The organism is Streptomyces sp. NPDC094147, from assembly GCF_044764265.1.
In the GTDB taxonomy this organism is placed as follows: domain Bacteria; phylum Actinomycetota; class Actinomycetes; order Streptomycetales; family Streptomycetaceae; genus Streptomyces.
Genome location: NZ_JBIWHT010000025.1, coordinates 57,672 through 99,821 on the forward strand (window position 1 = coordinate 57,672; position 42,150 = coordinate 99,821).

Below are 42,150 nucleotides of genomic sequence, written 5' to 3' on the forward strand. Positions count from 1 at the left end.
ACCGGGCGCACCCGTGCAAGACGACCCGAGCTGCTGACCTGCCAAGAATGAACAACTCGGCCGAATTCAGCCGCCGTTGGTGAGGCTGGCGTGCGGCGCGTGCGCGAAAAAAGGCGGGTACGGCAGCCATCTGCTGTCGTACCCGCCTTCCCTGTGGGGGGTGGTCAGCCGATGTGGTACGGGTCGCCGTACACCTTCCAGTCGAGCGGGGTGTCGAGGTTCAGGTTGCCCTTCTTCAGGAAGACCCGCTGCTCGGTGTCGACGCGGCTGGTGTCGCTGTGTGCCTCCTCCTGCTTCATCGCCCACACGCGGGCGTCGAGGAAGGCGTTCAGCCAGGTGGTTTCGTCGCCGCCCTGCGACGGCGGCTCGGCCTTGCGCAGGGCGCGCTTGCGGATCGAGCTGAAGGTGGTCGGGTCGCTTCCGTCACCGTGCATCACGATGGCGTCGTAGTAGATGAACTGCCCGAGCGTGCCGACCCCGTCGGACTTGCCCTGGCTGACGGCCGGGTCGAAGTACACCCGGTCCCGCTCGTCGTTCTGGGCCTCCTTGAAGGCCGTCTCGGAGGCGGCGGTCTTCCAGTCCTTGGTGAAGGTGGGGTCGAGCCCCTTGTGCGAGTCGCTCCCGTTGACCTTCTTCAGGGCCGGCAGGTACTTCTCAAGTACGTTGCCGGGCACGCGGGCCGAGTAGAGCTTGACCAGGTCGAGCATGTCGCCGGTACCGGAACAGAATCCGATGATCCCGGCGGTGTAACCGCGCCCGTCCTTGATGTCCTCGATGTACTTGTACTGCGCCTTCCAGTTCAGCGAGGAGTTCTCCGCACTGGAGACGAGCTGCATGGCTATGTCCTTCTTCGCCGGGTCGTCGAGCCCGGTCGCAGCGGCATTGATCACCGTTGCATTGTGCGCTGTCGCGGTGGCGGGGTTCTCGGCGGCGTACGCCGTGACCGGGACCGCGAGCAGTGCGGTGCCGAGCAGGGCGCGTACGGCGATCTTGGTACGACGTTCGGTGGTCTTGCGGTGGGGGGTGTGCACCTGGACCTCCAGAAGGAAGTTCGTCGCTCCAGTGTTCTGTTAGGAAACTTTCCTACCATTGTCGGGAAGTGCCCGACACCCCTGCGGCACAAGGAAGTTGAAGAACCCGGGCGCCGGGTCAACCCGTTCCCGTACCGAACGCGTCGTACAGGACGGGGGGTTGTTCTCCCGCACAGAACGGCGCGACAGCCGCCGTCAACCGGACGCATGGCCGCCCCGCCGGACCTGGTCAGGCGGGGTACACGGGGGACAGAACGGGGCACTTCATGCAGCGGCACCACCGCGACAGCTACTACGTCGTCAACGACGGACGGATCCTGGAGAGCGACGGCACCGGCCGTGCCGTCGCCCGGATCCCCACCGCCGAGGAACACCAACGGGCCTTCCGCTTCTCGCGGTTGAGCAAGGAGAGGGGCGTACAGATCAGCCCGGAGCTACGCGTCAAGCTCGCGCTGGCCATGACCGAGGCCGCGACGCCCGACCCGGAATCACAGGTGCCGGTGCCGGCCGGATTCACCTATCTCGGTCAGTTCGTGGACCACGACCTGACGCTGGACAACACCCAGGTCGCCCTCGGCGACCCGGTCTCCGTGGAAGACCTGGCGCAGGGCCGCTCGCCCGCGCTCGACCTCGACTCGGTGTACGGACTCGGCCCGCACCACGAAAGCAGCGCCCGCTTCTACGAACCCGACGGGCACCTGAAGACCGGCACCACCGCGGGCGTGCCCGTCCCGCCCGGATTCCCGCCCGCGAACACCGACCACAAGGGCTTCGACCTGCCGCGCGCGGGCGATGCGGCCGGCGGTACGAAGGCGGACCGGCGGGCGGCGCTCATCCCGGACGCCCGCAACGACGAGAACCTCGCCGTCGCCTCCGTGCACCGCGCCTTCATCGCCTTCCACAACCGGGTGCACGACCACTTCGCCGCGCGCGGCCTGCCCCAGCCGAGGCTCTTCCACACCGCCCGCGACACCGTCGTCAGGCACTACCAGTGGATGCTGCGCACCGACTTCCTGCCGCGGATCGTCGACCCGGAGATCGTCGAGCGCGTCTTCACCCACGGGCGACGGCACTTCGAAGTGCCGGGCGTGCCCCGCGACGACCGTCCGACCATGCCCATCGAGTTCTCGGTGGCCGCCTACCGGTTCGGCCACTCCATGGTCCGCGACTTCTACCAGTGGAACCGTGTCTTCAGGTTCTCCGGGCCGGGCGGCCTCGCCACCACCGGCCTGCTCTTCCGCTTCTCCGGTACGTCCGGAAACCTCAGCCCCGCGCCGGGATCCGACCCGAACGACCTGTCCGACCTGGACGATCCGAACGCGGGCGACGGCCTCAGGCTGCCCAGCAACTGGATCGCCGACTACCGCAGGCTCTTCGACTTCGCCGAGGCGGGCCGGCCCGATCTCGCCGTGCCCGCAACGGAGTTCAACCCGGCCAAGCGCATCGACACCCTCCTGGTCGACCCGCTGGCCACCCTGCCCGAAGGCTCCTTCGCCGGGCGCGGCCGCCCCGCGCCGCCCGCGATCCAGCGCAACCTCGCCTTCCGCAACCTCACCCGGGCCGCCATGGTGGAGCTCGCCACCGGACCCCAGCTGGCCGCCCAGCTCGGCATCACGCCGCTCACCGCCGACCAGATCCTGCACGGCGGCAACGGCGCCTCGCTCGACACCCTCACCGACGACGAGCGCATGGAACTGGTGGAGCACACCCCGCTCTGGTTCTACGTGCTGCGCGAGGCCGAGGTGAACCAGAACCGGCCGGGACGGCTCACCGGCGTCGGCGGCACGCTGGTCGCCGAGGTTTTCCACCGGGCGATGGAGGGCAGTCGCAGCTCCATCGTGCAACACCCCGGCTGGCGCCCCAGCCTGCCCGCCCACCGCCCCGGCACCTTCACCATGGCCGACCTGCTGCTCTTCGCCTTCGACGGCGACGCGGACCGGATCAACCCGCTCGGCGACGGGCCGTTCCCGACGTCCTGAGAGCCCGTGTCACATGCTCTGAGGGAAGGGCACGACACGACCCCACGACCGCCCTTGCAGCCGGGGCGGTTGTGGGGTTCATTGCCCGGGTGACTGAAACCAGCCGTTCCGAGTCGAGCCGCGTGGAGGCGTTCAGCGACGGCGTCTTCGCCATCGCGATCACCCTCCTGATCCTGGAGATCAAGGTGCCGCCGCACGCGGGCAACCACCTGTGGCGGGAGCTGGGCCACATGTGGCCCTCCTACGCGGCCTATGTGGTGAGCTTCCTGATCATTGGGATCATGTGGGTGAACCACCACACGCTCTTCAGCTACGTGGTCCGCATCGACCGCACCCTGATGTTCCTCAACCTGCTGCTCCTGATGACGGTCGTCGCGATTCCCTGGCCGGCCGCGCTGATGGCGGAGTACCTCCGCGAGCCCGGCGCCTCGCATGTCGCGGCCGCCGTCTACAGCGGCCTGATGGTCGTGATGGCGCTCAACTACCAGGCCCTGTGGTGGCACTTGACCCGTACCGGGCACCTCTTCGACGACCGGGTGGACAACGCGGCCGCCCGCGCCACCCGCCCCCGGTTCGCCATCGGCTCCCTCGCCTACCCCGCCACGGTGGCCCTGGCCTTCGTCTCGGCTCCCGCGACCCTGGCCGCGCACGGCGTGCTCGCGGTGTACTACGGCTTCAACCAGCTGAAGGTGCCGATGCGGGAGGCTGCGGAGTCCGGGTCTGCGGGCGACTGATCCGCGGCGCGGGGATGATCAGGGCCCTGCCGCCGCTCAGCACCGCCCGGGGGCCGAAGCGGGTGCCGAGCCGCGTCGAGACGGTCGGCATCAGCACCCCGATGACGAGCGGCACCGGGTCACGATCGCCGAGTCGCGGGCCGCCTACGATGAGGCCCGGGAGCCGGTCGGCGTCTAGACTGCCAGGCTGCCGTCACCGCATGTCAGAGGAGCCCCGCACGTTGTCCGAGAACCCTGGAGCAGCCGCCCCGTCCCCGGGCGCGACCCGCCTCACCCTCGTCTCCGACTGCGGCGACTGCTTCGGCCTGTGCTGCGTCGCCCTCGCCTACTCGGCGTCCGCGGACTTCGCGATCAATAAACCCGCCGGGAAGCCCTGCCCCAACCTCCAGCAGGACTTCCGCTGCGGAATCCACCGGGACCTGCGCAAGAGCGGCTTCCAGGGCTGCACGGTGTACGACTGCTTCGGCGCGGGGCAGAAGGTCTCCCAGCAGACCTTCGAGGGCCGCGACTGGCGCACCGCGCCGGAGACCGCCGCCTCGATGTTCGAGGTCTTCCCGGTGATGCGCCAGCTCCACGAGCTCCTCTGGTACATCACCGAAGCGCTCGACCTGCCGAGGGCGCGCCCCGTCCACGCCGAGCTGAGCGCCGCGCTGGAGGAGACCGAGGCGTTCACCGCCCTGGCCCCCGAGGCTCTGCGGGACGTGGACGTGGCGGCCCACCGAGCCAAGGTCAACCAGCTGCTCCTGAAGGCGAGCGAGCTGGTTCGGGCCGACTTCAAGGGCAAGAAGAAGGACCGCCGGGGCGCCGACCTGATGGGCGCGCAGCTCAAGGGCGCCGACCTGCGCGGCGCGAACCTGCGCGGGGCGTTCCTCATCGCCGCGGACCTGCGCGGCGCGGATCTGCGCCTCGCCGACCTGATCGGCGCGGACTTCCGCGACGCGCGGCTGTCCGGCGCCGATCTGACCGAGGCGTTCTTCCTCACCCAGGCCCAGCTCAACGCGGCGAAGGGCGACGCGACGACGAAGATCCCGCAGTCGCTGACGCGCCCCGCGCACTGGTAGCCGCCCCTCGGCCCTACGGCGTCCAGCCCGGGTCCCGGCCGCTCAGCCCGATCACACGGTCGAGGAACGGCGCCCCTTCCGGTACGTCGACGGCCGGGCCGAAGGCCGTGCCGCGAGAGCCCGGGTCGTCCTTCGCCGGAGCGAGGAGCGCGTAGGACACCTCCAGGTCGGCCGGCGCGGGCCGGTACGCCTGGCCGGTGGCCCTCGCCAGGTCCCAGCCGTGGACGACCAGCTCGTCGAGGGCGACGCGGCCCATGATCGCAGCGGGGAGGGTGACGCCGCCCGCCTGGGTGTCGCCCGCCCAGGCCGCCGGGTCCCGCCAGGCCTCGGCCATGGCGGCGAGCCGCTCGGGCAGCGAGCCGCGCCAGTCCGCGGGCAGCTCGGGCGGCGGGACGCTGCCGGGAGGAGTGCTGGTCGAGGGCCCGAGGTCCTTGCGCGCGGCATCCTGGAAGGCACCGCTCAGCCCCCAGACGTGGGCGAGGAGGTCACGTACCGGGTACTTGGCGCACGGCGTCGGGCCCTCCAGCTGATCGTCGCGAATGCCGTCCAGGAGGCGGGCCACTTCGGCCGCCGCCGCGCCGAGGTCGGGAAGGGGGCCATGGGAATGCGGATCGCTGCTCATACAGGGGAGACCGCGCGGGAACCGAAAACTCATCGATCCGCGACGATCCGATCCGGATGGCCCCCGGACCGTCGGGACGCCGCCCTGCGTCCCGCCTCGTACCCCTACGCCGTCACCGATCCGCCCCGCCTCGTCGCGGCGCGCGGTTCATGCCAGCCTGCGTCCGCCGAACGCGCCTGATCCGTCGGCCTGTTGCCACCACTTCTCCAGACCCGGCTGATCCATCGTGCGCCACTCGGGGGTCTCCTGTACGAGGCCGAGGCCGAGGCGGCGCCCCAGGTCGACCATGCTGCGGCCGACCGGGGACCGCACGGCGTCGTACGCGGCCAGCGCCTCGGGCCAGCTCGCCGCCGAAGTCAGCGCGCTCTGCAGGGCGGTCGCGTCCTGGAGAGCCTTCACGGCGCCTCCGCCGGTGTGCGGCCTGGCCACCGTGGCCGCGTCCCCGGCGAGCGCGAGCCGGCCGGTCGCGTACCGCGGTGCGGTGAAGTCGTACATGGGCTGGATGAAGGTGTCCTCGGGAGCGGTCAGGTGCATCAACTGACCCCAGTACGGCGCCAGTTGAGTGTCGGCCACCTCGATGGCACAGCCGCGCAGAGCATCGGAGAGGGTGCCGGGCGGCAGGCTGGTGAGGGAGTCGAGGGGCAGTCCGTGGTCGGGCGGCGGCGTCGTGTAGAGGACCCAGTTGACGCGCTGACCGCCCCGGCCGTCCGGTATCCGGTAGATGATCGCGTGGCCGCCCGGGAAGACGGCGTACACGCAGTCCTCCTCCGGCCACAGCCCGGGATCCGGGAGCCGCTCGGCGGGGAAGGTGCCGCGCCAGGCGAGGTAGCCCGCATAGCCCGGACGGACCTCGGGGCAGGCGGCCGTGCGGACCGCCGAGCGGTAGCCGTCGGCGCCGATGACGAAGTCGAACCGGTCGGAACGGCCGTCGGACGTGCTCAACTCGACTGATTCGCCGGTGACTTGGAGCTCGTCAATCGCCGTGCCCGGCCGGAAGTCCACCGACTCCGGTACGCGGCCCCGCAGTTCGCGCCAGAGCGGCCCCCAGTTGTACGTCCGGAACGGGAACGGCAGCACCCCGATCAGCCGGCCCAGCGGGGCCGAGCCGTCGCGAACGTACCAACTGCGCCTGCTGAGTTGGATCCACGGCATCCCGGCGTCCATGTATCCGGCCGCCTCCAGTTCGCCGTAGCGGTCGTTGTGCATCGCGAGACCCACCCCGCGGTCGGCCAACTGCCCGGCGGCCCGCTCGTACACTGTGATCCCCTCGGCGCCACCGCGGTGCGCGGCCAGTGCCGCGGCACATCCCGCGACGCTTCCGCCCACGATGGCAACTCGCCCTCCACGCATCCCCAACGTCCTCGCAGTCCTCGTCAGACGGGGTGCCGGGCACGGGCCCGACGGACGCCCCCCGCGGGATTCTCGCAGCAACGGGCGGCGGGCGCAGGGGTGGGCGGCGGGATGGGGTTGCGGCGGGCGGCGGTTACGTGACGGGGGAGCGTCCGCGCCCCTTCTGCATCCGTGCGCCCTGCGAGGCATGCCCGGTTGTCCGAAATCAGCGTTGGTGAGTGTCCAACGCACGGATACAACTGACTAGTTGCAGGCTCGGGGGACGTTCGGGGGACGGGGGAGCGGTGCTGCTCATTGTGGGCGTGCTCGTGATCGGCGGACTGGTACTGATATCGAGGTGCGGAGGGCCGACGCACAGGCACCGGCCGTGCCGCCGCACGCGCAAAGGCTTGTTCCACCGGTGTCACCACCACACCTTCGCGCTCGTCACCGTGACGGATGTCGCCGGACTGGCTCTCTTTGCCGCGGCCTACGGCATCTGGTCGCTCTTCAGCGCCGCCGGATGACACGGCGGCCGAGACGCCGGCGCAGCACGGGCGGCTGGGCGGCACTGCCCTGGTGGGTGTGGGGGCTGCTGGGCCTCGCCGGGGCGGTCGCACTGGGCCGGGCGACGGTGCTCTGGCCGTGGCAGAGCGCGGCCATCGCGGGCATGGCCACGGCGGGGCTCGGGGCGCGCCCCGGTCAACGTGCCCTCCGGCGGTGGCAGGCCCGACGACCGTTGCCGGTGGGGACTCTCCGGTACTCGCTGGCGCAGCTCGACCGGCTCGGCGACCGGGAGTTCGAGCATGCGGTCTGCGCCCTGCTGCGGAGGGACGGGCTTTCGGCGAGGCACACGGGCGGAGCCGGTGACAAAGGAGCCGATGTCATCGCCCGGGACGGGGCGGGGCGCAAAGTGGTCGTCCAGTGCAAGCGCTGGCGAGCGGATCGCAGGGTCGGCGACCAGGACATTCAACGGATCAACGGCACCTACCGGCATGACCACGGTGCGGCATTCGCGATCGTGGTGACGACGGGCGGCTTCACGGCGCCCGCCCGCACCGGCGCACTGCGCTACGGGATCCACCTCGTGGACCGGCCGCTCCTGGAGCGGTGGTCGTACAACGGCGAGCCGTTGTACGGGGTCCTCGGGATCATCAGCCACAAGGGCAGTTGACACAGAGGCCCACCGGCCGGCCGACGGGATCGGCTCAGGGACAGGCGCAAACAGTGGCACACCAGGGAGGCACGTCATGAGCACTGAGGTCTTACGCGTCCAAGTCTTCGGCGCCGATCCAGGACACGCGGAACGCGAAGCCCGGGAGTTGCGCGATGAGCTGCGCGGCCTTGGCGGCGTGGAGGCGAGGCTGGCGGCTTCCCCGAGCGGGCCATCGGCTGCCGGCGAAGGGGCGAAGGGGCAGCCTCTGCTGACTCCTGAAGTGGTGCTCATCATCACCGGAGGTTCCTTCGCCGTCGTACGAGCGGCGATCAGGGGCTGGGTCGACGTACGCAAGAGCCGCCGGGCCCGCATCGAGTACCCGGACGGCGGCTCGGTCGAACTGCACGGCGGCATGTCCGCCCGAGAGCTGAGGGAGCTCCAGGGGCGGCCGGAGTCCGAGCAGTGAGCCGCAACCACGCGCTGCTCATCGGCACTGCCGTCTATCAGGACCCGGCGTATGCCGCGCTCCCTTCCGTGCGGGCGGACGTCCACTACCTGAGCCAGGTACTGGAACTGCCGGCAGTCGGACGCTACGAGCCGTGCGTCCGGGTCGAGGACTCGACGAAATCGGCCGTCAAGCAAACCATGGAAGCGTTCCTGCGCGACCGTGAGCCGGACGAGCTGGTGGTGGTGTACCTCAGCGGCCACGGTTCCTACGACCCCGAAGACGGCCAGCTGTACTACATCGCCGCCGACAGCCGGGCCGATCAGCTCCAGCAGACAGCCATCGAGGCTTCCTACCTCACCCGCCTTCTGGAGAGCTGCGCCGCGCGGCGCAAGATTCTGCTGCTCGACTGCTGTTTCAGTGGGCGCGCGGTCCAGGGGTTCCGTAGCAAGGGCGCCGTACAGCAGCGGTCGGTTCCGGCTGTAGAAGCCAGCGGGGTCTACGTGATCACTGCCTCGCAGCAGTGGGAAGCCGCGTATGTCACCACGGCCGACGAGCCCTCCCTGTTCACCAAGGCCATGGTCGACGGTCTGCACTCCAGCCAGGCGGATCTCGACGGGGGCGGCAGGATCTCCGCCGACGATCTGTTCAAGTACGTCAGCCGGGAACTGCGGCGGGCCCCGGACGGAAGGGCGCAGACGCCGACGAAGTCCAGCCTCCAGGTGACGGGGGACATCTTCCTCGCCAAGGCGCCCACCGGTAAGCAGGTGCCGGCGCTCAAACCACTGCCCCACACGTCCGCCGCAGGAGGCGGACCTGCCGGGACCGCCCCGCACGCGGTGCGGCTCCCGCCGGTCAAGGCGGCCGATGCGCCCTACGACGACTCGGCGTTCACCGGGGCGGACTGGTCGCGCCTCTTCACGTACTACACCGCCTGTCTGCACGAGGAGAACGCCACCGGGGAACTCTTTCCGGTCATGGGGAGCGATCCGCCCCGCGTGGTGTGGCAGCGTGCCGAAGAGGTGCTGCTCGCCGGCGTCGAGGGCGGCGTCCCGGCGCCCGACGCCGTGGTCGATCTCGCGGACCGGGCGAGCAAGGACGGGGCTGAACTCTGGTACGGCTACCCGCTCGCCGTGGTCTTCGAGGGCAAGCAGCAGATGTGTGCGCCCCTGGTCATGCAGCAGATCGAAGTGACCCAGAACGAGCAGGGCCGCAGCTTCGCCGTGCCCAGCGGACCGGTGCTCCCGCATCCCGGCCTGATACTCAGCCGCCTGGGCAAAGACGAGGGCATGGAACTGCTCGCCGCCTACCAGCCGAACTGGCGGCCCGGGTTCCGCGACGACATGGTGCGCGACGTACGCAGCCTGCTCGGCCAACTGGGGCTCGCGGACACCGAGCACATCGACCCGGCCGCTCTCGGGGACGGTTCCTCCCTGTCCGCCACCCATGAAGGCGCGCGGAACGTCGCCATGGTCTTCGCCCTGCGCGGCGACTCCCCGGCGACCGGTCAGCTAGTCAAGGACTACAAAACGCTCCAGGAGAGCATCGACCTGATCCCGGACACTTCGCTCGGAGCACTGGCAGAGCCCCCGCCGGTGGCCGATCCGGACGCGGAGCAGGCTGTTCGGATCGTCGCCCCGCTGGCTCTGAACGAAGGACAGGCGGCGGTCATCCGCGCGGCCATGACCCGCAAGTTGACGGTGGCAACCGGCCCACCCGGTACGGGAAAGAGCCAGCTCATCGTCAACGCGATCGCCACGGCGCGGGCCGCCGGCCAGACCGTCCTCGTCGCGTCGACGAACAACACAGCCGTGGACGGGGTCTGGAAAAGCTGCGAAGAACTGGCGCCCGGGCTCCTGGTACGGACGGGGAACCGCAGCTACGTCGAGCAGGAAATGAGCAGCCTCCAGCGGCTCGCCCATGCGGCGCGTCCCAGCCGCTCGTCGGCTGTCCTCGGAGGAGAACTGCGCAACGCCGTACAGGACCAGGCGACGGTACGACGGCTCCTGGCAGAGGTGGCTCAACGGGAGCGGGAACTATCGGAGTTGGGGCGGCATAGACATGCCTATGCCGAACGACATCACTGCGAGGTGCGGTCCATCGTGGCCGCGCTCGGCGAAACGGCGGAGCTGATCCGCTGGCTCGGCAGAGGGCGGAGGGCCGCTCGCGCTCGCGTCCTCCGCTCGTGGCGCCGCAAGCGTGCGCTGCGGGGAATCGGTCACATCCCCGTGGACATCAGAGGGGATGAGGACTTCGTCGCGCTGGTGGACTTCGTCCAGCAGGAAGTCGCCTGGCGGCGCCGTTCGGCCGAAGCGGATGCAACGGAGTCCGACGCGCACCTGCTGTCCGGTCTGCGAGCGGTGGACGAGGCGGCCGAGGCCGCCGCCACCTCGCTGCTCGCCGCGTTGGTGCCGGAACGTGCCGTGCAGGCCCGGGACGCGATCTTCGACCGGATGGAGGCGGAGCGGACGCGCTCACCCCGCGCGTGGGCCACGCTCGACAGACTGCTGCCTCATGTGTCCGGATGGGCCGTGACGACCAGGTCCGCCCGACGGTTCCGGGACCGGGCCGGACTCTTCGACCTGGTGATCATCGACGAAGCCAGTCAGTGCTCCACGCCCGATGTGCTGCCGCTCCTGTTCCGCGCCCGGCGCGCGCTCGTCATCGGCGACCCGATGCAACTGACGCACATCACCACCCTGCAGCCCAAGCAGGAGGCCGCGGCGCACGGAGCCGTGGGGTTGAGGGCCAGTTGGCTGGACGAACACCGTCTCGGCTACAGCCGCTTCTCATCGTTCCACGCCGCGTCCCGGGCGGCCGGCGGCACCATGCTGCTCGACGAGCACTACCGCTGCCACCCGGACATCGCCGAGATCTCCAATCAGCACTGCTATTCCGGTCGGCTCACGGTGCTGACGGACCCGTCGAAACTGTTGCGCCTCGATGGCGTCGAGGCGCTGCAGTGGCTGGATGTCACCGGTCGCGCGGTGCGCGGAAGGAACGGGTCCTGGATCAATCATGAGGAGGCCCAGCGGGTTCACATCGCCGTCGAGCGGCTGCTGAAACGGCTGCCCGAAGAGGCGACCGTAGGGGTGGTGACGCCCTTCCGGCCGCAAATGGAGCTGATCGCGGGGCGGTGGGAACATGAGCCCCGGGTGAGGGTGGGAACGGTCCACACGTTTCAGGGCGGGCAGCAGGACGTCATGATCCTTTCTCTCGTGGCGGGGCCGCAGATGAGCCCCCGCTCGGTGAGCTGGTTGTGCCGTGAGGTGAATCTGTGGAACGTGGCGATCACCCGCGCCCGGGCTCACCTCATCGTCCTGGGTGATGCGCCGTTCTGGTCGACCAAGCCAGGACTGCCACGGGTGCTGCTCGACGCGGCGACCAAGGGCGGCCCCGGTCCGATGGGAACGGTCGAGAGCGCCCCCGACCGCGAGCTCGCAGGGGACCGCTTCCAGCGCATGCTGGCGGAGGCCGTGCCCGATGTGCTGCTCGACCGCGACGGGGTGGCGGACGGGTACCGCTACGACTTCGATGTGCGGCGGCACGATGTGCGGGTGCCCGTACTTCTGGACCACGGCGCCGACGAAGGCAGCGACTCCGCACGTCACTTGCGGCTGCAGCTCCTCCGCGCCCAGCTGCTTCGGGACGGTGTGCGGGTACCGGTCTGGCACGTGTGGGCGGAGCAGGTCCGCCGGGTGGTCGACCGGCTCAGTGCCCCGTGAGGCCGAAGCGAAGGTAGCGGGCCGTGGACAGGACCCTTGATGCCTGTTTGGCGGCGGCGAGTTCCAGCTCGACCGCCGCCAGCTGGGCATGCGGATTGCCGAAGCTCTGGGCGCGCGCGGCGAATGCCCATCGCTGCTGATGAGCGTTGTGATCGGCCTGCCCCCGCTCGGCTGCCACTCGACCGAGGCCCGCCTCCAGCTGGTGCTTGGCGTGGTCGCGCGCGAGCAGAGCCGTATGGGCCGCCTGGGCTCGGCGGCGGTGGAGTTCGGTGCGCTGCCGGTCGAAATCGGCCCTGATCGCTTGAGCTCGCGCAGCGGGGAGCTGCGAGGGGGCGCGCCGCGAGGCCGCGCTGTAATGGTTCTGCCGCCACGCGTCGAGTGTCCTGGCCCGCTTCTCTCCGACACCGACGACGTCGACCTGGCGGCCGGAGGCGGTGACGATCAGGGCCCGGGTGCTGAAGCGGCCACCCTGCGCAATGAGCTTGATGCCCGAGAAGTCGGCCGCCGTACGAATTCCCTTCATGGCCAGTTGCTGGACCAGGCCTCTGCCGAATCCGGTGAGTTCCTGTTCGCGGATACGGGTCCTGCGGAGCTCGTCAGCGATGAACTCCTGCCGGTACACCTGCAGAGTCTGCTGCAGAGCGGCGCGCATGCCACCGTCAAGAGAGGTGAGGTGGCGGTCGGCTTCGGACTGATCGCGGAGCCTCTCCTTCTCGGCCTTGTCGACCGACTTGGCGAACGCCCGGTTCAGCTTCTTCTCGGCTGCGCTGTGCTGATCCTTGCGCCGTCGCTCGACGTCCTCGAAGTTCCTTCTCTCCTGCTCCAGTTGCTCGACCTCCTTCGCCGGTATGCGTAACTGGCCACGACGGGCGTTGAGTTCGGCCATATGCCGGCGTGCGTCCATGACTTCCGGGCGTGAGAGGCGGGCCGCCCGCACGGTGAACATCGACAGGCTCAGCGCGCCCGCGTAGGAAGCGGCGGTGAGCAGGGGGACGAGGAGAGAGGCGAAGGCCAGCAGTCCGGGGACGAGCACGGAGAGCGTCAGCAGGGCCGCGGCCAGGACGTCCGTGAAGCGGCGGACGGCGAACCGGGCGGGAGCGGGCACGGCTTGAGCCGGTCCCGTGGAGGGAGGCAGATGGCTGTCCAGCCAGCTCGGCCTGGACGCCGAACCGGATGACGAGGGTGGGGCCGCCGCCGGAGCAGCAGCCGCGGACGGGTCAGCCGATCTCGCCTCGACAGCCAACGGCGGTACCAGTGACAGGGGTTGCCAGGCGAGCGACTGGACCTGTTCGGCGAGTCCGCGTACCAGCTTGTCACCGTGGCCGAGCAGCGCGGGAAACCGGGCTGAAGCGGCGGGCTGCCTGAAGTCGTCCTCCGCGAGCAGCAGGTACTCGCCGTCCTGCTCATGCAGCCGTGGCCACAGCGTGTGGTCGGTGGCGATGGCCGTGAGCGAAAGATAGATGACCCAGTTCGAGAAGTTGTCGAGTGCGGCGTCGAAGTCGTCGCTGCCGCGAGCAGGTGACTGAAAGTTGCGGTGACCGAGCTCCGTGCTGTGCCGGCCGGCCAGGGCCGGTACGTACATCCCGTCGTAGTCGACCAGCCTGAACGTGTGGTCGGGCGCGACGAGCAGGTTCCCGTGCTGAAGGTCGCCGTGTGCGACGTCGTGCGTGGCGAGATCGTCCGCCAGAGCCGCGAAGCGGTCGGCCAGCCGACGCACGGACAGCGGGTCGGTGTAGTGGGTGTCGAGCCAGTTGGAGAGCGAGATCGCCTCGACCCAGTCCATTTTGAGTACGGGGTACCACCTGCCGTCCACGAGAATTCCATGGGGGAGGTATTCGAACCCGATGCGCCATGGCTGGGACAGCTCGTCTGTCGCGATACCGGACAGGTGGCTGCTGATTGCCTCGTATCGATCCTGCTGGTCCCGTACCTCAGTGGTGAAGCACTTCACGGCGAAGCGCCGGCCCGACGGCGAGGTCAGGGAGAAGACGCTGGCGAACTGGCCGGAGATGGGCCGGGGAAGTCCCAGTTTCGTGACTTCCGGCCGGGCGCCTTTGAGTTCATGATGCGTGAAGCACACCGTGGTGTTCTGCAGAGCCTCCTGATATTTCCGGCCGGAGGGGAAGGGGAGGGCGTTACCTGCTGCCGTCACGGGTCACTGCCCTTCGATGTCGATGCGCACCAGCGCCACGTCGTCATTGCGCAACTCCCCCTCGGCGCGCAGCTGGTTGAGCCACGCTTCGAAGGGCCGCGCGTCGTGCGGGCCGCCGAATTCCAGGAGCTGAGCCATGGCCGCGGAGTGATCGTCCGTGGCCAGGAACCAGGCGGCCAGGGCATCCGTCATCATCAGCAGCCGGTCTCCCGACTCGCACACACCACGGGTGTAGCGCGTGCGGGAGGAGAGCAGTGCGCTGTCGTGATTGCGGCTGGAGAAGAGATCCGGAGTCACTCCGAACTCCTCGGGCTTCTGGAGAGGGAAGGAGCGCAGCAGAACATCGCCACGGAGGTGAAACACGCAGCTGTCACCCAATGCGGCGCAACGCCATGCCCATGCTCCGTCATGACGGGGTGTCAGCCGCAGGGCGAGCAGGGTGGCGGATGCTCCGGACGCCAGCTTGGTGTGCTCGTACCACTTCAGCGGATTTCCCTCAGCCACCCGATGCGCTGTGTACGAGTCGAGCCACGGGGCCCAGCGGCCCACCGTCTTGCGGGTGAACTCCTCGAAGTGCGAGCTTCCTTCGAAGAACCGCTCGTCCAGGGCCGCGTGGTGTGCGGCGGACTCGGCGAGCAGTGCTGCCCAGTCCTTGGCCAGCATGCTTTCCGTCACGCCGTCGCACATGCCCACCGCGACCGTCTCACCCATCAGCTCGTCGTATTCCGGCATCGGGACGATGTGGACGGCGTCCTCGCACTCGGCAGCCGAAGCACCCTTCTTGGGTGCGACAAGTCGCGTGAGATAGAAGCCGCCTGGAGTCACCGCAGCTCGGAGGCGCGGGTGCCGATGTCGAGGAACTGGACCACCGAAGTGACATCGGCGTTGTAGACGAAGCCACGGGTGCTTTCGCTGACGCGCTGCCCCTGGGAGGCCGCGTAGGACCGCATGTGGGTCGGCAGGGGGCTGGACATGGCGAACAGCGCTCGGGCGTAGTCGTCGGGCAGTGCGTCGTCAGAATCGGGGAACGCGGTGGGACTGCCGCCTGCTGCCGATACATGGAGGTTGAACAGGAGAACCTGGCCATCGGCGGTGCCGAGACCGGTCACTCCGGCGGCGGAAGCGGCGGGGTCGCCGTCGGTCGACTCGCCGTCGGTCAGGTTCAGCACAATGGGCGGGAAGCCCCCGGGATAGTGCTCGGTCCAGCCGGCCGCAAGTGTTTCGGCGTATTTGAGCGCCCTGTTCATGGGGGTGCCGCCATGCGCAACAGGGTTCATCCACAAGGGGAATTGGACGCTGGTCTCCACCAGACCGCCGGCGCCGTCCGGGACCTTCTTCACGCGCGTATCGATGCGGGCCGGGTTGTCCGCGACTTCACTGAGAGGCACCAGGTCGCGACCGGAAAGGGCGCCGGTGAACGCCGAGCCGACCGTGGCCCCGTAACCGATCACCGCCACATGGAAGTAGTCGCGCACCCCCTCCTCCTTGGCGCACTTCACCGAGAGTTCCGTCAGGAGCCGGTTGATGGCATCGGCGACGACATCGGCCTTCTTCTGCGGGACCTCGCCGCCGATGTCATCGGTCATCGAGGTGGACTGGTCCACCAGAAAGATGAAGCATGTGGGATTGGTGCGACTGATTTCGGCCATGTACGGCATGAGAGCGGTCCCCCCGGATCGCGGCGAACGGCATCCTGACGGCTGGGAAAGGCCAGCGTCACTCGGCGCGGTGAGGTGATCAGCCTAGCGGCAAGAACCTCAACTCGCCGTGCAGAAAGCTGAATTGGCGAAACAGCCTCGCTCCGGTGCTGTGCGGTACCGGGGGCGGGCGGCGGGGGACTCGGTGGGCTAGAGCCTGTCCGATGAGTCACCTGTGGCAGCACAACCGCAAGGCTCCGCCCGCTCTTGGACGGTAGGGGCCCTGCGTACAGCTTTTGTGCGGGCCTGCTGCATGACGATTGCTGCCCGCCGGGTCTGCCTGCGGCACGTCCGCAGGGCAGCGCGGGCCCGCGGTTGACGTCACAGGCAGCCGACCACCGGCAGGCAGACGTTGGCGTCGTCGGGTTCCGGAAGGTTCTCCGACGTGCCGGGCAGCACGTCGTTCAGCGCGTCGACGCGAGGGTGCGCGCAGGTGCGGCCGTCGACCTGAATGATCTCGGAGGTCTGGTTGGTGACCGACCTGATGACGGTGCCCTGTTCGACGTTCTCACGGGGGACGGCGAGGGAGAGCGCCGGGGCCGTGAACTGGGTTCCGGTTTCGTTGAGTCCGCTGTACAGGCATATTTCGCCCGAGGGGCAGGCGGCGGCGTGCGCGGCGGGAGCCATGACGAACACCCCACCCGCGATCAAGGTGGCGGTTCCGGCTGCGGCGGCCAGCCGACGGATTGCGTGCATGACAGGGTCCATCCACTGCAAGCAAGGCGGTCACGCGATCCGTCGGACAGGCCCTAGCCCCAATGCCAGTGACTTTGCGGCTGCCGAGTCCTCCGAAGGACAGCGTTTCCGCAGGTTAGGCGGTCGAACTGGTCTCTATGTCAGTGGTATTGGCCCTAGCCCACCAGCTGCTCGTACGCCGGCAGCGTCAGGAAGTCCGCGTAGTCCGTGTCGAGCGAGACCTTCAGGAGGAGGTCGTGGGCCTGCTGCCACTTGCCGGACGCGAAGGCCTCCTCGCCGATCTCCGCCCGGATCGCGGCGAGTTCCTCGGCCGCCACCTTGCGGGTGAGCTCGGCGGTGGCCTTCACGGCCTTGCCGTCGTGCTCGAAGACGACCCCCGCGTTGATCCACTGCCAGATCTGCGAGCGCGAGATCTCGGCGGTGGCCGCGTCCTCCATCAGGTTGAAGATGGCGACCGCGCCGAGACCGCGCAGCCACGCCTCGATGTAGCGGGTGCCGACCTGCACCGCGGAGACCAGGCCCGCGTACGTGGGCCTGGCGTCGAGCGAGTCGATGGCGATCAGGTCGCCGGGGGCGACGGACACGTCCTCGCGCAGGCGGTCCTTCTGGTTCGGCTTGTCGCCGAGCACCGCGTCGAACGAGGCCATCGCGATCGGGACCAGATCGGGGTGGGCGACCCAGGAGCCGTCGAAGCCGTCGCCCGCCTCGCGGTCCTTGTCGGCCTTGACCTTCTCGAAGGCGACCTTGTTCACCTCGGCGTCCCGGCGCGAGGGGATGAAGGCCGCCATGCCGCCGATCGCGTGCGCGCCGCGCTTGTGGCAGGTGCGGACCAGGAGTTCGGTGTACGCGCGCATGAAGGGCGCCGTCATGGTGACCGCGTTGCGGTCCGGGAGCACGAACTTCTCGCCGCCGTCGCGGAAGTTCTTCACGATGGAGAAGAGGTAGTCCCAGCGGCCCGCGTTCAGCCCGGCCGCGTGGTCCTTCAGCTCGTACAGGATCTCTTCCATCTCGTACGCGGCCGTGATCGTCTCGATCAGGACGGTCGCGCGGACCGTGCCCTGCGCGATGCCGACGTAGTCCTGCGCGAAGACGAAGATGTCGTTCCAGAGGCGGGCCTCCAGGTACGACTCCGTCTTCGGGAGGTAGAAGTACGGGCCCTTGCCGAGGTCGATCAGGCGCTGCGCGTTGTGGAAGAAGTAGAGGCCGAAGTCGACCAGCGCGCCGGGCACGGGGCGGCCGTCGAACTGGAGGTGGCGCTCCTCCAGGTGCCAGCCGCGCGGGCGCATCACGACGGTCGCGAGCTCCGAGGCGTCCTTCAGGGCGTACGACTTGCCCGACTTCGGGTCCGTGAAGTCGATGCGGCGCTCGTACGCGTCGATCAGGTTGAGCTGGCCGAGGACCACGTTCTCCCAGGTGGGGGCCGAGGCGTCCTCGAAGTCGGCGAGCCAGACCTTCGCGCCCGAGTTCAGGGCGTTGATGGTCATCTTGCGGTCGGTCGGACCGGTGATCTCGACGCGGCGGTCGTTCAGCGCGGCCGGGGCCGGCGCGACCTTCCAGTCGGCGGCGCGGATCTCGGCGGTCTCGGGGCGGAAGTCCAGCGTGGAGGTGCGGGCGATCTCGGTGCGGCGTTCCTGGCGGCGGGCGAGGAGCTCGTCACGGCGGGCCGTGAAGTTCCGGTGCAGCTCGGCCACGAAGGCGAGGGCCGCATCGGTGAGTACCTCTTCCTGCCGGGGCAGGGGCTCGGCATCGACGATGGCCAGCGGGGACGGCGCTGGTGCGGACATGAGCTGTCACTCCTTCGCGGGCGGTGCCCTGACGGCCGCCGGGTCGCCAAAGCTGGCACTCAGTGCCAGGGCTCCGAGATACGACTGCGGGCGCCGTGTGATCTGTCGGGCGCTTCTGAACAGTGGATACTAGTTTCCTCATGGTGGAAGTTCAATGGTTTGTTGATATCGAGATTCTCCGGGTCGACAGACCATGGCGCTGGGTGCCACCCCGTTCACTCCACGTTTCTGCGTTTCTGCGTTTCTGTGTTTCCGCGTGTACTCCAGATCTACTCCAGCCGGGCCAGGTCCGCCTCCGTGTCGATGTCGTACGGTTCGGCCACATCCCCGCACTCGACCAGCGTGATCTCCGCCTCGTGGGCCTTCAGATAGGCGCGGGCCCCCCGGTCGCCCGTCGCGCTCGCCGCGATGTCGGCCCAGCGGTCCGCTCCGAACAGCACCGGATGGCCCCGCTCGCCGTCGTACGAAGCCGCCGCCAGCGCATCGCCCGAACGGTGGGCGGCGAGCACCCGCGCCACGGCCTCGGCGCCGATGCCCGGCTGGTCCACCAGTGAGACCAGCGCGGCGTCCGCCCCGCCGCTCGACCCGGTCAGGGCCTCCAGGCCCGCCCGCAGCGAGGAGCCCATGCCCTCGGACCAGTCCGGATTGTCGATCAGTACGCAGCCCGACAGGTCGGCGCGGGCCCGTACCTCGTCGGCCGCCGCGCCGAGGACCACGTACACCTGCCGGCAGCCGCCCTCGCGCAGCACCCGGACCGCGTGCTCCACGAGGGGGCGGCCGCGGTGCGGGAGCAGGGCCTTCGGCCGGCCGCCGAGCCGTCTGCCGCCGCCCGCCGCGAGCAGCAGTCCCGTCACTGGCGCCTCATTTGTCATCGGTCGCGTCATGGCCCCAGATATACCCAATGCTTCTGCCGAATTCCGTCCGCGCAGTGGCGCACGACACACCGGATGGCGTTAACTGGCCCGCGCATCCCGGCAGTTGACCTGCGCTGTACGGGCTCTGAACACCTGCACAAGGACGTGCGTGGGGGAGGACTTTTGTTGCGAGGCGTGGAGCAGAGGCCCGTGACCGGCAGCGGTGAGGACCCGAGAGTGAGCGAGCTGCGGGCGGCCGTCGCCCGGCTGCGCCGGGAGCTGGCCGGCCATCCGGCGGAGTTTCCCGACCGGGCCGTGGCCGAGGACGAGCTGGCGGCGCTGGACGCGATGGCCGTCAGCGGTGTCCCGGAAGTTCCGCGGCTGCGCCGCTCGCTGCTGCTGATCGCGGGCTCGATCGGCTCGGTCAGCGCGCTGGCGGGCGCGGTGACGGACGTACGCAAGGCGGTCGAGTTATTCGGCGAGCCGCCGGGCCGGTACTGACCGGCGGCTCGCCGCCCGACCCTTGGGTTCACGCCACCCAGTGCGGCCGGTTCTGCTCGCCGGTGAACGCGGGCAGGCCGGCGTCCAGGGTCGCGGCCAGGCGGCGGACCGCCTCGTCCGTCGTCTCCGGATCGTGCACGAACGGCACGCGCAGACGGTGTTCGTGGGTGCCCGGGTCGGCGGCGAAGCGGGAACCCGGCTGGATGTTCACGCCGTGGGCCGGCGCAGCCTGGGCCAGCGCGCCCGCGATGGGGCGGCCCAGGTCGACCCAGAGGCAGAGCCCGCCGGCCGGCAACTGCCAACGCCATTCCGGCAGATGGCGGGCCAGCGACGCGGCCAGCGCGTCGCGCCGCTCGCGCATCTGCGGCAGCCGCTCACTCAGTACGTCGTCCATGCCGGGCAGCAGGTTCTTGGCGAGCACCTGGTCGATGAGGGAGGGCGCGAGGTCCACGTGGATGCGCAGCGCGGCCAGTTCGTTGATGAGCCGGGAGCCCGCCCGCACCCAGCCGGTGCGCAGCCCGCCCCAGTGGGTCTTGCTGAGTGAGCCGACCGTGATGATCTGCTCGGACTCGCCCTGGTGGGCCAGTGAGGCGAACGGCGCCGGGGCGGGCGCCGCCAGCGCCATCTCGGCCATGGTCTCGTCGATGAGCAGCCAGGTGCCGGTGGCCCGCGCCGCGCGCAGCAGCCGGGTCCGCTGCTCGGTGCTCATCAGCGCGCCGGTCGGATTCTGGAAGTCCGGGATCAGATAGGCGAGCCGGGGCGCGGTCTGGCGCAGGGTGCATTCGAGGAGCTCGATGTCCCAGCCGTCCTCGGTCACCGGTACGGGGGTGATCCGCAGCCCGGCATGGCGTACCGCGTCGAGGGCGTTGGGGTACGAAGGGCTCTCGACCAGCGCCCGGTCGCCCGGCCTGCCCAGGAGGTTGACCACGAGCGACACCGCGGACTGGGCCCCGGTGGTGATCAGGATCTGCTCGGGCAGGGTGGGCAGACCGCGCCGCGTGTAACGCTCGGCGACGGCCGCGCGCAGGTCGGGCAGGCCGAGCGGGTGGTAGCCGTTGGTGGCGGCGTGGCAGGCCAGTTCGGGCCCGGCCAGCTCGAACGCGGCGGCCAGCTCCGCCGCGGGGGCGCCGGGCGAGGCCATCGCCAGGTCGATGACGCCGTCGGCGGCCTGGTAGCGGGCCACATTGGCCGGTGCCTCGCCCTCGGGAAGTGCGGTCCAGGTGCCCGCGCCGCGCCTGCTGAGCGCGTATCCGCCCTCGCGCAGCAGGTCGTACGCGGCCGTGATGGTGGCCCGGCTGACCTCCAGGGCGGTGGCGAGCTCGCGCTCGGCGGGCAGCCGCGTGTGCAGCGGGATCCGGCCGTCGAGCAGCAGGGTGCGCACCCCCTGGGCGAGGGCGCGGTAGCCGGGGTGCGGGGCGGTGATGGCGGTGACCTGTGCGGCGAGCTGACGGCTGCCGAGCGTCCGAGCGGTGCTGCTCACGGTGTCCACGGACCGGACCACCCGCATGTCTGCCATACCAACCTCCGTGAATTGGCCATGCCTTCCAGGCCAATCAGCGTACAGACTTCTGTCCTGTCGGCATATTGGCCTGGATGAAGTGGTCGGGAAGGGTGAGTTGTCATGGAACGCGATGTGGCGGTCACGGACCGGTTCGAGCGGGAGATGCAGCGGCGCCGCGAGGAGCTGCCGCGCGGGATCTCGCTGCACTGGCTGCGCGGACTGCGGCAGCGCAAGGAGCGTGCGAAGTGACCGGGGGGCGCGTGGTGGTGGGGGTCGGCGGCTCGCTGGGCAGCCTCGCCGCGCTGCGGGCGGCGGTCGACGAGGCCCGCGACAGCGGCCGCGTGCTGGTGGCCGTGACCGCGTGGGAGCCCCCGGAGGGCGAAGTGCTGTACGCCCGCAACCCGGACAGCGCCTGGGCCGCGTACCAGGAGGGCATGGCGCGCGATGCGCTCGACCGGGCCGTCGAGGAGGCCCTCGGCGGGCTGCCGTCGGACATCGCGGTGCGGAAACTGGTCGTACGCGGCAAGGCGGGGCGGGTGCTGTGCGCGCTCGCCGACCGGCCGGGGGACCTGCTGGTCGTCGGCGCGCGTCCGGACGCCCGCCGGGCTCCGGTACGCCGCTACGTCCACCGGCACGCGCGGTGCGCCGTCCTGACGGCCCCGGCGCCGCGCCTGCCGAAGCACACCGCGCGGGCCCTGCGGCACGCCACAGCCGAGGACTTCGCGCTGCGAGGGTGACCAGAGCCGGGGGCCGGGCCGAACAGGGGCGGTCGCGGCCCCCCCCACCGCGCGTGCGGACGCGCTCAGCCGGGCTGGCGGATCAGGCGGCGCGCGCTCGCGGCCGCGACCGCCGATGTGCGCGAGTCCACGCCCAACTTGGCGTAGATATGGACCAGATGGGACTTGACGGTCGCCTGGCTGAGGAACAGCTGCTTGCTGATCTGCTGGTTGGAGAGCCCGTCGCCGACCAGTTGCAGCACCTCCAGCTCGCGCCGGGTCAGCGCCTCCGCGGGTGTCCGCATCCGGTCCATCAGCCGGTGCGCCACCGCGGGTGCCAGCGCCGACTGGCCCGAGGCCGCGGTGCGGACCGCCGCCGCCAGCTCCTCCGGCGGCGCGTCCTTGAGCAGGTAGCCCGCCGCGCCCGCCTCCACCGCCGCCAGGATGTCCGCGTCCGTGTCGTACGTCGTGAGGACCAGGACGCGCGGGGCGCCCGGTCGCGCCGTGATCGCGGCGGTCGCCTCGGCGCCGTGCATCCCGGCCCCGAACTGGAGGTCCATCAGGACCACGTCGTAGGCGCCGGACGCGGCCAGCTCCACCGCGCGCTCGGCGGTGGCGGCCTCCCCGGTCACCGCGAAGCCGGGCTCGGTGTCGAGGACCGCGCGCAGCCCGGCCCGCACGATGGGGTGGTCGTCGGCGAGCAGCAGCCGGATCGGTGCCGCGCTCACCGGGCACCCGCCACGGGCAGCGGCAGCGTGATCGCGACGGCCGTGCCCTGGCCCGGGGCCGACTCCACGCTCAGCGTGCCGCCGAGCGACTGGGCGCGCGAGCGCATCGCGGGCAGCCCGAAGCCGCTGGTGTCCTTCGGCCGCCGGTCCGCCGGGTCGAAGCCGCGCCCGTCGTCGACGACGTCCAGGGCCACCGAGGTGTCCATGAAGCTGAGGGTGATCTCGGCGCGGTCCGCCGCCGCGTGCTGCACGGTGTTGGCGAGCGCCGACTGCGCGATGCGCAGCAGGGCCACCTCGTACGGCGTCGGCAGCTCGACCGGGGTGCCGCTCACCCCGAACTGCACGGCGGGGCCCGGCGCGGCCGCGCACAGACGCTCCAGGGCGCCGGAGAGCGAGCCGTGCTCCAGGTCGGGAGGCGTGAGCGCGCGGACGAAACGGCGGGCCTCGGCCAGGTTGTCCTGGGCGGCCCGGCGGGCCTGCTCGACGTGTTCGCGGGCCGGGTCGCCGACGGGCAGCGCGCGCTCGGCGGCGCGAAGGAGCAGCTGGATCGAGGAGAGGCCCTGGGCGAGCGTGTCGTGGATCTCGCGGGCGAGCCGCTCGCGCTCGGCGAGGGTGCCCGCCGTGCGCTCGGCGTCGGCGAGCTCGGCCCGCGTCGCGACCAGCTCGTCGATCAGCTCGCGGCGCCGCTCGCTCTCCCGGTACAGCGCGTCGTACCCGAGCACGGTCGCCACGGCGACCGCCGCCCCGAGCAGCGGCCCTATGAAGGTGCCCGGCGTGACCTGCTGCCCGTGCAGCAGGAAGCTCGCGATGGCCGCGCCCGCCGTGACCAGGACGGCCGGCAGCGCCCAGCGCATCGGCAGCAGGTGCAGCAGCAGGAAGTAGAGCGGGAAGGCGGCCCACAGCGCGTCGGGGGAGAAGACCAGCAGCGCGAGCCAGGACGCGCCGAGCGCCGCCAGCCACACCGCGGCCGCGGTGGTCTGCGGCCGCACCGCGTCGATGGCCACGCCCGCCGCGTACACCGCCGCCATCAGGACCACCGCCGCCAGGACGGCCGCCGTGTGCGGCGCCCCGTCGCTCACCGCCCGCACCGCGGCGAGCGCGAGCAGCCCGCCGAGCAGCGTGTGCAGACACAGGCGCAGCAGGGCGGCGACGGGGGTGTGGGGGCGTACGGAATCCATAGGCCTTCCAGCGTACGGGCGAGGCGGGCCCTGCCGGTCAACCGAAAGTTTGATGTGCGGATGCATCCTTCGATACCCGCCGGACATGCCGCGGCGCGATGCGGCGGCGGGCTCCGCCCGGAAGGCTTGGCGCCATGTTCGTCGCATGGAGAGACCTCCGGTTCGCCAAGGGCCGGTTCGCGCTGATGGGTACGGTCGTGGTGCTCATCACCCTGCTGGTGGGGCTGCTGTCCGGGCTCACCGCCGGGCTGGCCAGGGACAACACCTCGGCCGTCAGCGCGCCGCCCGCCGACCGGCTCGCCTTCGCCGCCCCGCCGTCCGGGCAGTCGGTGTCCTTCACCAACTCCGTTGTACAGAGCGGCACTTGGCACAAGTGGCGGCAGGCGCCGGGGGTGCGGGACGCCCAGCCGATCGGCATCTCCACACTGAACGCGAAGGCGGGCGACCGCACGGCCGCGGTGTCGTCCTTCGCGGTCCCGCCCGGATCACACCTCGCGCCCTCGGCGGTACGCGGCGGCTCCGTCGTCCTCTCCCAGGGCGCGGCCAAGGACCTGGAGGCGAAGGCGGGAGACACCGTCACGCTGGGCGGCCGGCCGCTGACCGTGACGGCGGTGGCGGGCGAGGACTCCTACAGCCACACCCCCGTGGTGTGGACCGCGCTCGCGGACGAGGCCCCGGCGACCGTCGTCGCGCTCACCCTCGGCGCCGGCGCGGACCTCGCCGCCACCGACAAGGACCTCGCCGCCAAGAGCCTGACGCTCTCCGACGCGCTCTCGGCACTGCCCTCCTACCAGGCCGAGAACGGCTCGCTCCAGCTGATGCGCGGCTTCCTCTTCGTCATCTCGGCACTGGTCGTCGGCGCGTTCTTCACCGTGTGGACGATCCAGCGCAGCGGTGACATCGCCGTACTGAAGGCGCTCGGCGCCTCGACTCCGTACCTCCTCAAGGACGCGCTCGGTCAGGCCGTGCTGATGCTCGTCGTGGGCACGCTCGCCGGCACCGGGCTCGCCTCGCTGGCCGGAGGGCTGGTCGGCGGCGCGGTGCCCTTCGTGCTCGACCTCGCGACCACGCTGGTACCCGCCGGCGTGCTGATCGTCCTCGGCGTGATCGGCGCCGCCCTGTCCATCCGGCGCATCACCGCCGTCGACCCGCTGACCGCGCTCGGGAGTGCCCGATGACCCCCTCGACCATTTTCCTCGACTCCGTCACCCTGACCTACCCCGACGGCGAAGGCCGCCTCACCGCCCTCGACGCGGTCTCGGTGTCCGTCGACGCGGGGACGGTGACGGCCTGCGTCGGCCCCTCCGGATCGGGCAAGTCCAGCCTGCTCGCGGTCGCCGCGACCCTCGTCACCCCGGACAGCGGACGGGTCGTCGTGGCCGGCACCGAGACCGGCGCGCTCGGCCCCGCCGAGAAGGCGGCGCTGCGCCGCGACTCCATCGGCATCGTCTTCCAGCAGCCGAACCTGCTGCCCTCGCTCACCGCCGCCGAACAGCTCCAGGCGATGGCCCACCTCGCGGGCCGCAGGCCGCGCGAGGCGCGCGCCCGCGCCCTGGAACTCCTGGCCGCCGTCGGCCTCACCGCCCAGGCCGACCGCCGCCCCCACCAGCTCTCCGGCGGCCAGCGCCAGCGCGTCAACATCGCCCGCGCCCTCATGAACGAGCCCGCCGTGCTCCTGGTCGACGAGCCCACCAGCGCCCTCGACCACGAGCGCGGCGCCGCGATACTCGACCTGCTCGTCACGCTCACCCGCGAACGCGGCACGGCCACCGTCCTGGTGACCCACGACCGCGCCCACCTGGAGCGGATGGACGCCGTGGTGACCATGGCCGACGGCCGCCTGAGCGCCGCGCGGGCGGTCGCGGGCTGAGCCTGTGTCCGGCTCCCGGGATCCGCCCGGCACAACATTGGCCGGTGCATGGGGCGCTCCATACCGCCCGTGCGCCGGACGTTCACCCCTCGGGCGCCGGTGGTACACGGGCCGCCACTACTCATGAGCGCACACCCCCCAAACCCCGGTTCCATCTACGTCAGGGGATACCTGTGAACCGCCCGCTCCTGAGGCTGGCCGCCACGTTCGGCGCGGCCGGCGCGCTCGCCGGAACGACCGTGCTGCACGCCGACGCCACCCCGGCGCGCCAGCACCGAGCCGCCGCCCAGCACGTCCTGCTCATCTCCGTGGACGGACTGCACCAGGCAGATCTCGACCGCTACACCGCCCAGCACCCGCAGTCCGCGCTCGCCCGCCTCGCGCACGGCGGCGTGCAGTACACGCACGCGAGCACCACCACGCCCTCGGACTCCTTCCCCGGCATGACCGCCCAGGTCACCGGCGGCGGCCCCGGCACCACGGGGGTCTACTACGACGACGCCTACGACCGCACGCTGCTCCCGGCGGGCACCTCCGACTGCACCCACGCCAAGCCGGGCGCCGAGCTCGACCTCACCGAGGACCTCGACAAGAACAAGGCGGCCCTCGACGCCGGCCAGGGCCTGACCGGGTTGCCCGGCAGCATCCTGGCGATGACCGGGCGCCCGCAGACGCTCCTCAACCCGGCCGCAATGCCGGTGGACCCCAAGACCTGCAAGCCGGTCGCCCCGCACTCCGTCCTGCGCGTCAACACCGTCTTCGACGTGGCCCGCCAGGCAGGTCTGCGTACCGCCTGGTCGGACAAGCACGCCGCGTACGACATCCTCAACGGGCCGTCGGGGAACGGCATCCAGGACCTGTTCACGCCCGAGATCAACTCCGACGCCATCGGCTACGCCAAGGGCGCCGACTGGACCACGGACAACAAGGCGACGCAGCAGTACGACCACTACAAGGTCCAGGCCGTCCGCAACGAGATCGACGGATACGACCACAGCCGCGCCCACCGCACCGGCACCCCGGCGGTGTTCGGCCTGAACTTCCAGTCGGTGTCGACCGCGCAGAAGCTGCCCGCGTCCGACGGCCTCAAGGGCGGCTACGCGGCCAAGGGCGTACCCGGACCGCTGGTCGAGCGGAGCATCGGCTTCGTGGACGCCGAAGTCGGCTCGCTGGTCGCCGAGTTGAAGGCCCGCCACCTCGACGGCAGCACGACCGTCGTGCTGTCCGCCAAGCACGGCCAGTCGCCCACCGACCCGGCCGCGCTGACCCGCATCGACGACGCACCGCTGCTCGCCGGTCTCAACGCGGCGTGGAAGAAGGCCCACCCGGGCGCCGGCGACCTCGTCGCGCACTCCGCGGACGACGACGGCGTGGTGCTGTGGCTGAACGACCACTCGCAGGCCGCCGCCGACTTCGCGAAGGCGTACCTGCTGGCGCAGAACGGCACCGGCACCGACATGAACGCCAAGCCGAAGCCCTTCACCACCGGCGGTCTGACCAAGGTGTACGCGGGCAAGGAAGCGGCCCGGTACTTCGGCGTGCCGGCCGGTGACGCGCGGGTCCCCGACCTGTTCGGCATCGCCCGCAACGGCGTCGTCTACACCGGCGGCACCAAGAAGATCGCCGAGCACGGCGGCGCCAACGCCGACGACCTGGACGTCCCGCTGGTCGTCTCCGGCGCGGGCACCCCGGCCGGAGTGCGCGACGCGCGCCGCGTCCACACCACGCAGATCGCGCCCACCATCCTGGCCCTGCTCGGCCTGAACCCGCAGGACCTCCAGGCCGTACGCCACGAGCACACCCGCGTGCTGCCGGTCCGCTGACCCGGGCCCCGGCACACCGAACCCCCGGCGGTGTTCAGCACCGCCGGGGGTTTCGGGTATCCGGTCTCAGGCCTGGGCGTTCGTGTTCGCGAGCGCCGTCGACAGTTCCTGGGCGATGCCCTGGAGGATGGGGACGATCTTCTCGGTGGCCGCCTCGGTGACCCGGCCGGCCGGGCCCGAGATCGAAATGGCCGCCGCGGTGGGGGAGTTGGGCACCGACACCGCGAGGCAGCGGACCCCTATTTCCTGCTCGTTGTCGTCCACCGCGTACCCCGCGCGCCGCACCTGCTCCAGCGCGTCGAGGAAGCCGTCCGCCGTGGTGATCGTCTTCTCGGTCGCGGCCGGCATGCCGGTGCGGGCGAGCAGTGCGCGGACCTCCTCCGGCGGGGTGTGCGCGAGCAGCGCCTTGCCCACGCCCGTGGAGTGCGGAAGGACCCGGCGGCCGACCTCGGTGAACATCCGCATGGAGTGCTTCGAGGGCACCTGCGCCACGTACACGATCTCGTCGCCGTCGAGCAGCGCCATGTTCGCGGTCTCGCCGGTCTCCTCCACGAGCCGGGCCAGATACGGCCGCGCCCAGGTGCCGAGCAGCCGGGCCGCCGATTCGCCGAGGCGGATGAGCCGGGGGCCGAGCGCGTAGCGCCGGTTGGCCTGCTGACGGACGTAGCCGCAGGCCACGAGCGTACGCATCAGTCGGTGAATGGTCGGCAGGGGAAGGCCGCTGCTCGCGGAGAGCTCGCTGAGGCCGACCTCGCCCCCGGCGTCGGCCATCCGCTCAAGAAGATCGAAGGCGCGCTCAAGGGACTGGACGCCTCCGCCGGCGGCGGGTGGCTTGGAGGCGTCGGTGGTGCTGGCGCTTGACGTCGGCACGGCGCGTTCCTTTCGGTACTGGCAGGCGAGGGAGCAGCCTATCGGGCGGTTGTCCGTCCTACCCTGGACAGGTCGGGTGTCCTGGCTGTTCGCAGCGGGTTTGTCCGTTCGCGCACCGCACCCCGTGGCGGTATCTACATTCTGCTTGGCGAAATTCTAATTCCATTCTGTGGAAACCTCCAAGACTCGCCCCCGTGTCCGCGGTCACTCCCCGGTCGCTCTTGACGGCCTCGGCGGCGAGCGCGCAGACTCCTTCAACAGATCGTTGAATTCCGGTGTACGGAAGTGAGGGGCTCGGGTGTCCGACGTCAACCTGGTACTGCGCTCGACGCGCGTCATCACCCCCGAGGGGACGCGCCCGGCGACGGTCGCCGTCGCCGACGGGAAGATCGCGGACGTACTGCCGTACGAGGCCGAGGTCCCGGCCGGCGCACGCCTGGAGGACTTCGGTGACGACGTGCTGCTGCCCGGCATCGTCGACACTCATGTGCACGTGAACGACCCCGGCCGCACCGAGTGGGAGGGCTTCTGGACGGCCACCCGCGCGGCGGCAGCCGGAGGCATCACCACCCTCGTGGACATGCCGCTCAACTCGCTGCCGCCGACCACCACGGTCGACAACCTGCGGATCAAGCGGGAGGTCGCCGCGAGCAAGGCGCACATCGACACCGGTTTCTGGGGCGGCGCGCTGCCCGACAACGTCAAGCACCTCAAGCCCCTGCACGAGGCCGGCGTCTTCGGCTTCAAGGCGTTCCTCTCGCCGTCCGGCGTGGAGGAGTTCCCCGAGCTGGACCAGGAGCAGCTCGACCGGGCGCTGGCCGAGATCGCCGGATTCGGCGGCCTGCTGATCGTGCACGCCGAGGACCCGCACGAGCTGGCCGCGGCGCCGCAGAAGCCCGGCCCGCACTACGCGGACTTCCTCGCCTCCCGCCCCCGGGTCTCGGAGAACCTCGCGATCGAGGGCCTGATCGCCGCCGCCAAGCGGATCGGCGCCCGCGTCCACATCCTGCACCTGTCGTCCTCGGACGCGCTGCCGCTGATCGCGGCGGCCAAGCGCGAGGGCGTCAAGCTTACCGTCGAGACCTGCCCGCACTACCTCACCCTCACGGCCGAGGAAGTCCCGGACGGCGCAAGCGAGTTCAAGTGCTGCCCGCCCATCCGTGAGGCCGCCAACCAGGACCTGCTGTGGGCGGCGCTGGCCGACGGCACCATCGACTGCGTCGTCACCGACCACTCGCCGTCCACCGCCGACCTCAAGACCGCCGACTTCGCGACGGCCTGGGGCGGCATCTCCGGACTCCAGCTCAGCCTGCCCGCGATCTGGACCGAGGCCAGGAAGCGCGGCCACACCCTGGAGGACGTGGTCCGCTGGATGTCGACCGCGACCGCGAACCTCGTCGGGCTGACCCAGAAGGGCGCCATCGAGGCCGGCCGCGACGCCGACTTCGCGGTGCTCGCCCCCGACGAGACCTTCACCGTGGACCCGGCCGAGCTCCAGCACCGCAACCGCGTCACCGCCTACGCGGGCAAGACGCTGCACGGTGTCGTCAAGTCGACCTGGCTGCGCGGCGAGCGCATCCAGCACGACGGCGTCATCGCCGAGCCCACCGGCCGCCTGCTCGAAAGGAACAACTGACACCGTGAGCGCGTTGAATTCATCTCCTGCGGCTTCCTTCACCGGCGACGCCAGCCCGTACGGCGGCGGCGACCCGTACGCCGACTACCGCACGGCGGACTTCGGCTTCACCCAGTACGCCGACCTCGCCGACCGGCGCCTCGGCGCGGGCGTGATCGCGGCCAACGACGAGTTCTTCGCCGAGCGCGAGAACCTGCTCAAGCCCGAGGCCGCCGAGTTCGACCCCGAGCACTTCGGGCACAAGGGCAAGATCATGGACGGCTGGGAGACCCGGCGCCGCCGCGGTATCTCCGCCGCCCAGCCGCACCCCACCGACGAGGACCACGACTGGGCCCTCATCCGCCTCGGCGCGCCGGGTGTCATCCGCGGCATCGTCGTGGACACCGCGCACTTCCGCGGCAACTACCCGCAGGCGGTGTCGGTCGAGGCGGCCTCGGTGCCGGGCTCCCCGTCCCCCGAGGACCTCCTCGCGGGCGATGTGAAGTGGGTAACTCTCGTACCCCGTACGGCAGTTGGCGGCCACGCGGCCAACGGCTTCGCGGTGGACGTGGAGCAGCGCTTCACGCACCTGCGGCTCAACCAGCACCCGGACGGCGGTGTGGCCCGTCTGCGGGTCTACGGCGAGGTGGCGCCCGACCCGCAGTGGCTGGCCGTCCTCGGCACCTTCGACCTCGTGGCCCTGGAGAACGGCGGCCAGGTCGAGGACGCCTCCGACCGCTTCTACTCGCCCGCCACCAACACCATCCAGCCGGGCCGCTCCCGCAAGATGGACGACGGCTGGGAGACCCGGCGCCGCCGCGACAAGGGCAACGACTGGATCCGGTACCAGCTGGTGGGCCAGTCGGAGATCCGCGCGATCGAGATCGACACGGCGTACCTCAAGGGGAACTCGGCGGGCTGGGCGGCGCTTTCGGTCTCCGACGGGTCGGGCGACTGGACCGAGGTGCTGCCCCGTACCCGGCTCCAGCCCGACACGAACCACCGCTTCGTGCTGGACGCGCCCGCCGTGGGCGGCCACGTCCGGATCGACATCTTCCCCGACGGCGGCATCTCGCGCCTGCGGCTCTTCGGCTCGCTCACGGCCGAGGGCGCGGCGCGGCTGACCGCCCGCCACCAGGAACTGGGCGGCTGAGCCTCCCGATTCCCCTCAAGACAGGGCGGCACGACACCCGCCCGCCAACGCGAGGCACCCCGACCCGACAGCACCGGGGTGCCTCGCGTTCTGTTGTCTTCCCCACCCCCGCCCCGCCCCTTCCCGAGACCCTCCGGGGTGGGGGGCAAGAACAAGCCCCCTCCGGCGTTCGAGGAGCGGGGTCCGGGGCGGAGCCCCAGGTCCAGCGGGGCGCGGGCGCTATGCCGCGTACCCTCCGTCCACCGCCAGCTCCGCCCCCGTCACATACGACGCCTCCGCCCCCGCGAGGTACGCCACCATCGACGCGACCTCCTGCGCCACCCCGAACCGCCCGACCGAGGTCATCGCGCTCTGGGCCGGCGCGGACGGCCCGTCCGCCGGGTTCATGTCGGTGTCGATGGGGCCCGGGTGCACCAGGGTGGCGTTGATGCCGCGCCCCCCGAGCTCCCGCGCCAGCGCCTTCGTGAGCCCGGTGAGCGCCGACTTGCTCATCGCGTACAGCGTGCCGCCGGGCCCCGGCACCCGCTGGGCCATGCAGCTGCCGATGGTGACGATCCGGCCGCCGTGCGGCATGCGGGCCGCCGCGGCCTGGGAGGCGAGGAAGACGGCGCGTACGTTCACCGCGAGCACCCGGTCGACATCGGTGACCGAGATGTCGCCGAGCGGGCCGAGCACCCCGACCCCCGCGTTGTTGACGAGGACGTCGAGACCGCCGAGGGCCTGTGCCGCACGCTCGACCGAGGCCACGGCCTCGGCCGCCTGCGCCAGGTCCGCGCGCAGCGCGACGCCGCGCCGCCCCATCGATTCGATCTTCGCGACGACCTCCCGGGCCGCTTCCTCGCCCTGGACGTACGTGATGGCGACATCGGCGCCCTCCTGGGCGAGCCGCAGCGCGGTGGCCGCCCCGATGCCCCGGCTGCCGCCGGTGACCAGGGCCTTCTTGCCGTTGAGCGTGTTCATGGTGGGTCCTTCCCCGTGGGCCGGTAGTGGTTGCGGGTTCAAGCAAAGCTGTCGCCGCACCCCCGCGCTGGCGGGGATCGGACACCGAGGCCGGGTGGCGGAAGAAGGCGCAGGGCAGCCGATGAGTTCGAGGAGAGCGCCGGGTCTCAGTAGGTGAAACCGGCGCGGTGTGACCACGCCGGATCCGGACCCGGCGAAAGGATCAGGCCATGAAACTCACCTTCACCTCGTTCCTCACCCTCGACGGAGTCGTCCAGGCACCCGGCGGCCCCTCCGAGGACCGCAGCGGCGTCTTCGAGCACGGCGGCTGGCTGGTCCCGTTCGCGGACGAGAACCTGGGGCGGTACGTCACCGAGTGGATCTCCCTCGCGGACGCCTTCCTGCTCGGCCGGCGCACGTACGACATCTTCTCGGGGCACTGGCCGCGCATCACCGACCCGGACGACCCGGTCGCGAGCGCGCTGAACGGGCTTCCCAAGTACGTCGTCTCCAACACCCTCAAGGACCCCGAGTGGCAGCACACCACCGTCATCGGCGGCGACGAGGACGGCGTGGCCAGGGAGATCCGGGCGCTCAAGGACCGGCCGGGCGGCGAGCTCCAGGTGCACGGCAGCGGCGCCCTCGCCCAGTTCCTGATGCGGCACGAGCTCATCGACGTGTACCGGCTGTGGACCTTCCCCGTCGTCCTCGGCCAAGGGCGGCGGCTGTTCGCCGAAGGCGGTCTGCCCACCTCCTTCGAGCTGGCCGACTCCCGCACGACCAGCACCGGGGTCAGCGTCAACAGCTACCGCCCGGCCGGCCGGCCCCGGCACGGGAGCTTCGAACTGGACCAGTGAGCCGCCCCCCGCCCGACCGGTGAAACAGCCCTTCCCGGCCCGGTCCCGTCCCGGTACGGTGATCGTTCCCCGTGCGAGCCGCCGAAGTCTCCACACCGCCACGCCACTTGGAGACCGGGCCCGTGTCGTCGATCGCCGTACCCTCCGCAGGACTCGCCCCGCGCCGCGCCTGGCTCACCGATCTGCCGGTCCTCCTGGTGGCCGTGTTCTGGGGCGCCAGCTACCTCGCCGCGAAGGACATCACCACCGCCCGCACCGTGACCGGCGTCCTGGTGCTGCGCTTCGCGCTCGTCCTGCCGGTCCTCGCGGCGGCCGGATGGCGCGGGCTGCGGGCGCTGACCGCCGCCCAGTGGCGCGGCGCCGGGCTGCTCGGCCTGGTCCTCAGCGGGATCTTCCTGCTGGAGACGTACGGCGTCGTGCACACCTCGGCGACCAACGCCGGGCTCATCATCAGCCTCACCATGATCTTCACCCCGCTCGCCGAGGCGGCCGTCACCCGGGTCCGGCCGCCGCGCGCCTTCCTCGGCGCGGCGGCGCTCTCGGTGGCGGGCGTGGTCCTGCTGACCCAGGGCGGCGGCTTCACCGCGCCCTCGGCGGGCGACCTCCTGATGCTGCTCGCCGCGCTGGCCCGTACCGCGCACGTCCTGTTCATGGCCCGCGTCAAGGCGGTCCGGAGCGCCGACTCGCTGCCCCTGACCACCGTCCAACTCGGCGGCGCCGTCGCGGTGTTCGCGGTGCTCGCCGCCGTGCCCGGCGCGGGGCCCGCACCCTGGACGGTGGCCGCCGGCTTCGGCGTCCGCGAGTGGACCGGCCTGCTGTTCCTGTCGGTGTTCTGCACCCTGTTCGCGTTCTTCGTGCAGATGTGGGCGGTCCGCCGCACCTCACCGTCCCGCGTCAGCCTCCTCCTCGGCACCGAACCGCTCTGGGCGGCGGCGGCCGGCATCGCCCTGGGCGGCGAACGCCTGGGTGCACTGGGCCTGTTGGGCGCCGTCCTGGTCCTGGCGGGCACGGGCTGGGGGCGCCGGGCGAGCGGGGCCTGACTACTTCCTCACGCCGCGCTCCGCCGCGATCAGCACCGCCGCGCCCGCCACCGCGAGCACGATGCTCGCGAAGATCTCATGGCCTGCCAGCGCGTCGGGGCGGTGCACCACCGTCCACAGGTCGAACCAGCCGGTCCACTCGTGCAGCAGCCCGCCGATGCCCTGGACCAGCAGAACGAACCCGGCGACCTCCAGGAATTTCCTCATGGGCCGAGCCTGCGCCGGGCGGGTCGATCGCCGCGTCGGCCTTCGGGACACCGCGCCCGCGTCCAAAGCCCCCGGCCGTGCGACTTTGGTAGCGTCCCGAGTCCGCAGCGCGCCGCCCGGCCCCCCGGCTGCGTAACTTTGTCGACATGACACGAGCCGGACCCGAGTTCCGCTGGCTGCTGCCCTCGGCGGTGGCCGACCCCGAGCTGCCCGGCGACCGGGCCCGGCCGCGGCGCACCGTGCGCGACTGGGTCGTGGACATCTGCGCATTCGTCGGCGCCGCCCTGATCGGCATGATCGCCGCCGATGCGCTCGACAAGACACCCGGATACTCCGACACCGTCCTGTTCCTCGACCAGCTGGTCGGCGCCGCGGCCTGCTGTGCGGTGTGGCTGCGGCGGCGCTGGCCGGCGGGGCTCGCCGTGGCGCTCGTCGCGGTCTCGCTGGTCGCCCCGGTCGCCTCCGGGGCGCTCCTGGTCGCCCTGTTCAGCCTCGCCGTGCACCGGCCCTTCAAACCCGTCGTGCTCGCGGTGAGCGGCCTCGCCGTGGTGAGCTCGGTGTTCCAGCCCGTGGTGCGCCCCGACCCGACCATCAGCCTGCTCGCCAACGCGGTCACGGGCACGGTGCTGGTCCTGCTGGTCACCGGCTGGGGCATGCTCGTACGCTCCCGGCGCCAGCTCGTCGTCGCGCTGCGCGAACGGGCGACCCGCGCCGAGGCCGAGGCGGCGCTGCGGGCCGAGAACGCCCAGCGGCTCGCCCGCGAGGCCATCGCCCGCGAGATGCACGACGTGCTCGCCCACCGCCTCACCCTGCTCTCGGTGCACGCGGGCGCCCTCGAATTCCGCCCCGACGCGCCGCCTGCCGCAGTGGCCAGGGCCGCCGGGGTCATCCGGGACAGCGCGCACGAGGCGCTCCAGGACCTGCGGCAGATCATCGGCGTGCTGCGCAGCCCCGGCGAGGGCGCCGAGGACCGGCCCCAGCCGACCCTCGCCACCCTCGACGCACTGGTCGCCGAATCCCGCGCGGCCGGGATGAAGGTCGTCCTCGACAGCCGGATCCCGGACGCCGCCGCCGTTCCGGTCGCCACCGGCCGCAACGCCTACCGCATCGCCCAGGAGGCCCTCACCAACGCCCGCAAGCACGCGCCCGGCACCGAGGTCACCGTCACGGTGACCGGCCGGCCGGGCGACGGGCTCACCGTCGAGGTACGCAACCCCGCACCCGTCGGCGCCGTACCCGACGTGCCCGGATCGGGGCAGGGCCTCATCGGGCTCACCGAACGCGCCACCCTGGCCGGTGGACGGCTCGACCACGGGCCCGCGCCCGACGGCGGGTTCGCGGTCGTGGCCTGGCTACCGTGGCCCTCATGACCATCCGGCTGCTCATCGTCGACGACGACCCCCTGGTCCGCGCGGGACTCACCTTCATGCTCGGCGGCGCCGAGGACATCGAGATCGTCGGCGAGGCCCCCGACGGCTCCGGAGTCGGCCAACTGGTCCTGCGACTGCGGCCGGACGTCGTCCTCATGGACATCCGCATGCCCCACGTCGACGGCCTCACCGCCACCGAGACGCTGCGGGCCCGCCCCGACGCGCCCGAGGTGATCGTGCTGACCACCTTCCACGCCGACGAACAGGTGCTGCGGGCGCTGCGGGCCGGAGCCGCCGGGTTCGTCCTGAAGGACACCCCGCCCGCCGAGATCGTCGCGGCGGTACGCCGGGTCGCCGCCGGAGACCCGGTGCTCTCGCCCGCCGTCACCCGGCAGTTGATGACCCAGGTGTCCGGCGGCCCCGCCACGCCCGGCGACCGGGCCGCCCGCGCCCGCAGCCGCATCGCGCTGCTCGCCGGGCGGGAACGGGAGGTGGCCGTCGCCGTCGGCCGCGGCCAGTCGAACGCCGAGATCTCGGCGAGCCTGTATCTGAGCGTGCCCACCGTGAAGACCCACGTGTCCCGCGTCCTCGCCAAGCTCGGACTCAACAACCGTGTGCAGATCGCCCTGTTGGTGCACGACGCCGGTCTGCTCGACGAGCGCGGCGGCGACGTAGGCTGAAGCGAACCGACCAGAGGGTGAGGCCATGCCTGTCATCGATCTGAGCGAGCACGCCGAGGAATTCAACACCGATCCGCACCCGGTCTACGCCAAACTGCGTGCCGCGGGACCCGCACATCTTGCCCGCATTCCGGCCGGAGTGGACGTCTGGCTGATCGTCGGCCACGAGGAGGCACGGGCCGCGCTCGCCGACCCCCGCCTCTCCAAGGACTGGCGGGCCATCGCCGAGGCGGACTACGTCGAACTGCCGGTCAGCGCCAACATGCTGGAGACCGACCCGCCGCAGCACACCCGGCTGCGCAAACTGGTGGCGCGGGAGTTCACCCCGCGCCGCATCGAGGCGCTGCGCCCCCGCGTGCAGGAGATCACCGACGGGCTCGTCGCGACCATGCTGGCCGCCCCCGACCGCACCGCCGACCTGGTCGACTCGCTCGCCTTCCCGCTGCCGATGACCGTGATCTGCGAACTCCTCGGCGTACCCGACCTCGACCAGGAGGCCTTCCGGGTCCTGTCCAACGAAGCGGTCGCGCCGACCGTGAACGACAACACGGCGGTACGCGAGATCGGCGAGTACCTGGTCGAGCTCATCGAGGACAAACGCCGCACCCGCCCCGCCGACGACCTGCTGAGCGCCCTGATCCGGGCCCGCCACGAGGACGGCGACCAGCTGTCGCAGGACGAACTCATCGGCATGGCCTTCCTGTTGCTCGTCGCGGGCCACGAGACGACCGTCAACCTGATCTCCAACGGGGTACGGACCCTGCTCGGCCACCCCGAGCAACTGGCCGATCTGCGCGCCGACTTCGACGGGCTTCTCGACGGCGCCATCGAGGAAATGCTCCGCTACGAGGGCCCCGTCGAGACCGCCACCTTCCGCTTCGCCCGCGAACCCGTCCTCATCGGCGACGCCCTCATCCCGGCGGGCGCCCCGGTCCTGGTCGCCCTCGCCGCGGCCGGTCGCGACCCGGACCGCTACCCCGACCCGGACCGCTTCGACATCCGGCGCACCGGGCAGGGCCATCTCGCCTTCGGCCACGGCATCCACTTCTGCCTCGGCGCCCCGCTCGCCCGCATGGAGGGCAGGATCGCGATCCGCACTCTCCTCGAACACGCCCCCGACCTCCAACTGGCAACGAAGAGGGACCAGTTGGAATGGCTGCCCGGCATGCTCATCCGGGGCGTGCGCCACCTGCCGGTGCGCTGGTGAGGCAGAGCCTGTGACGCACAGCCCGTGACTCACGCCTTGCGCGCGGCCGCCGCCCGCCTGCGGTGCTCGCCGCGCAGCACCAGCGAGGGCCATTCGTCCCCGTACGCCCCGCAGGCGCACACCGACCACAGCGACCACTGCTGCGGCACCGAGTAGTACGGCACGAGCACCCGGGCCGTCCGCAGCCGCGACAGCTTCACCGGCACCAACGCGGGCAGTACGTCCGGCGGCTGGCCGGCCAGGATCGCCCTGCGGCAGGACGGGCAGGCCGGTCGCCGGTCGGCCGCCGCCTCCCGCGGCCCGGTACGCCGCCTGGCCTGCCGGCGGTGCTGCTTGCGCACGGGGGAGTGGCCGTCCTCGGCCGCCGTGTGCAGCGGGTTGTAGAAACACCGCTGGGCGGGCCTGGCCACCGGCTGCCCGGCCGCCCGCGCGTGCACCGCGGCGAAGCGTTCCAGGGCGCGATCGGCCAGGACCGCCGCGGCCGCGAGATCGGGCAGATCGGCCGCCTCGTCAAGGAGCTTGCCCGCCGCCTGGAAGGCGTCGAAGGCCCAGGTGCAGTCACCCTGGGCGAGGGGGTCGGTGCCGGAAGGTGCCACGAGGGTGTCGCCGAGCGGCAGTTCGGCCGTCCGCAGTACGTCGCCGACCGCCGTCACCCGGGCCGACACCAGCCGGTCGAGCCGCTCGCGGGCCGTCGCCCACTCGTCCAGGATCCGCTGCTGCGCCTCCTTGGACATCTCCCGCGACCGCTGAGCGGGCACGGCGGGGCGCAGCGCCTCCATGAACCACCAACGCTTCAGCACCTTGCCTCCCCTCGCTGTGACCAGCGTAGAAGCCCCTTAAGCTACTGGAGAGTCAGGGGGAGCCCGATCACGCGACGCGAGGTGGACGGCATGGGGACCTGTCCGCCGTGTCCGCGGACGGCACGGAAATGCCGCGCGCGGTCGCCCGGGGCGCCGTACTGTCCGCCGTATCCACCGAACCGTCCTGAGAGGACCCGAGTTGACCAGCGATGCCATAGTCGATCTCGTCGCACTGGGCGAGGACTTCACGCGCGACCCCTATCCGGTCTACGCGGGGCTGCGGGCCCAGGGCCCCGTGCACCGCATCCGGATGCCCGAGGGCTCCGACGCCTGGCTCGTCGTCGGGTACGAGGCCGGGCGCGCCGCCCTCGCCGACGACCGGCTGTCCAAGGAGTGGCGCAACGCCTCTCCCGACGTCGGCGTGAAGCAGGTCGCCTCCGGCACCACCATGCTCAGCTCCGACGCGCCCGTCCACACCCGGCTGCGCAAGCTGGTCACCCGGGAGTTCACGCCCCGCCGGGTCGAGCAACTCGCCCCGCGCGTCCAGGAGATGACGGACGGCTTCCTCGACGAGATGCTGGCGGCGCCGGGCCGCAGGGCCGATCTGGTCGAGGCGCTCTCGTTCCCGCTGCCGATCACCGTGATCTGCGAACTCATCGGCGTGCCCAGCCTGGACCAGGACAACTTCCGCCAGTGGTCCAACGTCTCCGTCTCGGCACCCGCCCTCGAAGACCGGCTGGCCGCCGCGAAGGCGATCAACGAGTATCTGACGAACCTGCTCGCCGAGAAGCGCCGCGCCCCCGGCGACGACCTGATCAGCGCGCTGATCCACGCCGCCGACGAGGAGGGCGGGGACCGCCTCTCGGAGGCCGAACTCCTCGGCATGGCCTGGCTGCTCCTGGTCGCGGGCCACGAGACCACGGTCAACCTCATCTCCAACGGCATGCTCGCGCTGCTCGGCCACCCCGAGCAACTGGCCGCCCTGCGCGCCGACTTCGACGGGCTCATCGACAACGCGGTCGAGGAGATGCTGCGCTACGACGGCCCGGTCGAGACCCCCACGTACCGCTTCACCAAGGAGCCCGTCGAGATCGGCGGAACCGTCATCCCCGGCGACGGCCAGCTGGTCCTGGTCGCGATGGCCGACGCCAACCGCGACCCGGCGCGCTTCGACGACCCGCACCGCTTCGACATCCGTCGCGACGCCCGGGGGCACGTCGCCTTCGGCCACGGCATCCACTACTGCCTGGGCGCCCCGCTGGCCCGCCTCGAAGCCCGGATCGCGGTCCGCACCCTGCTCGACCGCTGCCCGGACCTGGCGCTCGACATCCACCCGGCGGCCATCCAGTGGCGCACCGGCATGCTGGTACGCGGTCCGGAGACCCTGCCCGTGCGCTGGTAGCCCAGGGCCTCAGCCGGCCGGGACCTCGGCGACGAGCACCGGCCGCCGCTCCCGGCGCGAGACCTCGCACGCCTCGGCGATGCGCAGTGCGTGCAGGGCGTCCCGGCCGTCGCACGGGTTCGGCGCCTCACCGCGTACGAGCTTGACGAAGGCGTCGAGCTCGGCCTCGTACGCGGGGGCGAAGCGCTCCAGGAACCCGGTCCACGGCTTGTCGGGGCGGGCCGGGCCCTGCGGCTCGGTCGAGGTGAGCGGCGTGCGGTCGTCCAGGCCGACCGCGAACTGGTCGCGCTCCCCGGCCAGTTCGAGGCGTACGTCGTAGCCCGCCCCGTTGCAGCGGGTGGCCGTGGCCGTCGCCAGGGTGCCGTCGTCCAGGGTGAGGACCGCGGCCGCCGTGTCGATGTCGCCGGCCGCGCGGAACATCGCGGGCCCGGCGTCGGAGCCCGTCGCGTACACCTCGGTCACCTCGCGGCCGGTCACCCAGCGCACGATGTCGAAGTCGTGGACCAGGCAGTCGCGGTAGAGCCCGCCGGAGAGCGGCAGATACGCGGCGGGTGGCGGCGCGGGGTCGGAGGTGATGGCCCGCACGGTGTGCAGTCGGCCGAGCCGCCCCGAACGCACGAGTTCGCGGGCGCGCGCATAGCCCGCGTCGAAGCGGCGCATGAAGCCGAGCTGGAGCTCGGTGCCCGCCGCCTCGACCGCGCGCAGCGCCGCGAGGGTGCCCGGCACGTCCAGGGCCACCGGTTTCTCGCAGAAGGCGGGCAGTCCGGCGCGGGCGGCGGCCGCGATGTGCTCGGCGTGCGCGGCGGTCGCCGAGGCGATCACCACCGCGTCGACCCCGGAGAAGGCCTCCGCCACCGTGGCCGCGGCCGCCGCGCCGGTCAGCGCGGCGACCTCGGCGGCCCGCGCGGCATCGGCGTCCGCGACCACCAGCTGCTCGACCTGTGGATGGCGGGCGAGCACTCCCGCGTGGAAGGCGCCGATCCGTCCCGTCCCGATCAGTCCGATACGCATGGGCACACCGTGGCCGGGGGCCACCATCATGTCAAGAGTTTGTCCTGACAATCGAACTTCACGACTTCCCGTCAACATCCCCGGCGCACTACGCTCGCTCCGTGCCCAAGCAGCCCAGACCAGTGGTGGACTTCCCGAAGCCGCTCCAGCTCAGCGTGGACCGCACCAGCCCGGTCCCGCTCTACTTCCAGCTCTCGCAGCAGCTGGAGGCGGCCATCGAGAAGGGCGTCCTCACGCCCGGCAGCCTCCTCGGCAACGAGATCGACCTGGCCAACCGGCTCGGCCTGTCCCGCCCCACCGTCCGCCAGGCCATCCAGGCACTGGTCGACAAGGGTCTCCTGGTCCGCCGCCGCGGGGTCGGGACCCAGGTCGTGCACAGCCAGGTCAAGCGCCCGCTCGAACTGAGCAGCCTGTACGACGACCTGGAGGCGGCCGGCCAGAAGCCCGCCACCACCGTGCTGCGCAACGCCTTCGAGCCGGCCACCGCCGAGGTCGCCGCCGCCCTCGGGGTGCCCCAGGGCAGCGACGTACACGTGGTGGAACGGCTGCGGTACGCGCACGGCGAGCCCATGGCGCGGCTGCGCAACCACCTGCCGGCCGGGCTGCTCCGGCTGGACACCGAGTATCTGGAGGGCACGGGGCTCTACCGGCTGATGCGGGGTGCGGGCATCACGCTGCACAGCGCCCGGCAGACCGTGGGCGCGCGGGCGGCCACCGCTCTGGAGGCCGAGCTGCTCACCGAGGTGGCGGGCGCGCCGCTGCTGACCATGCAGCGCACCACCTTCGACGACACGGGCAGGGCGGTCGAGTTCGGCTCACACATCTACCGGGCCTCGCGGTACTCCTTCGAGTTCCAGTTGCTCGTACGCCCTTGAGGGGTGCGCCGTCCGTCGCCGGGCGGTCAGGGCGTCATTGAGTAAGAATGTTCGGACAAAGTATTGACCGTGTGGCCGAACCGCCGCTAGAACTCACGTGCCGCAACCGGGCGGCCGGGACAGAAGGCGGAACGCATGCGCACACCCCGCACGGCGACCACGGCGGTCGTGGCCGTCGCCGCACTGGCACTCATGGTCGGCGGTTGCAGCAGCTCGGGTGGTAAGGGTTCCGAGGACAAGGGTTCGGGGTCGGCGGGTGGTGGCAAGGCGGTGGGGACGCCGCGTCTGAAGATCGCGATGGTGACTCATTCCGGTGAGGGCGACACGTTCTGGGACATTGTGCAGAGCGGTGCGAAGCAGGCGGCGGCGAAGGACAACGTGGACTTCCTGTATTCGCACAGTGATCAGGGGCAGCAGCAGGCGCAGTTGGTGCAGGCGGCCATTGACCAGAGGGTCGATGGGCTCGTGGTCACGCTGGCGAAGCCGGAGGCGCTGAAGGATGTCGTGAAGAAGGCCGTCGAGGCGGGGATACCGGTGGTCAC

At 71.4% G+C, this 42,150-nt stretch carries 39 protein-coding genes; 22 read left to right on the plus strand and 17 right to left on the minus strand.

Annotated elements, in window-relative coordinates:
* Positions 1–164 precede the first annotated feature (164 nt).
* Entirely contained in the window at positions 165–1,031 is an 867-nt protein-coding gene (locus tag ACIQ8J_RS28100; RefSeq protein ID WP_403275938.1) for a chitosanase, read from the minus strand.
* Positions 1,032–1,297: 266 nt separating this feature from the next.
* Between ACIQ8J_RS28100 and ACIQ8J_RS28105 the strand changes: the two genes are divergently transcribed.
* The 3 genes from ACIQ8J_RS28105 (at position 1,298) to ACIQ8J_RS28115 (ending at position 4,805) form a co-directional block, all read left to right on the plus strand.
* Positions 1,298–3,010 (plus strand): heme peroxidase family protein, encoded by a 1,713-nt coding sequence (locus ACIQ8J_RS28105; protein WP_403275940.1) that lies wholly within the window; start codon positions 1,298–1,300, stop codon positions 3,008–3,010.
* A gap of 89 nt (positions 3,011–3,099) precedes the next feature.
* On the plus strand, positions 3,100–3,744 hold the full coding sequence (locus tag ACIQ8J_RS28110) for a TMEM175 family protein (protein ID WP_403275942.1): 645 nt from the start codon (positions 3,100–3,102) through the stop codon (positions 3,742–3,744).
* Between the two features lie 200 nt (positions 3,745–3,944).
* Positions 3,945–4,805, plus strand: a complete 861-nt coding sequence (locus ACIQ8J_RS28115; RefSeq protein WP_403275943.1) for a pentapeptide repeat-containing protein — start codon at positions 3,945–3,947, stop codon at positions 4,803–4,805.
* A 13-nt stretch (positions 4,806–4,818) separates the two neighbouring features.
* Here the strand turns inward: ACIQ8J_RS28115 and ACIQ8J_RS28120 are convergent, their stop codons facing one another.
* Both ACIQ8J_RS28120 and ACIQ8J_RS28125 read right to left on the minus strand, forming a co-directional pair.
* Positions 4,819–5,427, minus strand: a complete 609-nt coding sequence (locus ACIQ8J_RS28120; protein WP_403275946.1) for a TIGR03086 family metal-binding protein — start codon at positions 5,425–5,427, stop codon at positions 4,819–4,821.
* Between the two features lie 147 nt (positions 5,428–5,574).
* Positions 5,575–6,777: an FAD-dependent monooxygenase gene (locus ACIQ8J_RS28125; protein WP_403275947.1), complete on the minus strand. Its 1,203-nt coding sequence runs from the start codon at positions 6,775–6,777 to the stop codon at positions 5,575–5,577.
* 502 nt (positions 6,778–7,279) lie between these two features.
* Here ACIQ8J_RS28125 and ACIQ8J_RS28130 point away from each other — a divergent pair.
* From ACIQ8J_RS28130 to ACIQ8J_RS28140, 3 genes are all read left to right on the plus strand, one after another.
* A complete protein-coding gene (locus ACIQ8J_RS28130) occupies positions 7,280–7,930 on the plus strand; it encodes a restriction endonuclease (protein WP_403275948.1) in 651 nt (216 codons plus the stop codon).
* A 76-nt stretch (positions 7,931–8,006) separates the two neighbouring features.
* Positions 8,007–8,378, plus strand: coding sequence for a hypothetical protein (locus ACIQ8J_RS28135; RefSeq protein WP_403275950.1), 372 nt, complete (start codon positions 8,007–8,009; stop codon positions 8,376–8,378).
* Complete coding sequence (locus tag ACIQ8J_RS28140) at positions 8,375–12,082, plus strand: AAA domain-containing protein (RefSeq protein ID WP_403275951.1); 3,708 nt, start codon at positions 8,375–8,377, stop codon at positions 12,080–12,082. Before ACIQ8J_RS28135 ends, ACIQ8J_RS28140 begins: the two co-directional genes overlap by 4 nt.
* Here the strand turns inward: ACIQ8J_RS28140 and ACIQ8J_RS28145 are convergent.
* The 6 genes from ACIQ8J_RS28145 to ACIQ8J_RS28170 form a co-directional block, all read right to left on the minus strand.
* On the minus strand, positions 12,069–14,234 hold the full coding sequence (locus ACIQ8J_RS28145; protein ID WP_403275953.1) for a hypothetical protein: 2,166 nt from the start codon (positions 14,232–14,234) through the stop codon (positions 12,069–12,071). The genes ACIQ8J_RS28140 and ACIQ8J_RS28145 overlap by 14 nt on opposite strands.
* A 3-nt stretch (positions 14,235–14,237) precedes the next feature.
* On the minus strand, positions 14,238–14,966 hold the full coding sequence (locus ACIQ8J_RS28150; protein ID WP_403275954.1) for a hypothetical protein: 729 nt from the start codon (positions 14,964–14,966) through the stop codon (positions 14,238–14,240).
* A gap of 89 nt (positions 14,967–15,055) precedes the next feature.
* Positions 15,056–15,892, minus strand: coding sequence for a vWA domain-containing protein (locus ACIQ8J_RS28155; protein ID WP_403607958.1), 837 nt, complete (start codon positions 15,890–15,892; stop codon positions 15,056–15,058).
* A gap of 360 nt (positions 15,893–16,252) precedes the next feature.
* The gene (locus ACIQ8J_RS28160; RefSeq protein WP_403275956.1) at positions 16,253–16,627 is read right to left on the minus strand and encodes a peptidase inhibitor family I36 protein; all 375 of its coding nucleotides are present in this window, start codon (positions 16,625–16,627) and stop codon (positions 16,253–16,255) included.
* Between the two features lie 155 nt (positions 16,628–16,782).
* Positions 16,783–18,411, minus strand: coding sequence for a malate synthase A (gene aceB / locus ACIQ8J_RS28165; protein ID WP_403275957.1), 1,629 nt, complete (start codon positions 18,409–18,411; stop codon positions 16,783–16,785).
* 269 nt (positions 18,412–18,680) lie between these two features.
* A complete protein-coding gene (locus tag ACIQ8J_RS28170) occupies positions 18,681–19,295 on the minus strand; it encodes an NTP transferase domain-containing protein (RefSeq protein WP_403275958.1) in 615 nt (204 codons plus the stop codon).
* A gap of 153 nt (positions 19,296–19,448) precedes the next feature.
* Between ACIQ8J_RS28170 and ACIQ8J_RS28175 the strand changes: the two genes are divergently transcribed.
* Complete coding sequence (locus tag ACIQ8J_RS28175; protein ID WP_403275959.1) at positions 19,449–19,766, plus strand: DUF5955 family protein; 318 nt, start codon at positions 19,449–19,451, stop codon at positions 19,764–19,766.
* A 28-nt stretch (positions 19,767–19,794) separates the two neighbouring features.
* Here ACIQ8J_RS28175 and ACIQ8J_RS28180 read toward each other — a convergent pair whose 3' ends face one another.
* Positions 19,795–21,282, minus strand: a complete 1,488-nt coding sequence (locus tag ACIQ8J_RS28180) for a PLP-dependent aminotransferase family protein (protein ID WP_403275960.1) — start codon at positions 21,280–21,282, stop codon at positions 19,795–19,797.
* Between the two features lie 105 nt (positions 21,283–21,387).
* On the opposite strand from ACIQ8J_RS28180, the gene ACIQ8J_RS28185 reads away from it, so the two are divergent.
* Positions 21,388–21,516, plus strand: coding sequence for a hypothetical protein (locus ACIQ8J_RS28185; protein WP_399052343.1), 129 nt, complete (start codon positions 21,388–21,390; stop codon positions 21,514–21,516).
* On the plus strand, positions 21,513–22,004 hold the full coding sequence (locus tag ACIQ8J_RS28190) for a universal stress protein (RefSeq protein ID WP_403275961.1): 492 nt from the start codon (positions 21,513–21,515) through the stop codon (positions 22,002–22,004). The genes ACIQ8J_RS28185 and ACIQ8J_RS28190 overlap by 4 nt, the downstream gene beginning before the upstream one ends.
* Positions 22,005–22,069: 65 nt before the next feature.
* Here ACIQ8J_RS28190 and ACIQ8J_RS28195 read toward each other — a convergent pair whose 3' ends face one another.
* The gene (locus ACIQ8J_RS28195; protein WP_399052345.1) at positions 22,070–22,711 is read right to left on the minus strand and encodes a response regulator; all 642 of its coding nucleotides are present in this window, start codon (positions 22,709–22,711) and stop codon (positions 22,070–22,072) included.
* A complete protein-coding gene (locus ACIQ8J_RS28200) occupies positions 22,708–23,889 on the minus strand; it encodes a sensor histidine kinase (protein ID WP_403275962.1) in 1,182 nt (393 codons plus the stop codon). The genes ACIQ8J_RS28195 and ACIQ8J_RS28200 overlap by 4 nt, the downstream gene beginning before the upstream one ends.
* Positions 23,890–24,023: 134 nt before the next feature.
* Between ACIQ8J_RS28200 and ACIQ8J_RS28205 the strand changes: the two genes are divergently transcribed.
* The 3 genes from ACIQ8J_RS28205 to ACIQ8J_RS28215 all read left to right on the plus strand — a co-directional run bounded on the left by ACIQ8J_RS28205 (position 24,024) and on the right by ACIQ8J_RS28215 (position 27,582).
* Positions 24,024–25,067: an ABC transporter permease gene (locus tag ACIQ8J_RS28205; protein WP_403607960.1), complete on the plus strand. Its 1,044-nt coding sequence runs from the start codon at positions 24,024–24,026 to the stop codon at positions 25,065–25,067.
* Complete coding sequence (locus tag ACIQ8J_RS28210; protein WP_403275964.1) at positions 25,064–25,759, plus strand: ABC transporter ATP-binding protein; 696 nt, start codon at positions 25,064–25,066, stop codon at positions 25,757–25,759. Before ACIQ8J_RS28205 ends, ACIQ8J_RS28210 begins: the two co-directional genes overlap by 4 nt.
* A gap of 173 nt (positions 25,760–25,932) precedes the next feature.
* Positions 25,933–27,582: an alkaline phosphatase family protein gene (locus tag ACIQ8J_RS28215; protein WP_403275966.1), complete on the plus strand. Its 1,650-nt coding sequence runs from the start codon at positions 25,933–25,935 to the stop codon at positions 27,580–27,582.
* A gap of 66 nt (positions 27,583–27,648) precedes the next feature.
* On the opposite strand, the gene ACIQ8J_RS28220 is transcribed toward ACIQ8J_RS28215, so the two are convergent.
* Positions 27,649–28,452 (minus strand): IclR family transcriptional regulator, encoded by an 804-nt coding sequence (locus tag ACIQ8J_RS28220; protein ID WP_403275968.1) that lies wholly within the window; start codon positions 28,450–28,452, stop codon positions 27,649–27,651.
* Positions 28,453–28,750: 298 nt separating this feature from the next.
* Between ACIQ8J_RS28220 and allB the strand changes: the two genes are divergently transcribed.
* Together allB and alc are read left to right on the plus strand one after the other, a co-directional pair.
* Positions 28,751–30,088, plus strand: coding sequence for an allantoinase AllB (gene allB / locus ACIQ8J_RS28225; RefSeq protein WP_403275970.1), 1,338 nt, complete (start codon positions 28,751–28,753; stop codon positions 30,086–30,088).
* A gap of 4 nt (positions 30,089–30,092) precedes the next feature.
* A complete protein-coding gene (gene alc, locus ACIQ8J_RS28230; protein WP_403275972.1) occupies positions 30,093–31,220 on the plus strand; it encodes an allantoicase in 1,128 nt (375 codons plus the stop codon).
* 219 nt (positions 31,221–31,439) lie between these two features.
* Here alc and ACIQ8J_RS28235 read toward each other — a convergent pair whose 3' ends face one another.
* A complete protein-coding gene (locus tag ACIQ8J_RS28235; RefSeq protein ID WP_403275974.1) occupies positions 31,440–32,180 on the minus strand; it encodes an SDR family NAD(P)-dependent oxidoreductase in 741 nt (246 codons plus the stop codon).
* 209 nt (positions 32,181–32,389) lie between these two features.
* Here ACIQ8J_RS28235 and ACIQ8J_RS28240 point away from each other — a divergent pair, with 209 nt between their 5' ends.
* Positions 32,390–33,016, plus strand: coding sequence for a dihydrofolate reductase family protein (locus ACIQ8J_RS28240; protein WP_403275975.1), 627 nt, complete (start codon positions 32,390–32,392; stop codon positions 33,014–33,016).
* Positions 33,017–33,138: 122 nt separating this feature from the next.
* Complete coding sequence (locus ACIQ8J_RS28245) at positions 33,139–34,056, plus strand: DMT family transporter (protein WP_403275994.1); 918 nt, start codon at positions 33,139–33,141, stop codon at positions 34,054–34,056.
* Here the strand turns inward: ACIQ8J_RS28245 and ACIQ8J_RS28250 are convergent, their stop codons facing one another.
* Complete coding sequence (locus ACIQ8J_RS28250) at positions 34,057–34,263, minus strand: hypothetical protein (protein WP_403275977.1); 207 nt, start codon at positions 34,261–34,263, stop codon at positions 34,057–34,059. It lies immediately after the preceding gene.
* 146 nt (positions 34,264–34,409) lie between these two features.
* On the opposite strand from ACIQ8J_RS28250, the gene ACIQ8J_RS28255 reads away from it, so the two are divergent.
* The 3 genes from ACIQ8J_RS28255 to ACIQ8J_RS28265 are packed head-to-tail and all read left to right on the plus strand — an operon-like array spanning position 34,410 to position 37,520.
* Entirely contained in the window at positions 34,410–35,633 is a 1,224-nt protein-coding gene (locus ACIQ8J_RS28255; RefSeq protein ID WP_403275978.1) for a sensor histidine kinase, read from the plus strand.
* Positions 35,630–36,313 (plus strand): response regulator, encoded by a 684-nt coding sequence (locus ACIQ8J_RS28260; RefSeq protein ID WP_403275979.1) that lies wholly within the window; start codon positions 35,630–35,632, stop codon positions 36,311–36,313. Before ACIQ8J_RS28255 ends, ACIQ8J_RS28260 begins: the two co-directional genes overlap by 4 nt.
* 25 nt (positions 36,314–36,338) lie before the next feature.
* Positions 36,339–37,520 carry a cytochrome P450 gene (locus tag ACIQ8J_RS28265; RefSeq protein WP_403275980.1) on the plus strand — a complete coding sequence of 394 codons (1,182 nt, stop codon included), beginning with the start codon at positions 36,339–36,341 and terminating at the stop codon, positions 37,518–37,520.
* Between the two features lie 29 nt (positions 37,521–37,549).
* On the opposite strand, the gene ACIQ8J_RS28270 is transcribed toward ACIQ8J_RS28265, so the two are convergent.
* Positions 37,550–38,320 carry a hypothetical protein gene (locus ACIQ8J_RS28270; RefSeq protein ID WP_403275982.1) on the minus strand — a complete coding sequence of 257 codons (771 nt, stop codon included), beginning with the start codon at positions 38,318–38,320 and terminating at the stop codon, positions 37,550–37,552.
* 199 nt (positions 38,321–38,519) lie between these two features.
* Here ACIQ8J_RS28270 and ACIQ8J_RS28275 point away from each other — a divergent pair, with 199 nt between their 5' ends.
* Positions 38,520–39,722, plus strand: coding sequence for a cytochrome P450 (locus ACIQ8J_RS28275; protein ID WP_403275983.1), 1,203 nt, complete (start codon positions 38,520–38,522; stop codon positions 39,720–39,722).
* 9 nt (positions 39,723–39,731) lie between these two features.
* Here ACIQ8J_RS28275 and ACIQ8J_RS28280 read toward each other — a convergent pair whose 3' ends face one another.
* Positions 39,732–40,733 carry a Gfo/Idh/MocA family oxidoreductase gene (locus ACIQ8J_RS28280; protein WP_403275984.1) on the minus strand — a complete coding sequence of 334 codons (1,002 nt, stop codon included), beginning with the start codon at positions 40,731–40,733 and terminating at the stop codon, positions 39,732–39,734.
* 155 nt (positions 40,734–40,888) lie between these two features.
* Between ACIQ8J_RS28280 and ACIQ8J_RS28285 the strand changes: the two genes are divergently transcribed.
* Both ACIQ8J_RS28285 and ACIQ8J_RS28290 read left to right on the plus strand, forming a co-directional pair.
* Entirely contained in the window at positions 40,889–41,608 is a 720-nt protein-coding gene (locus ACIQ8J_RS28285) for a GntR family transcriptional regulator (protein ID WP_403275995.1), read from the plus strand.
* A 135-nt stretch (positions 41,609–41,743) separates the two neighbouring features.
* Positions 41,744–42,150 (plus strand): substrate-binding domain-containing protein (locus ACIQ8J_RS28290; protein ID WP_403275986.1); only part of this gene is annotated, 407 nt, incomplete at its 3' end.

Coding starts and splice junctions, on each gene's coding strand:
- ACIQ8J_RS28105 (WP_403275940.1), top strand. CDS start 1,298: ATGCAGCGGCACCACCGCGACAGCTACTACGTCGTCAACGACGGACGG.
- ACIQ8J_RS28115 (WP_403275943.1), top strand. CDS start 3,945: ATGTCAGAGGAGCCCCGCACGTTGTCCGAGAACCCTGGAGCAGCCGCC.
- ACIQ8J_RS28120 (WP_403275946.1), bottom strand. CDS start 5,427: ATGAGCAGCGATCCGCATTCCCATGGCCCCCTTCCCGACCTCGGCGCG.
- ACIQ8J_RS28125 (WP_403275947.1), bottom strand. CDS start 6,777: ATGCGTGGAGGGCGAGTTGCCATCGTGGGCGGAAGCGTCGCGGGATGT.
- ACIQ8J_RS28130 (WP_403275948.1), top strand. CDS start 7,280: ATGACACGGCGGCCGAGACGCCGGCGCAGCACGGGCGGCTGGGCGGCA.
- ACIQ8J_RS28135 (WP_403275950.1), top strand. CDS start 8,007: ATGAGCACTGAGGTCTTACGCGTCCAAGTCTTCGGCGCCGATCCAGGA.
- ACIQ8J_RS28150 (WP_403275954.1), bottom strand. CDS start 14,966: ATGCCGGAATACGACGAGCTGATGGGTGAGACGGTCGCGGTGGGCATG.
- ACIQ8J_RS28155 (WP_403607958.1), bottom strand. CDS start 15,892: ATGCCGTACATGGCCGAAATCAGTCGCACCAATCCCACATGCTTCATC.
- ACIQ8J_RS28160 (WP_403275956.1), bottom strand. CDS start 16,627: ATGCACGCAATCCGTCGGCTGGCCGCCGCAGCCGGAACCGCCACCTTG.
- aceB (WP_403275957.1), bottom strand. CDS start 18,411: ATGTCCGCACCAGCGCCGTCCCCGCTGGCCATCGTCGATGCCGAGCCC.
- ACIQ8J_RS28170 (WP_403275958.1), bottom strand. CDS start 19,295: ATGACGCGACCGATGACAAATGAGGCGCCAGTGACGGGACTGCTGCTC.
- ACIQ8J_RS28180 (WP_403275960.1), bottom strand. CDS start 21,282: ATGGCAGACATGCGGGTGGTCCGGTCCGTGGACACCGTGAGCAGCACC.
- ACIQ8J_RS28185 (WP_399052343.1), top strand. CDS start 21,388: ATGGAACGCGATGTGGCGGTCACGGACCGGTTCGAGCGGGAGATGCAG.
- ACIQ8J_RS28200 (WP_403275962.1), bottom strand. CDS start 23,889: ATGGATTCCGTACGCCCCCACACCCCCGTCGCCGCCCTGCTGCGCCTG.
- ACIQ8J_RS28205 (WP_403607960.1), top strand. CDS start 24,024: ATGTTCGTCGCATGGAGAGACCTCCGGTTCGCCAAGGGCCGGTTCGCG.
- ACIQ8J_RS28210 (WP_403275964.1), top strand. CDS start 25,064: ATGACCCCCTCGACCATTTTCCTCGACTCCGTCACCCTGACCTACCCC.
- ACIQ8J_RS28235 (WP_403275974.1), bottom strand. CDS start 32,180: ATGAACACGCTCAACGGCAAGAAGGCCCTGGTCACCGGCGGCAGCCGG.
- ACIQ8J_RS28240 (WP_403275975.1), top strand. CDS start 32,390: ATGAAACTCACCTTCACCTCGTTCCTCACCCTCGACGGAGTCGTCCAG.
- ACIQ8J_RS28250 (WP_403275977.1), bottom strand. CDS start 34,263: ATGAGGAAATTCCTGGAGGTCGCCGGGTTCGTTCTGCTGGTCCAGGGC.
- ACIQ8J_RS28255 (WP_403275978.1), top strand. CDS start 34,410: ATGACACGAGCCGGACCCGAGTTCCGCTGGCTGCTGCCCTCGGCGGTG.
- ACIQ8J_RS28260 (WP_403275979.1), top strand. CDS start 35,630: ATGACCATCCGGCTGCTCATCGTCGACGACGACCCCCTGGTCCGCGCG.
- ACIQ8J_RS28265 (WP_403275980.1), top strand. CDS start 36,339: ATGCCTGTCATCGATCTGAGCGAGCACGCCGAGGAATTCAACACCGAT.
- ACIQ8J_RS28280 (WP_403275984.1), bottom strand. CDS start 40,733: ATGCGTATCGGACTGATCGGGACGGGACGGATCGGCGCCTTCCACGCG.